The 57,671-nt window shown below is 63.4% G+C and carries 48 protein-coding genes (2 of these 48 running past the window's edge); 26 read left to right on the top strand and 22 right to left on the bottom strand.

The features are described 5' to 3' along the window. Window positions 1–373 carry the start of a GlxA family transcriptional regulator gene (locus DS839_RS21900; protein ID WP_119272604.1) on the bottom strand. The gene continues 665 nt to the left of window position 1, outside the view, so 373 of the gene's 1,038 nt are visible here — the first part of the coding sequence; its start codon is at window positions 371–373; its stop codon lies beyond the left edge, outside the window. 111 nt (window positions 374–484) lie between these two features. On the opposite strand from DS839_RS21900, the gene DS839_RS21895 reads away from it, so the two are divergent. After that, window positions 485–1,426 (top strand): homocysteine S-methyltransferase family protein, encoded by a 942-nt coding sequence (locus DS839_RS21895; protein WP_119272603.1) that lies wholly within the window; start codon window positions 485–487, stop codon window positions 1,424–1,426. A 41-nt stretch (window positions 1,427–1,467) separates the two neighbouring features. Here the strand turns inward: DS839_RS21895 and DS839_RS21890 are convergent, their stop codons facing one another. Next, on the bottom strand, window positions 1,468–2,058 hold the full coding sequence (locus tag DS839_RS21890; protein ID WP_119272602.1) for an LOG family protein: 591 nt from the start codon (window positions 2,056–2,058) through the stop codon (window positions 1,468–1,470). 118 nt (window positions 2,059–2,176) lie between these two features. On the opposite strand from DS839_RS21890, the gene DS839_RS21885 reads away from it, so the two are divergent. From DS839_RS21885 to DS839_RS21870, 4 genes are read left to right on the top strand one after another with little or no spacing between them, the layout of a single operon-like run. Continuing rightward, a complete protein-coding gene (locus DS839_RS21885) occupies window positions 2,177–4,081 on the top strand; it encodes a LysM peptidoglycan-binding domain-containing protein (RefSeq protein ID WP_119272601.1) in 1,905 nt (634 codons plus the stop codon). Continuing rightward, complete coding sequence (locus DS839_RS21880; RefSeq protein WP_119272600.1) at window positions 4,078–5,982, top strand: ABCB family ABC transporter ATP-binding protein/permease; 1,905 nt, start codon at window positions 4,078–4,080, stop codon at window positions 5,980–5,982. Before DS839_RS21885 ends, DS839_RS21880 begins: the two co-directional genes overlap by 4 nt. Before the next feature lie 51 nt (window positions 5,983–6,033). Beyond that, window positions 6,034–6,738, top strand: coding sequence for a phosphatidylserine decarboxylase (locus DS839_RS21875; protein ID WP_119272599.1), 705 nt, complete (start codon window positions 6,034–6,036; stop codon window positions 6,736–6,738). Window positions 6,739–6,750: 12 nt separating this feature from the next. After that, the gene (locus DS839_RS21870; protein WP_119272598.1) at window positions 6,751–7,602 is read left to right on the top strand and encodes a CDP-alcohol phosphatidyltransferase family protein; all 852 of its coding nucleotides are present in this window, start codon (window positions 6,751–6,753) and stop codon (window positions 7,600–7,602) included. On the opposite strand, the gene DS839_RS21865 is transcribed toward DS839_RS21870, so the two are convergent. Both DS839_RS21865 and DS839_RS21860 read right to left on the bottom strand, forming a co-directional pair. Then, window positions 7,599–9,149 carry a D-aminopeptidase gene (locus DS839_RS21865; protein ID WP_119272597.1) on the bottom strand — a complete coding sequence of 517 codons (1,551 nt, stop codon included), beginning with the start codon at window positions 9,147–9,149 and terminating at the stop codon, window positions 7,599–7,601. The two genes, DS839_RS21870 and DS839_RS21865, sit on opposite strands and share 4 nt — an antisense overlap. A 39-nt stretch (window positions 9,150–9,188) precedes the next feature. Then, on the bottom strand, window positions 9,189–10,394 hold the full coding sequence (locus DS839_RS21860; RefSeq protein ID WP_119272596.1) for a trans-sulfuration enzyme family protein: 1,206 nt from the start codon (window positions 10,392–10,394) through the stop codon (window positions 9,189–9,191). Window positions 10,395–10,567: 173 nt separating this feature from the next. Here DS839_RS21860 and DS839_RS21855 point away from each other — a divergent pair, with 173 nt between their 5' ends. Continuing rightward, entirely contained in the window at window positions 10,568–13,180 is a 2,613-nt protein-coding gene (locus tag DS839_RS21855; RefSeq protein ID WP_119272595.1) for a hypothetical protein, read from the top strand. On the opposite strand, the gene dxs is transcribed toward DS839_RS21855, so the two are convergent. Beyond that, window positions 13,177–15,099: a 1-deoxy-D-xylulose-5-phosphate synthase gene (dxs, locus tag DS839_RS21850; RefSeq protein ID WP_119272594.1), complete on the bottom strand. Its 1,923-nt coding sequence runs from the start codon at window positions 15,097–15,099 to the stop codon at window positions 13,177–13,179. The genes DS839_RS21855 and dxs overlap by 4 nt on opposite strands. Window positions 15,100–15,286: 187 nt before the next feature. Here dxs and DS839_RS21845 point away from each other — a divergent pair, with 187 nt between their 5' ends. The 4 genes from DS839_RS21845 to DS839_RS21830 all read left to right on the top strand — a co-directional run bounded on the left by DS839_RS21845 (window position 15,287) and on the right by DS839_RS21830 (window position 20,595). After that, the gene (locus tag DS839_RS21845; protein ID WP_119272593.1) at window positions 15,287–16,870 is read left to right on the top strand and encodes a peptide ABC transporter substrate-binding protein; all 1,584 of its coding nucleotides are present in this window, start codon (window positions 15,287–15,289) and stop codon (window positions 16,868–16,870) included. Between the two features lie 69 nt (window positions 16,871–16,939). After that, window positions 16,940–17,863, top strand: coding sequence for an ABC transporter permease subunit (locus DS839_RS21840; protein ID WP_119272592.1), 924 nt, complete (start codon window positions 16,940–16,942; stop codon window positions 17,861–17,863). After that, on the top strand, window positions 17,856–18,974 hold the full coding sequence (locus tag DS839_RS21835; RefSeq protein ID WP_119272591.1) for an ABC transporter permease: 1,119 nt from the start codon (window positions 17,856–17,858) through the stop codon (window positions 18,972–18,974). Before DS839_RS21840 ends, DS839_RS21835 begins: the two co-directional genes overlap by 8 nt. Before the next feature lie 4 nt (window positions 18,975–18,978). After that, window positions 18,979–20,595: an ABC transporter ATP-binding protein gene (locus tag DS839_RS21830; RefSeq protein ID WP_119272590.1), complete on the top strand. Its 1,617-nt coding sequence runs from the start codon at window positions 18,979–18,981 to the stop codon at window positions 20,593–20,595. A gap of 9 nt (window positions 20,596–20,604) precedes the next feature. On the opposite strand, the gene DS839_RS21825 is transcribed toward DS839_RS21830, so the two are convergent. From DS839_RS21825 to DS839_RS21795, 7 genes are all read right to left on the bottom strand, one after another. Then, window positions 20,605–20,985, bottom strand: a complete 381-nt coding sequence (locus tag DS839_RS21825; RefSeq protein WP_119272589.1) for a VOC family protein — start codon at window positions 20,983–20,985, stop codon at window positions 20,605–20,607. 41 nt (window positions 20,986–21,026) lie between these two features. Next, window positions 21,027–22,637, bottom strand: a complete 1,611-nt coding sequence (locus DS839_RS21820; protein WP_119272588.1) for an OpgD/OpgG family glucan biosynthesis protein — start codon at window positions 22,635–22,637, stop codon at window positions 21,027–21,029. Between the two features lie 163 nt (window positions 22,638–22,800). Next, window positions 22,801–23,538, bottom strand: coding sequence for a proteasome-type protease (locus DS839_RS21815; protein WP_119272587.1), 738 nt, complete (start codon window positions 23,536–23,538; stop codon window positions 22,801–22,803). Between the two features lie 28 nt (window positions 23,539–23,566). After that, complete coding sequence (locus tag DS839_RS21810) at window positions 23,567–24,379, bottom strand: transglutaminase family protein (protein ID WP_119272586.1); 813 nt, start codon at window positions 24,377–24,379, stop codon at window positions 23,567–23,569. Further along, a complete protein-coding gene (locus tag DS839_RS21805) occupies window positions 24,376–25,323 on the bottom strand; it encodes an alpha-E domain-containing protein (RefSeq protein WP_119272585.1) in 948 nt (315 codons plus the stop codon). The genes DS839_RS21810 and DS839_RS21805 overlap by 4 nt, the downstream gene beginning before the upstream one ends. A 7-nt stretch (window positions 25,324–25,330) precedes the next feature. Further along, complete coding sequence (locus DS839_RS21800; protein ID WP_368911827.1) at window positions 25,331–26,746, bottom strand: circularly permuted type 2 ATP-grasp protein; 1,416 nt, start codon at window positions 26,744–26,746, stop codon at window positions 25,331–25,333. 227 nt (window positions 26,747–26,973) lie between these two features. Further along, window positions 26,974–27,504, bottom strand: coding sequence for a GNAT family N-acetyltransferase (locus DS839_RS21795; protein ID WP_119272584.1), 531 nt, complete (start codon window positions 27,502–27,504; stop codon window positions 26,974–26,976). 529 nt (window positions 27,505–28,033) lie between these two features. Between DS839_RS21795 and DS839_RS21790 the strand changes: the two genes are divergently transcribed. The 7 genes from DS839_RS21790 to DS839_RS21760 all read left to right on the top strand — a co-directional run bounded on the left by DS839_RS21790 (window position 28,034) and on the right by DS839_RS21760 (window position 34,748). After that, window positions 28,034–29,419, top strand: a complete 1,386-nt coding sequence (locus tag DS839_RS21790; protein ID WP_119272583.1) for an aspartate aminotransferase family protein — start codon at window positions 28,034–28,036, stop codon at window positions 29,417–29,419. 101 nt (window positions 29,420–29,520) lie between these two features. After that, window positions 29,521–30,600, top strand: a complete 1,080-nt coding sequence (locus DS839_RS21785; protein WP_119272582.1) for an ABC transporter substrate-binding protein — start codon at window positions 29,521–29,523, stop codon at window positions 30,598–30,600. 102 nt (window positions 30,601–30,702) lie between these two features. Further along, window positions 30,703–31,557, top strand: a complete 855-nt coding sequence (locus tag DS839_RS21780) for an ABC transporter permease (RefSeq protein WP_368911826.1) — start codon at window positions 30,703–30,705, stop codon at window positions 31,555–31,557. Further along, on the top strand, window positions 31,557–32,405 hold the full coding sequence (locus DS839_RS21775; protein WP_119272580.1) for an ABC transporter permease: 849 nt from the start codon (window positions 31,557–31,559) through the stop codon (window positions 32,403–32,405). The genes DS839_RS21780 and DS839_RS21775 overlap by 1 nt, the downstream gene beginning before the upstream one ends. Window positions 32,406–32,409: 4 nt before the next feature. Continuing rightward, on the top strand, window positions 32,410–33,501 hold the full coding sequence (locus DS839_RS21770; RefSeq protein ID WP_119272579.1) for an ABC transporter ATP-binding protein: 1,092 nt from the start codon (window positions 32,410–32,412) through the stop codon (window positions 33,499–33,501). Window positions 33,502–33,504: 3 nt separating this feature from the next. Next, window positions 33,505–34,500, top strand: coding sequence for an agmatinase (gene speB / locus DS839_RS21765; RefSeq protein WP_368911825.1), 996 nt, complete (start codon window positions 33,505–33,507; stop codon window positions 34,498–34,500). A 62-nt stretch (window positions 34,501–34,562) separates the two neighbouring features. After that, the gene (locus tag DS839_RS21760) at window positions 34,563–34,748 is read left to right on the top strand and encodes a DUF3008 family protein (RefSeq protein WP_119272578.1); all 186 of its coding nucleotides are present in this window, start codon (window positions 34,563–34,565) and stop codon (window positions 34,746–34,748) included. Here the strand turns inward: DS839_RS21760 and DS839_RS21755 are convergent. The 3 genes from DS839_RS21755 to DS839_RS21745 all read right to left on the bottom strand — a co-directional run bounded on the left by DS839_RS21755 (window position 34,743) and on the right by DS839_RS21745 (window position 37,750). Further along, complete coding sequence (locus DS839_RS21755; RefSeq protein ID WP_119272577.1) at window positions 34,743–36,227, bottom strand: amidohydrolase family protein; 1,485 nt, start codon at window positions 36,225–36,227, stop codon at window positions 34,743–34,745. The genes DS839_RS21760 and DS839_RS21755 overlap by 6 nt on opposite strands. A gap of 4 nt (window positions 36,228–36,231) precedes the next feature. Next, the gene (locus DS839_RS21750) at window positions 36,232–36,918 is read right to left on the bottom strand and encodes a flavin reductase family protein (protein ID WP_119272576.1); all 687 of its coding nucleotides are present in this window, start codon (window positions 36,916–36,918) and stop codon (window positions 36,232–36,234) included. Between the two features lie 70 nt (window positions 36,919–36,988). Next, the gene (locus DS839_RS21745) at window positions 36,989–37,750 is read right to left on the bottom strand and encodes a GntR family transcriptional regulator (RefSeq protein WP_119272575.1); all 762 of its coding nucleotides are present in this window, start codon (window positions 37,748–37,750) and stop codon (window positions 36,989–36,991) included. Between the two features lie 230 nt (window positions 37,751–37,980). Between DS839_RS21745 and DS839_RS21740 the strand changes: the two genes are divergently transcribed. The 7 genes from DS839_RS21740 (at window position 37,981) to DS839_RS21710 (ending at window position 45,539) form a co-directional block, all read left to right on the top strand. Continuing rightward, on the top strand, window positions 37,981–39,564 hold the full coding sequence (locus DS839_RS21740; RefSeq protein ID WP_119272574.1) for an ABC transporter substrate-binding protein: 1,584 nt from the start codon (window positions 37,981–37,983) through the stop codon (window positions 39,562–39,564). 63 nt (window positions 39,565–39,627) lie between these two features. Continuing rightward, the gene (locus DS839_RS21735) at window positions 39,628–40,620 is read left to right on the top strand and encodes an ABC transporter permease (RefSeq protein ID WP_119272573.1); all 993 of its coding nucleotides are present in this window, start codon (window positions 39,628–39,630) and stop codon (window positions 40,618–40,620) included. After that, window positions 40,610–41,566: an ABC transporter permease gene (locus tag DS839_RS21730; protein ID WP_119272572.1), complete on the top strand. Its 957-nt coding sequence runs from the start codon at window positions 40,610–40,612 to the stop codon at window positions 41,564–41,566. Before DS839_RS21735 ends, DS839_RS21730 begins: the two co-directional genes overlap by 11 nt. A gap of 19 nt (window positions 41,567–41,585) precedes the next feature. Next, window positions 41,586–42,782: an amidohydrolase family protein gene (locus DS839_RS21725; protein ID WP_119272571.1), complete on the top strand. Its 1,197-nt coding sequence runs from the start codon at window positions 41,586–41,588 to the stop codon at window positions 42,780–42,782. A 3-nt stretch (window positions 42,783–42,785) separates the two neighbouring features. Next, a complete protein-coding gene (locus DS839_RS21720; RefSeq protein WP_368911824.1) occupies window positions 42,786–43,820 on the top strand; it encodes an ABC transporter ATP-binding protein in 1,035 nt (344 codons plus the stop codon). Further along, window positions 43,807–44,787 carry an ABC transporter ATP-binding protein gene (locus DS839_RS21715; protein ID WP_119272570.1) on the top strand — a complete coding sequence of 327 codons (981 nt, stop codon included), beginning with the start codon at window positions 43,807–43,809 and terminating at the stop codon, window positions 44,785–44,787. The genes DS839_RS21720 and DS839_RS21715 overlap by 14 nt, the downstream gene beginning before the upstream one ends. Beyond that, a complete protein-coding gene (locus tag DS839_RS21710) occupies window positions 44,784–45,539 on the top strand; it encodes an aspartate/glutamate racemase family protein (protein WP_498063230.1) in 756 nt (251 codons plus the stop codon). Before DS839_RS21715 ends, DS839_RS21710 begins: the two co-directional genes overlap by 4 nt. Here DS839_RS21710 and DS839_RS21705 read toward each other — a convergent pair. Beyond that, window positions 45,536–46,813 carry an NAD(P)/FAD-dependent oxidoreductase gene (locus DS839_RS21705; RefSeq protein ID WP_119272568.1) on the bottom strand — a complete coding sequence of 426 codons (1,278 nt, stop codon included), beginning with the start codon at window positions 46,811–46,813 and terminating at the stop codon, window positions 45,536–45,538. The two genes, DS839_RS21710 and DS839_RS21705, sit on opposite strands and share 4 nt — an antisense overlap. Window positions 46,814–46,996: 183 nt before the next feature. On the opposite strand from DS839_RS21705, the gene DS839_RS21700 reads away from it, so the two are divergent. After that, window positions 46,997–48,247, top strand: coding sequence for a glutamine synthetase family protein (locus DS839_RS21700; RefSeq protein ID WP_368911823.1), 1,251 nt, complete (start codon window positions 46,997–46,999; stop codon window positions 48,245–48,247). A gap of 64 nt (window positions 48,248–48,311) precedes the next feature. Further along, on the top strand, window positions 48,312–49,940 hold the full coding sequence (locus tag DS839_RS21695; protein WP_162918718.1) for a L,D-transpeptidase family protein: 1,629 nt from the start codon (window positions 48,312–48,314) through the stop codon (window positions 49,938–49,940). Window positions 49,941–50,094: 154 nt separating this feature from the next. On the opposite strand, the gene DS839_RS21690 is transcribed toward DS839_RS21695, so the two are convergent. The 6 genes from DS839_RS21690 to DS839_RS21665 all read right to left on the bottom strand — a co-directional run. Beyond that, the gene (locus DS839_RS21690; protein ID WP_119272565.1) at window positions 50,095–51,498 is read right to left on the bottom strand and encodes a hypothetical protein; all 1,404 of its coding nucleotides are present in this window, start codon (window positions 51,496–51,498) and stop codon (window positions 50,095–50,097) included. 26 nt (window positions 51,499–51,524) lie between these two features. Beyond that, window positions 51,525–52,601, bottom strand: a complete 1,077-nt coding sequence (locus tag DS839_RS21685; RefSeq protein ID WP_119272564.1) for a TAXI family TRAP transporter solute-binding subunit — start codon at window positions 52,599–52,601, stop codon at window positions 51,525–51,527. 146 nt (window positions 52,602–52,747) lie between these two features. Beyond that, window positions 52,748–53,776: an acetate/propionate family kinase gene (locus DS839_RS21680; RefSeq protein WP_119272563.1), complete on the bottom strand. Its 1,029-nt coding sequence runs from the start codon at window positions 53,774–53,776 to the stop codon at window positions 52,748–52,750. Continuing rightward, complete coding sequence (locus tag DS839_RS21675; protein ID WP_119272562.1) at window positions 53,773–55,257, bottom strand: MDR family MFS transporter; 1,485 nt, start codon at window positions 55,255–55,257, stop codon at window positions 53,773–53,775. Before DS839_RS21675 ends, DS839_RS21680 begins: the two co-directional genes overlap by 4 nt. Before the next feature lie 55 nt (window positions 55,258–55,312). Then, complete coding sequence (gene xsc, locus DS839_RS21670) at window positions 55,313–57,073, bottom strand: sulfoacetaldehyde acetyltransferase (protein WP_119272561.1); 1,761 nt, start codon at window positions 57,071–57,073, stop codon at window positions 55,313–55,315. 85 nt (window positions 57,074–57,158) lie between these two features. Continuing rightward, on the bottom strand, window positions 57,159–57,671 hold the 3' portion of the coding sequence (locus DS839_RS21665; protein WP_162918717.1) for a HalD/BesD family halogenase. 159 nt of this gene lie beyond the right edge of the window; only the last 513 of its 672 coding nucleotides appear in the window; its start codon lies beyond the right edge, outside the window; it ends in the stop codon at window positions 57,159–57,161.

Here is a 57,671-nt window from a genome sequence, read left to right as displayed (position 1 = left end):
CTGAGGCGACGGCCGTGCCGGCTTCGTAGCACCGCTTGATCCAGGCGACTTCGGGCTCAAACCGCCCCGCGCAGCTTTCCCAGGGCGGGATGAAGAAATCCGAGACGCACAGAATGTCAGGCCGCGGACAATCATCGAGTGCGTAATGCGGTGTGATCGTGACGCCGTTGAAGGCAGCGACCGGGACCTTGTCCCGCGCCACGATATAGGGCTTGGCCGCTCCTTCCTTTTGGCACCCCTCCGTCAGATAGGCCCAATCGCGCCCGGCGGAGGCGAAGAGGTCGAACATGCCGTGCAGTGTCGAGCCGGTGACTTCTGGTAGGGCCAGAAGGGCGACGTTGAGTGGGCGATTGGCGTCACTATGGGCTTTCATGGCTGAAATGACCGGTTCCTTGCCGGAATAACCTTAGTGGGCACCGCGTCTTTACGCTAGGTCGACGCGCCTTCGCCGGTCCCTGCCGGCCAATTTTGATGGAGTTTATGCATGTCGAAATATCGCCAGGCCTTGCCGCAGCTGAAGGGCGGCGTTTTCCTGACCGACGGCGGTCTCGAAACGACGCTCGTCTTCCTCGAAGGCGTCGAGCTATCCTATTTCGCCTCCTTCCCCTTGATCACCACCGAGAGCGGCCGCGAGAAGCTCAAGAACTACTTCCGCCCCTATATCGAGCTGGCGAAGCTCAAGCAGGTCGGCTTCATCCTCGATACGCCGACCTGGCGCGCCAGTCCCGACTGGGCGGAGAAGCTCGGCTTCTCGCCCGACAGGCTCATCGCCGCCAATCGTCTCTCGGTCGATTTCCTGGTCGGACTGCGCCAGGACTATGCCGGTCTTGTCGAGCCTCTGGTCATCAATGGCGTGATCGGGCCGCGCGGCGACGGCTACAAGGTCGAAACGCGGATGAGTGCCGAGGAAGCGCAAGCCTATCACACGATGCAGATGAAGGTGTTCAGCGACAGCGAAGCCGACATGGTGACGGCGGTGACCCTCAACTATGTCGACGAAGCTCTGGGCATCATGCGCGCCGCCAAGGCCCACAAAATGCCTCTGGTCATTTCCTTCACCGTCGAGACCGACGGCAGGCTGCCGTCCGGCGAAAGCCTGCGCGAGGCGATCGAGACGGTCGATCGCGTGAGCGGAAACTACCCGATCTATTACATGATCAACTGCGCGCATCCCGAGCATTTCGAAGACGTGCTGAGCGCCGGCGCCTGGCTCAAGCGCATCCGGGGCTTGCGCGCCAACTCATCGGCGAAGAGCCATGCCGAGCTCGATGCGGCGACCGAGCTCGACATCGGGGACCCGGAGAATCTCGGCGCCCGCTACAGCGCCTTGCGCGCCAAGCTGCCCAATCTCGTGGTCCTGGGCGGTTGCTGCGGCACCGACCATCGCCATCTGACGGCGATCTCGGATGCATGCCTCGCGGCATAGAATGTAATGAGGGTGGGTGCGCGGAGGTTTCGCGCGCTCACCTACAGTGTCTTGCGGATCGGCTCCTGCGGGACCTTCGCCGTCGATTGCTTGAGCCGGTCTTCGAACACCGAGACGACTTCGCCGGGTGACTTCACCACGTCGAATTTGAGCTCGAGGCCTTCGCGGATGAATTTCTCCTGGCGCATATGGTTGATGAGCGTGATGAGCGGCGCCCAGTAATCGTCGATATCGCAGATGATGATCGGCTTGGCGTGGCGGTCGAGCTGCGCCCAGGTCGAGATCTCGACCAGTTCCTCGAGCGTGCCGAGCCCGCCGGGCAGCGCCGCGAAACCGTCCGAGCGTTCGAACATCGTCATCTTGCGCTCATGCATGCTGGCGGTGACGATGAGCTCGTTCACCTCGGTGAGCATCCGCTCCTTGTTGACCAGGAATTCCGGGATGATGCCGACCACGTGGCCGCCCCCGGCGATGACCGAACGGGCGACTTCGCCCATGAGGCCGAGGCTGCCGCCGCCATAGACGAGGCCGATGCCCTGATCGGCCATATGTCCGCCGAGCGCGCGCGCCGCCGCCATGTAGGCCGGGTTCCGCCCAGGTCCCGAGCCGCAATAAACACAAAGATGCCGCATGATTCTCCTATATCCATTTGGTCGCGCGATGGCCGTCCGTCAAGCTGACCCCATTGCTTAGTCTTTGCAGATTCGCCGGTAATTCATTATTTACAGGGCTAGATACGGAACCGCGACAATGAAAAACCCGCTTGCAGTTTTCACCGGCGCCGCCTTGGCGACGCTCGCCGCCTTGGCGGGGCTCAATATGACCAATTGGCCCGGCGGCGGTCCGGATGCCCAGAAGCCGGCGGAAGCGGCAGGTGCGGCCCAGGAACCGTCCGATACGTCAGGCGCGACCCAGAAACCGGCGCAAACGGCTGGTGCATCCCAGAAGCCGGCCGCCGAAGAGACGAGCCCATCTCCCGAAAAACCGACTGAAATGGCCGCAATTCCAGCCCCCGAGCCGCCGCCCAAGGCGGAGACGGCGGCCGGCACCGAACCCGAGCTCGATACGGTCAGAGTCGAAAGCGATGGCCAGGCCATCGTGGCGGGCAGGGGCAAGCCCGGTTCCGAAATCGCTCTCAAGCTCGGCAATGAGGTGATCGGCAAGGGTATCGCCAGTCCCGATGGCTCGTGGGTCGTGGTTCCCGACCAGCCTTTGCCCAAGGGCGCGCATGAGATCACCATCGAGCAGAAGGCGGCCGATTCCGCTCCCGTGACCGCGGAGCAGTCGATTGCGGTCGCAATTCCGGAAAAACCCGGCCAGCAGGCCATGGTGGCGCTGACGGAACCGGGAACAGCGACCAAGGTTCTCCAGGCCGGCGGGGATCAGGAGCAGGCGTCCTTATCGGAGCCACAGGCTGAGCCGGCCCCCGGCCAGCCGACGGCGCCCGAAAAACCCGCCGAGCCGGCGCAGACGGCCGTAGAGCCGCCCAAAGCCGATGAGCCGGCCGGCACGGTCCAGAAGCCGGAAGAAGCCAGCCCGCCCGCCAAGCCCGCGGACCAGGGCACGGACGTGGCCAAGACCGAGGTGTTCCCCGAGGCCGTGAAGCCCCCCGAAGCAACGGCGCCGGCCGCGCCGGCCAAGACGGCTGAAAATATCCCGCTCAGGCTCGATGCAGTCGATTACAACGACAAGGGCGACATCATCTTTTCCGGGCGGGCGAAGCCTGGAACGGCTGTCCGCCTCTATGTCGACAACCGGCCCGTCGGTGATGCCATCGTCGATTCGCAAGGCAGCTGGTCATTCGCCGGCAAGGACATCATTGCGCCCGGCACGCACAATCTGCGCGCCGATCAGATCAACACGGGCGGCAAGGTCATTGCCCGCATCGAGCTGCCTTTCCTGCGCGAAAATGCCGAAGCCGTCGCGGAACTGAACTCACCGCTAGGGACCGAGGCGGTGGAAGCGCAGCCTGAGGAGATGGAAGCCCAGGAGCCGGCGCAGACGAGCGAGCCGCAGCCCACTGCCGAGCAGCCCAAGACGGCGACCGCCGAGCAGCCCAAGACCGCGACGGCCGAGCAGCCCAAGACGGCGACTGCCGAGCCGCCTGCGCAAAAAACGAGCGAGCCGTCAGCTCAGGCAAGCGCATCACCGAAGACTTCCGAACCGCCGCAGACGACGACCGAGCAGCAGACGGCCGAGCAGCAGACGGCCGAGCAGCAGACGACGACCGAACCGCAGCAGCCCGAGGCAAGCGCGCCCGCGCCGGCCAAGACCGCCGAGGCTGAGCCGCAGCAAGCCGCCGAGCCCGAGGCCGCAGGGCCGGCAGCCGATCAGCCTGCCGCCGGCGACAAGAAACCGGAGGTGACGGCGACCGCGGCGGCCGAGCAGGCGGCCAAGGCCATCGACCCTAACCAGCCGCGCACGGGCAAAGTCGTCATCCAGCCGGGCAACAATCTGTGGAAGCTGTCGCGTGTGATCTATGGACGCGGCAAGAACTACACCGTGATCTATCAGGCCAATAAGGATCAGATCCGCAATCCGGGTCGCATCTATCCGGGACAGATCTTCGCCATTCCGGGTGCGGCACCACCCGAGCAGATCGACCCCAAGCGCAAGGATCCGCTGACCAGCGCCGAGGGCGGCGCCGCGCAATGAGGCGGAAGCCCACTTCGCACCGCGCTGCTTTGGGGCGTGGTGACGGTAGCCTTTGGCTGACCCTCAAGGACATCATGCCGCTGTTGTGGCCCGCGGGCCGCACGGATCTCAAGATCCGCGTCGTCATCGCCATCACGGCACTGGTGCTGGCCAAGGTAGTGACGGTTCTCACTCCCTTTGCCTATAAATATGCCGTCGACGCGCTCACCCTCAAGAACGGCGTGCCGGCGCTGGTCGTGGTGCCGGTCTTCATGATCCTGGCCTATGGCGTCGGCCGCGTGATGCTGGTGGCCTTCGCGCAACTGCGCGATGCGATCTTCGCCAAGGTTGGCCAGCGCGCGGTGCGCGAGCTCGCCATGCGCACCTTCCGGCATCTGCATGCGCTGTCGCTCAGATTCCATCTTGAGCGGCGCACCGGCGGCCTGTCGCGCATCATCTCGCGCGGCACCAACGGCATCGACACCATACTGCGCTATTCGCTGTTCAACACGCTGCCGACGGTGCTGGAGCTCGTGTTCATTTGCGCCATCCTGGCGCGCTCCTATGGCTGGCTCTATGCGCTGGTCGTCGCCCTGACGGTCGCCGCCTATGTCGCCTTCACCTATCTCGCCACCGAATGGCGCATCCATATCCGCCGCGCCGCCAATGACGCCGATACCGACGCCTCGACCAAGGCGATCGACAGCCTGCTCAATTTCGAGACGGTGAAATATTTCGGCAATGAGGAGCATGAGGCGCGCCGCTACGACAAATCCATGGAGCGCTATGAGAAGGCCTCGGTCAAGACCTGGATCTCGCTCGCGGTGCTCAATGCCGGCCAGGCCTTCTTCTTCGCCATAGGCCTAACCATCGCCATGCTGATGAGCGGCTATGCCGTTCATGCCGGCAGCATGACGCTCGGCGATTTCGTCATGATCAACGCGCTGATGATCCAACTTTATATGCCGCTCAACTTCATCGGCTCGGTCTATCGCGAGATCAAGCAGGGGCTCATCGATGTCGAGGAGATGTTCGCGCTTCTCGAGGTCGATGCCGACATCAAGGACCGGCCCGGCGCCGTTCCCTTGCGCACCGCCAAGGGCGAGATCGTCTTCGACCACGTGGACTTCGCCTATGACGCCGGGCGCCCGATCCTGCGCGATCTTTCCTTCCGCGTGCCGAGCGGCCATACCGTCGCCATCGTCGGGCCCTCTGGCGCCGGCAAGTCGACGATCTCGCGCCTGCTGTTCCGCTTCTACGACGTCGGCGCGGGCCGCATCCTGATCGACGGGCAGGACATCGCCCAGGTGACCCAGAAGACGCTCAGGGCCGCGATCGGCATGGTGCCGCAGGACACCGTGCTGTTCAACGACACGGTGCGCTACAATATCCGCTATGGCCGGCCCGAGGCGGACGACGCCGATGTCGAGGACGCGGCCCGCCTGGCGCAGGTCCATGCCTTCGTCATGTCGCTTCCCAAGGGCTATGAGACGATGGTCGGCGAGCGCGGCTTGAAGCTCTCGGGCGGCGAGAAGCAGCGCGTGGCGATCGCCCGTACCATCCTCAAATCGCCGCCGATCCTCATTCTCGACGAGGCGACCTCGGCGCTCGATTCGATGACCGAGCGCGAGATCCAGAGCGCGCTGGCACAAGTGTCGCGCAACCGCACGACGCTGGTCATCGCCCATCGCCTGACAACCGTGGTCGATGCCGACGAGATCATCGTTCTCGATCAAGGCACCATCGCCGAGCGCGGCACCCATGCGGAGCTCCTCAGGGAGCGCGGCCTTTATGCCGCCATGTGGAATCGCCAGCGCGAGGCCGAGGAGGCGCGCCGCCGCCTTGCCGATATCGAGCATGAGGAAGGCGAGCTGCATGAGCCCGAAGACGAGGACGAGGTCATGTTACGGGTCGTTAACTGACCGCTGCTGTATTTCACCGGGCCGCTAGGATAGGCTGTATTCGAGAACACCATGTCACTCGTCAACTCCATAAGCTCGACATTCGTGCCCATCCATCGCGAGGGCTGGCGCTTCGTCGCCATCGCGGCGGCGGTCACGCTCTTCTTCTATTGGCTCGACTGGGAGTTCCTGGCCCTCCTGGCGCTGGTCGTGACCTGCTGGTGCGCCTATTTCTTCCGCGATCCCGATCGGGTGACGCCGCTGAAGCCGGGGCTCGTGATCTCGCCCGCCGATGGCCGCATCAGCGCGATCGAGAGCGTCGTGCCGCCGCCGGAGCTCGATCTTGCGCGCGAACCCGTGACCCGCATCTCGGTCTTCATGAATGTCTTCGACGTCCATATCAACCGCTCGCCTGTCGATGCCCGCATCGCCCATATCGCCTATGTGCCGGGCAAGTTCCTGAGCGCCGATCTCGACAAGGCGAGCGCCGACAATGAGCGTCAGGCCTTGACGCTCGAGCTGGATGACGGCCGCAGGCTGGGCGTGGTGCAGATCGCCGGCCTCGTGGCGCGCCGCATCGTGAAATTCGTGAATGACGGCGACATGCTGAAATCGGGCGAGCGCTTCGGCCTCATTCGCTTCGGCAGCCGCGTCGATGTATATTTGCCGGCGGGCGTCAACGCGCTGGTCGTCGTCGGGCAGCGCTCCGTGGCGGGCGAGACGGTCTTCGCCGATCTCGCTTCAACGGAAGCAGAACGCGCCGGCCGGCGCAATTGAGGAGATAGCCCCATGGCGAATTTCCCAGGTATTGAAGAAGAAGCGATCGGCAAGAGCCATCGCGAGCAGCGCCTGCGCCGTTTCAAGCAGGTGCCGATCCGCATCTTGGTGCCCAATCTCATCACGCTGCTGGCTTTGTGCAGCGGCGTGACCGCCATCCGTCTCGGCATGGAAGGGCGCTATGAGCTCGCGGTCGGCGCGGTGATCCTCGCCATCGTGCTCGATGCCATCGATGGCAGGCTCGCGCGCTTCCTCAAAGGCACGTCGCGCTTCGGCGCCGAGCTCGACTCGCTCGCCGACTTCGTCAATTTCGGCGTGGCGCCCGCGATACTGATCTATCTGTGGTCGCTCAATGCGCTGAAGAGCCTGGGCTGGCTGGTGGCGCTCTGCCTCGCGATCTGCTGCGCGCTCAGATTGGCGCGCTTCAATGTCGCGATCGATGATCCCGACAAGCCGGCCTGGATGATGAATTTCTTTACAGGCGCGCCGGCGCCGGCGGGTGCCGGTCTTGCCATGGCGCCGATGTATCTGGGCTTCCTCGGCCTCATTCCCGACGGCCACACGGTCGCCTGGCTGGTTCTGCCCTATATCGCCGCCGTGGCGCTTCTGATGGTGAGCCGGGTGCCGACCTTCTCGGCCAAGACCTTGGGCTCGCGCATCAGCCGCGACCTCGTCCTGCCGCTGCTCGGCGTCGCGGCGCTGGTCATCGTCAGCCTCATCGCCTTCACCTGGGAGATGCTGACCGCGATGTCGCTCCTCTATATCGCGCTCCTGCCCTTCGGCATTCGCTCCTACCGCCGCCACAAGGCAGAGTATGAGAAGCGCAGCAGCGAGGCTGAGGCCGAGAGACCGTCGACCGCTTAGCCACGTTTCTCGAATCGCACCTTGCGGGCGAGCCAGCAGCCGACGGTGACGGCGGTGATCTTGCCGACCGTGTCGCGCTCGAAATGCAGCGTCCAGTCGCCCGGCGCCGAGGCATCCATCGAGCGCTGGCACGGCATGCGCCAGAGATCGGTGCCGACCGGATAGAGGGGCTGCATCGCGCCCTTGCCGAGAAAGCCCTCGAAGCTGCCGAAAAGGGCGCTGCCCTGCGCCACGATATGGAAATCGGCATCGAGCTCGGGACTGTGAAACACGCCGCTAATGTCGGAAGTTGCGGTTCCCGCGACGCGCCTCGCCGTGGTTTTGAGATTGTCGCCCGGGCGGATCATATGAACGTTATCGCCGTCGCGCTTGAGCATCGCGTCGGGGGCGGAGGCCTCGCTCTCGCTCGTCAGATCGAGAAGGTCGGCATTGGTGGTGAAGCGCGCGATGACCTGGCCTTTCTCCCGCTCCGGCGAGATGTCGAGCAGGAGATCGGTGTCGGGATCGTGATAGGCGCCCGTCCAGGCCGCGTCATAGGCGATCCGCGGCTTGGCCGGCGGCGTCTGACCCAGTGCGGAGCGCAGCACCTCGAAGGCGGCCTCATGCGCGTTGGCCTGGTGATTGAACAGGACGACGACAGACAGCCGCTCAGCCGACGCATGGAGCCGCTGGCTGCGCCAGCCGCGCAGCGCGCCGCCATGGCCGGTGAGTGCCACGCCTTCGCTCTCCATATGGGCAAGGCCGAAGCCGTAACGGGCGGGCGTGCCGTCGGCGAAAGACGGCTTGACCGCCAGGCGCCGATAGAGTCCCTCCGGATCGTCGCGTGTCGCGTCGATGAAACGCTCCCAGGCGATCATGTCGTCGAGCGAGGCCGCGATGCCGGCATCGCCCGTCCAGTTGATGCGGTTGACCGCCGGGATGAAGCCGAAGTCGTTGTCGCCCTCATAGCCGATCCCGCCGCCCGGAATGTCGCCGGTCTCGGGATTGAAGCACGCGGTTTCCATCCCGGCCGGCCGCAAGATCCGCTCGGTGAGGATCTCGGCGAAAGGCCGGCCGACATGGTCCTCGATCAGATCCGAGACGAGGCGGAAATTACCGTTGGAATAGGAATAGCGCTGGCCCGCCGGGAAATGCAGCGTGCGGGTGCGGCCCATCAGGGTTTTGGCATCGGCGGGACGGAACTCGCCTTCGGGCTTGGCGCCGCACAACACGGTGAGCGCCCAGTAGTCGCGCAGGCCCGACTGGTTGTTGCACAGATCGCGGACACTAGGCGGCTTGTCCTGCAGGAGCGGCAGGCGCGCTTTGAGCGCCTGATCGAGCCGCGCCGGGTCGCCCAGCTGGTCGAGCAAGGTGGCGCAGGTGAATTGCTTGCTGATCGAGCAGATGGGAAAGAGCGTCTGCGGCGTGAAAGGCTGATGGCGCGCGAGGTCCGCATAGCCCCAGGCTTGGCGCGCGACGACCGCGCCATCCTTGACGACAGCCACGGCGCCGCCGGGACCTTTGAAATGCAAGGGAAGCTCATCGAGGATGCGGCGGAGATCGGACATGTGAGGCCTTTCGTTTTGACGGAGGGAGAGAGCGTCGCGTCACAGCACCTGGTCGAGGTCGGCGCAGATGTCTTCCGCGTCTTCAAGCCCGACCGAGAAACGGAACACGCCGTCGCCGGCGAAATCACGATAGCGCTTGAGGAGCTCGCCCTCGTGACGGAAGGTCGAGCGCATCAGGTCGGCGGTCGGGATCCAGTAGATGAGGCTCCGGTGATGGCCGAGCGAGACGGCATAGTGCACGACCTCGAGCTTCTCGACCATGCGCTTGGCGAGCGCCGGCCCGTCCTTGACTTGGAAAGTCATCATGCCGGAGAAATTCGTCATTTGCCTCTTCGCCAGCTCATGCTGGGGATGGGAGGCAAGGCCCGGATAGAAGACGCGCTTCACGCGTTTGTGGCCTTCGAGATATTTCGCGACCGCAAGGGCCGTCTCCTCATGCGCCTTCATGCGGATCGGCAATGTCGCTGCCCCGCGCAGGATGAGCCAGGCATTGAAGGGCGAGAGCACGCCACCGAAATGCACGGTCGCCTCGAGATTGAGGGCGTCGAGATCGCTTTTGCGGCCGAGCACTGAGCCTCCCATCGCATCGCCATGGCCGCCGATATATTTGGTGAGCGAATGCACCACGAAATCGGCGCCGAGGGCGAGCGGCCGCGTGCCGATCGGCGAGGCGAAGGTCGAATCGACGGCGACATCGCGCACTTTCCTGGCGCGCGCCAGCTTGACGAGGCTTGCGATATCGGCGAGCCGCATGATCGGATTGGCGGGCGTTTCGACCCACAGCATGCGCGTCCTGGGGCCTATGGCGCGCTCGACCATGGCAAGATCGGACATGTCGACGGGCGTCACCTCGATGCCGAAGCGGGGCAGGGTGTCGCGCACCAGTTCGGCCGTGCCGACATAGTTCGTGTCCGAGATGACGAGATGGTCGCCTTTGCCGAGACGCGCCAGCATGAGCGCGCTCGATGCGGCCATGCCTGAGGCATAGCATTGGCAGGATTCCGCCCCTTCGAGGGCTGCGAGCTTGTCCTCGAGCTGCTTGACCGTCGGATTGGAGAGCCTCGCATAGACGAAGCCCTCATAGTTTTGCCGGTTTCGCGCCGAGAAGCCGGTGGCCTCGGTCGGGGCAAAAGTGGCCGACATCACCAGGTTGGGCGAGGAGGCCCGGCTCACCGGATCGATGCCCTCGCCGGCGTGAATTGCGGTCGTACGCATGCCCTGTTGGCGATTTTTCTTCTTTTTCATGGAGTTGCCCTCATTTTGGACAAGCTGTAACAGGACTGAGTTGGGGATGCCACTTTTTAGGGGATTCGCCGGTCTTGGCCGAGAAGGCGCCAAATTTCCGAAACTGGGAGGACCGCTACCCGCCGCAGGCCGGAAGGCCGCCGCGGCGGATACGGCCGAATATCTTTGCCAGGATGGCGCGTTTCGCCTGCGGCCGCCCGCTGGTCGTCATCGGCCTGTGGATCGCGCTGGCCATCCCGGCCTTCGTCTTCGCGGCGATGACCTTCCGTGTCGAACTGCAGGAGGCGTACCTGGTCTCGGCCGACCCGACCTTGGCGGATGAGCAGAACCGGCTCAATGCCGAGTTCCCCGAGCCCAGCGAAAGCATCGTTGCCGTCATCGACAGCAAGGACCCGGCCGTGGCGCGCGCCGGGGCCGAGCGCATGGCCGCTAGGATGGCCGAACAGACGAAGGTGTTCCGCAACGTCTTCGCACCCGGCACGGGGCGGTTTTTCGACGATAACGGCGTCCTCTATCTGAGCGAGGAGGCGGTCACCGGCATGGTGAGCCGGATCGAGCGCTCGGCACCTTTGTTCCAGGCCTTGTCAATTTCGCCCAATCTGACCGGCCTCGCCGTGCTCGCCGACCAGGTCGCCAAGGCGGTTGCCGAGGGCCGCTCGCCCGTGGGCCTGACCGGGCTCTTCATCGATGCCTCCAAGACGGTGCAAGCCCAGATCGCCGGCAAGCGGCGTGACCTCGATTGGCTTGCGCTGATCGAGCATGGCGTCAGCATCGAGAGCACGCGCTGGTATGTGGTGGGCTACCCCGTGGCGACCGGCGATGCCGATCCGATGCGCCACGCGGTCGACGAGGCGCGCCGCCTCGCCGACCTTCTGGTGACCGAGCTCGATGGCCGGGTGTCGGTGGCCTTGACCGGCCGGCCGGTCCTGCGTGCCCTGTCGCCGCCGGTCAATATCCGAGTCCTGCTGCTGCCGGCTTTGCTGTCGAGCGTCGTCCTCTTGGTGATCTTAGGCTTTGGCCTGTCGCGCTTCGGGCCGGTGATGATCGTCCTCCTGGTGGCGGCGATCAGCATCGTCATCGTGACCGCGCTGGCGCTCGCCGTCGTGGGCTTTTTCGACCGGGTGAGCCTGACTTATCCGGTCTTGTTCACCGGCCTCTTCGGCCTTTCCGCGATAGGCCTGATCCTGCGCGCCGAGGAAGCCGAATATGGGGGGCTCGGCAAGCGCGCCGCGCTGATGCTCGCCGCCCAGGCGCTGGGATTGCCGCTGCTCGTCTGGCTCGCCGGCATATCGCTGATCGGGCTCGCCCTCATCGGCGGCCAGTTCCTGGCGCTCAAGAAGCTCATGATCATTCTCGCCATCATGAGCGCCGTCATCTTCCTCGCGGTGATGACCTTGCTGCCCGCTCTCCTGTCGCTGCAGCGTCCGCTCATTTTCGATCCCACCGATGAGGAGGACGATCGCGGCCATTGGCTTGACGGACTGATGTCGCGGCCCGCTTCCTATAGCTGGTGGGCGCTGCGCCGCGGCCTCGCGGCAACGCTGATCGCGGTGTCGGTCCTGTGCGCCATGCTGGTGCCGGCCTTTCACTTCGAGAGCCCCTCGGCCGTGACGCGGAACGGCAACACGCCGGCCGAGCGCCTGTTCCGCGAGCTTTCGACGCGCGAGCCGTCGCTCCTGGCGTCGGGACAGATATTGGCGGAACCCGGCGATCCCGCCCGCTCCCTGGTGCGCCGGCTGGCCGTCCTTCCGGAAGTGGAAGGCGTGCGCTGGGTCGAGGCTTTTCTGCCTACCGGAGAGGCCGAGAAGCGCGCCATATTGGCGAGGCTCCAGGGCGTGTTCCCGCGCAACACCAACGCCGTCGAGGACATTCCGGACGAACTTTTGCGCGCCGAGATCGTGAAGCTCGAGGATGGCCTGCGCCGCATCGCCGCGGAGCCCGCAGCGACGCCGGAGCTGGCGCGCGCCGCCAACGAGCTGCGCCGGTCGCTGCTGCTGCTCGACGGCAACGGGCCGGCGCCGCCCTCGGCCTTGCGCCAGCTCGAGCGCACTTTCTTCGTCAGGCTGCAATTGCTGCTCGACCGCATCGATCGCCTGTCCCGCCTCGAGCCCTTGACGGTCGAGCGCCTCGATCCCGCGATCTACCGGCAATATGTCTCGCGCGACGGTCTCTGGCGCATCGAGGTGCAGCCGCGCCGGCCCGACGACATCGAAGCATTTGCCGCAGCGATGCGCAGCGTGACGCCCCGGGTTGCCGGCGCCGCCTTGATCGAGGCCGACCGGCTCGCCGTCATGCGCGCCGCCATGCCGTTCTTTCTCGGCGCCTTTCTGCTCATCGCCGTGATCCTGCCGCTCGCTCTGTTCCGCAATCTGCGCAAGGCGGCGCGCATCTGGCTGCCGGTCTTCACGACGACGCTGCTCGGCCTCGGTATCGCCGCCATGATGGGCATCCACCTCTATCCGGAAAGCCTCGCCATCTTCGTCCTGCTGGTGAGCTTCACGATGGGTGCCGCGGCCTTGGCCGAAAGCTGGTATGGCGCTCAACCGCCGGGTCAGGGGCCGCTCATATCGTCACGCCCCCGCGCGCTGCTGCTTTCGGCCTTTCTGGTGCTCGCCGCCTTTGCGCCGCTCATTCTGTCGCCTTTGCCGGCGGTCCAGCAGTTCGGCAAGCTTCTCCTCGTCGCGATCTGCCTGAGCCTGCTCGGCTGCTTCATCCTGCTGCCGCAATTGCGGGTATGGACGGCACCCAGGCGCAAGAGCAAGGCTGACGAGGATGACGAGCGTTAGGCCAGGGTCTTGAAGTCGAGCGAGCGGGGGCCGTCGCCGAGAGCCGCCATCACTTCCGCCACGATCGCCTTCTCGGTGAGGCCTGCATCCTCATATTGCTCCTTCGGCGCTCCATGGGCGACGAAGCGGTCCGGCAGATGCATGGTCTTGATGCGGCAGCCGCTATTGAGAAGGTTGCCACGCGCCAGGTAGTGCAGGACCTGCGTGCCGAAGCCGCCAATGGCGCCTTCCTCGACGCTCACCAGGACCTCATGGCTATGGACGAGGCGGCGGATGAGATCCTCGTCGAGCGGCTTGGCGAAGCGCGCATCGGCGACCGTTGCCGAAAGGCCCAGACTCTGCAGATGATCGGCCGCCTTCAGGCATTCCTGGAGCCTCGCGCCGAAGGAAAGCAGCGCCACCTTCGTACCCTGGCGCAGGATGCGGCCGCGGCCGATCTCGAGCGGAATTCCCTTGTCGGGAAGGTCGACGCCGACACCTTCGCCGCGCGGATAGCGGAAGGCCGACGGCCGGTCGTCGATTTGGGCGGCCGTCGCCACCATATGGACGAGTTCCGCCTCATCGGCCGCGGCCATGACGACGAAATCGGGCAGGCAGGCGAGATAGGTGACATCGAAGCTGCCGGCATGGGTCGGGCCGTCCTGGCCGACGAGTCCGGCGCGGTCGATGGCGAAGCGCACCGGAATGCGCTGCAGGGCGACGTCATGGACGATCTGGTCATAGGCGCGCTGCAGGAAGGTCGAGTAGATGGCGCAGAACGGCTTGAAGCCCTCGACCGCGAGGCCGGCGGCGAAGGTGACCGCATGCTGCTCGGCGATGCCGACATCGAACATGCGGGTCGGGAACCGGGCGGCGAATTTGTCGAGGCCGGTGCCCGACGGCATGGCGGCGGTGATGCCGACGATCCTCTCGTCCTTTTCGGCCGCAGCGATCAGCGCCTTGGAAAAGACCGATGTATAGCTCGGCGCGTTGGAGACGCTCGTCGCCATTTCCAGGGTGGCGGGATTGAACTTGGGAACCGCGTGGTATTTTTCCCGGTCGGGCTTGGCGAAGGGATGCCCCTTGCCCTTTTCCGTCACCACATGGACGAGGATCGGCCCGAGCTGCCTGGCATCGCGCACATTCTGCAGGATAGGAACCAGCGTATCGATATTGTGGCCGTCGATCGGGCCGACATAATAGAAGCCGAGCTCCTCGAACAAGGTGCCGCCGGTCAGCATGCCGCGGGCATATTCGTCGGCGCGCTCTGCGGCGGTGCGCAAGGTGCGCGGGAACTTCATGGCGAGCTGCTTGGCGATATCGCGCAGCGACAGGAAGGATCGCGACGAGACCAGCCAGGAGAGGTAGTTGGTGAGGGCGCCCACCGCCGGGGCGATCGACATGCCGTTGTCGTTGAGGATGACGATGAGCCGCGTATCGAGGGCCCCGGCATTGTTCATCGCCTCATAGGCCATGCCGGCGCTCATCGCCCCATCGCCGATGACGCAGATCACGTGGTTGTCGCGGTCTTTGAGGTCGCGTGCCACGGCCATGCCGAGGCCGGCGGAGATGGAGGTCGAGCTGTGGGCCGCGCCAAACGGATCATAGTCGCTTTCCGAGCGCTTGGTGAAGCCATAGAGCCCGTCCCGCTGGCGGATCTGGCGGATGCCGGGACGCCGGCCGGTGAGGATCTTGTGCGGGTAGGACTGGTGGCTGACATCCCAGATCAGCCGGTCGCGTGGCGTGTCGAACACATAATGGAGCGCCACGGTGAGCTCGACGACGCCGAGACCGGCGCCGAAATGACCGCCGGTCTTGGCGGCGGCATCGATGGTTTCGGCCCTGAGCTCGCGGGCCACTTGGGCGAGCTGCGAGGGCATGAGCCGGCGCAGGTCGGCGGGATCATTAACCGTGTCGAGCAGAGGGGTGGAACTGGTCATCGGGGGACTACTTAGGCGGCGGGGGAGGAGCGTGCAATTCCCATGTTTGACGCGGGGATATTGCACTTTCGATCAGGGTTACATGACGTGGGACAAAGCTTCCGGCGATGGTATAGTGCGCCCGTTCAGGTCCGGCGGCTTTCGGCAATTCCGCCTTTAACAGAGCCGCCTCTTAGGGAGGAACTAAATGAAAAGAAGCCTTCGCTCGCTGCTTCTCGCCACGGCGCTCGTGACGATAAGCTATTCGGCGGCTTTCGCCGAAATGATCTATAACAGGGGCAACACGACCGATCCGGAATCGCTCGATCCGCACAAGACATCCACCGTCAACGAAGCCCACATCCTGCGCGACATGTTTTCAGGGCTAGTGATGCAGGATGCCAAGGCCGAGCTCATTCCCGGCGCCGCCACGAGCTGGACCATATCGGATGACGGCAAGGTCTATACATTCAAGCTGCGCGAGGGCGCTACCTGGTCGAATGGCGATCCCGTCACCGCCGATGACTTCGTCTATTCCTTCCGCCGACTCGAGCAGCCGGAAACCAAGGCCGAATACGCCTCGATGATGTATGTGGTGAAGAACGCGAAGGAGATCAACGAAGGCAAGATGAAGCCGGAAGAGCTCGGGGTGCGGGCGGTCGATGCCAACACTTTCGAAGTCACCCTCAATGCACCGGTGCCTTATTTCCTCGAGATGCTGACGCACCAGGCCAATTATCCGGTGCACAAGGGATCGATCGATAAGCTCGGAGACCAGTGGACGAAGCCCGGCAATCTTCTGTCGAACGGCGCCTATGTCCTCGCCGAATTCGTTCCCAATGATCACATCAAGCTGGTCAAGAACCCGAAATTCTACGAGGCCGACCAAGTCAAGATCGACGTCGTCAACTATTTCCCGACCCAGGACCGCGCAACCGCGCTCAAGCAGTTCAAGGCTGGTGAGATCGATTCGAACGACGATATGCCGTTGGAACAGCTGGCGGAAATGAAAGCCGACCTCGGCGACCAGGTTCGCATCGGCCCCTATCTCGGCACCTATTACTATCCGATGCGGACCGACAAGGAGCCGTGGTCAAATCCGAAGCTGCGCCGCGCCATCTCGCTGGCGATCGATCGCGACTTCCTCGCCGAGAAGATCTGGAAAAACAGCATGATCCCCGGCTATTCCATGGTGCCCCCCGGCATCGAGGGTTACGAGCCCGCGATCGCCGATTATGCCGAGATGTCGCAGATCGACCGCGAGGACGAGGCCAAGAAGATCTTCACCGAACTCGGCATCAGTCCGGAGAAGCCGATCAAAATGGACATCCGGTACAATTCCTCGGACAACCACAAGAACACCGCCGTTGCCATCCAGGAGCAGTTGAAGCCGTTCGGCATCGAGGTGACATTGACCAGCGTCGACGGCCTGCCGGCGCATTATGGCTTCCTCGAGCAGAAGGGCGATTATGATTATGCCCGCGCCGGCTGGATCGCCGACTACAAGGACCCGGAGACGTTCCTCGGCATCGCGCGCAAGGCGAGCGGCAACAACTATTCGAACTACAACAGCCCGAAGTTCGAAGAGCTGATGGACAAGGCGGCGGCTGCCGGCGGCAACGCGGCCGAGCGTTCGAAGATGCTGTCCGAGGCGGAAAGGGTGCTGATCGATGATCTCGGCGTCATGCCGCTGCTCTATTACAGCTATCACGACCTCGTCTCCTCGAAGCTCAAGGGCTTCGAGGACAATGTCATGGACGTGCATCCGTCGCGCTTTATCAGCAAGGAATAACTGGGGTGAAGCAATCGCCGTCCCGCAAACGAGGCGGCGATTGCGCCTTGCCAAGATAGGGGGGCGCGCATGCTGCGCTATGTCTTCCGGCGGTTGTTGACCGCCATTCCGACGCTCTTCGCGATCGTCACGATTTCCTTTTTCCTGATCCGCGTCGCTCCGGGTGGGCCGTTCAATCAGGAGCGTGCGCTCAATCCGATCGTCAAGGCCAATATCGAGCGGCAATTCGGCCTCGATCAGCCCTTGTGGATGCAGTATCTGCGCTATCTCAACAATCTCCTGCATGGCGATTTCGGCCCGAGCTACACGCTACCGGATTTCTCCGTCGCCGAGCTGTTCAAGGTCGGCTTGCCGATTTCCGTGCAAATCGGGGCCTCGGCCCTGATCCTCGCTCTGGTCATCGGCTGCATTCTCGGCGTCATCGCAGCACTCAAGCAGAACCAGGCTGCCGACTATGCTGTCATCGCCGCGGCGACGGCCGGCAGCACCGTGCCGACTTTCGTGATTGCGCCGCTTTATCAGCTCCTGTTCGCCTCGACCCTGGCACTCGTCCCGGTCGCAAGTTGGGGCGGCGGCGCCTTCGTGAACAAGATCGGTCCGATCGTCACGCTGGCCCTGCCGCAAATCGCCATTGTCGCCCGCCTGATGCGCGGGTCGATGATCGAATCCCTGCGCTCGCATCACATACGCACCGCGCGCGCTCTCGGGCTTTCTGACTGGAGCATCATCTTCAAGCACGCGCTACGCGGTGCCTTGCTGCCGATTGTTTCCTTCTCAGGGCCCGCTGCGGCGGCGCTGCTTACCGGCTCGATCATCGTCGAGACGATTTTCGCAATACCGGGCATCGGGCGTTATTTCGTCGAGGCGGCGCTCAATCGCGATTACACGCTGGTGATGGGGACGGTCGTGGTCATTGCCATCTTCACCATCATGTTCAACCTTATCGTCGATATTCTCTATGCCGTAATCGACCCCAGGGTGCGCTATGACTGACCTTGCCGCCGAGGCGCCGATTGTAGGTCGCTCTTTATGGGCTGATGCCGTGGCTCGGCTCAAGGCCAACAAAGCGGCCATGGTGAGCCTTATCTACCTGGTGCTTATGGCGCTGGTCTGTGTCGTCGGCCCCAATCTGCTGCCCCATCCATACACCGCGATCTACGCGGACTATGTAAGGGTGTCGCCCAGCCTCAGCGCCTATCCCAAGCCCGAGATGATCGAGACGGCGCTCCAGGACGTCGTTCGCCGCATGCGCGCCGATCTCGAAGAGTGGCATGAGGCGGATGGTCGCATTTTCCTGACGGTCTCCGGGCCCAAGCCGATCGACGAACGTGTCACCCGATATCTCGATCGATCCAATAGTTTCAAGGATACTCGCATCGAGAGCAAATCGCCGGACGGTCTCAAGCTCACCATGAGTGCGATGATCAAGGAGGAGTACTTCTTCTTCGGCACCGACAATACCGGGCGCGATCTTCTGACCCGGACGCTGATAGCTGGCCGGGTGTCGCTCGCCATCGGTCTCCTGGCGGGCTGCGTGGCGGTCGCCATTGGCGTCCTCTACGGGGCGACCGCCGGCTTCATGGGCGGCAAGACCGACGAGGTCATGATGCGCATCGTCGACATCCTCTATTCGCTGCCCTTCATCTTCTTCGTCATCATGCTAGTGGTGTTCTTCGGCCGCAATTTCATCCTGATGTTTCTCGCCGTCGGCGCGGTGCTGTGGCTCGACATGGCGCGTATCGTGCGCGGCCAGGCCTTGTCGATCAGGCGCCAGGAATATGTCCAGGCGGCGGAGGCCTTGGGCGTAGGCTCCGGCGGCATATTGCGGCGCCATATCATTCCCAATCTCTTGGGCCCCGTTGTCATCTACATGACCTTGCTTGTGCCGCAAGTCATCATCCTCGAGAGCTTCCTCTCGTTCCTGGGGCTCGGCGTCCAGGAGCCAATGACGAGTTGGGGCGTGCTCATCTCGCAGGGCGCAAGAAACATCGGCTCGGCCAATTTTCTCTTGCTGTTCCCCGCCTTCTTCCTGGTGTCGACGCTGTTCGCGCTCAATTTCATCGGCGACGGCTTGCGCGACGCGCTCGACCCCAAGGATCGGTGACCTGATGAGCACAAAGGAAACGATCCTTTCGGTGGAAGACCTGCATGTCCGCTTCCGCACCCTCGACGGTGTGGTCGACGCCGTGAAGGGCATCAACATGCAGGTCAAGGCAGGCGAGACCGTCGCGGTGGTGGGTGAATCGGGCTCAGGCAAAAGCCAGACCATGATGGCGGCGATGCGGCTTCTCGCCGGCAATGGCGAAGCGACCGGCACGATCGCCTATCGCGGCGCCAATCTGCTCAGCCTGTCCAAGGCCGAGCTCAACGAGGTGCGCGGCCGCAAGATCACCATGATCTTCCAGGAGCCGATGACCTCGCTCGATCCGCTCTACACCATCGGCAACCAGCTGATGGAACCGATCATGCGGCATCGCAAGATCGGTGGAGAACAGGCGCGCCAGGAGGCGGTGAAGCTGCTGAAGCTGGTGCGCATCCCCGAGCCCGAGCGCCGGATGAAGTCCTATCCCTATGAGATGTCCGGCGGCCAGCGCCAGCGCGTGATGATCGCCATGGCGATCGCCAATGATCCCGACCTTCTCATCGCCGATGAGCCGACGACGGCGCTCGATGTGACGATCCAGGCCGAGATCCTGGGTCTCATGGCCGATCTGCGCAGGCGCCTCGGCATGAGCATGATCTTCATCACCCACGATCTCAATATCGTGCGGCGCATCGCCGACCGCGTCTATGTGATGAAGCTCGGCGAGGTGGTGGAGGAGGGCGAGACGCGCGCCATCTTCGCCAATCCCAGGCACCCCTATACCAAGGCGCTGTTGGCGGCCGAGCCCTCCGGCCACAAGGACCCCGTGCCCAAGACCGCGCCGAAGGTGCTCGACGGCACCGATATGAGAGTGACCTTCAAGGTCGGCGGCGGCTTCCTCGCCGGCGAGCCGATCTATCTGAAGGCGGTCGATCGCGTTTCGGTGACGCTGAGGCGCGGGCAGACCATCGGCATCGTCGGCGAATCGGGTTCGGGCAAATCGACCCTGGCGCGCGCTTTGCTCAAGCTTCTGCCGAGCGAAGGCTCGATCCATTTCGACGGGCGCAACATCGAGAAGCTCGATGCGCACGCGATGCGTCCCTTGCGCCGGCAACTGCAGATCGTGTTCCAGGATCCTTTCGGCTCCTTGAGCCCGCGCCTCACCGCCGGGCAGATCGTGACCGAAGGCCTTCTGGTGCACGAGCCTTCGATGTCGGCTAAGGAACGCGACCGCCGCGCCGCGCAGGCTTTTTCAGAAGTGGGCCTCGACCCCGCCAACCGCAACCGCTACCCGCATGAATTCTCCGGCGGCCAGCGCCAGCGCATCGCCATTGCCCGCGCCATCATCCTGAAGCCCAAGGTGGTGGTGCTGGACGAGCCGACATCGGCGCTCGACCGTCAGGTGCAGAAGCAGATCGTCGAATTGCTGCGCGACCTGCAGAAGGCGCACAATCTCTCCTATCTCTTCATCAGCCATGACCTCGCGGTGGTGCGCGCCATAGCCGACCATATCATGGTCATGAAGGACGGCCGCATGGTGGAGCAGGGGTCACCCGAGGAGATCTTCGATCATCCGCATGAGGACTATACCAAGCGGCTGATGGCGGCGGCTTTCGTCGACCATGCCGAGGCGAAGGTGTGATCGGGAGGGTCAGACCGGATCGTTGATGACGGCTTCGATCTGGTAGCCGTCGGGATCCAGGACAAAAGCTGCGTAGTAATGCGGTCCGTAGTTCGGCCTGAGGCCGGGCGCGCCGTTGTCGCGTCCGCCATGCCGAAGAGCGGCGGCGTGAAACCGCTCGACCGCGCCGCGGGAATCGGCGGCGAAGGCGACATGGAAGCCGCGGCCCGGAATCGACAAGCCAGCCGACACGAGCTTGATGGCGAACTTGTCCTCATCGCCCACGCGTCCATAGCCTATGGCCGTTTCGTCGCCCCACACGCGCACGAAGCCCAGCGGCGCCAAGGATGCATCATAGAACGCCTCGGATCGGGCGAGATCGGAGACGCCGAAGGACAGGTGATGAAGCATGTGTCCTGGCAAGCCGCATCTCCATGAAACAAGGGTTCAGGTTAGCTCTGCACCGCCTGGAACGGGTGATATTGATAGAGCCAGGTTTCGCTGAGCACCTGCTCATCGTTCTTGAGGAAGAGACGCATCTCGACCGGATCGGCGCCGGTGACCGTCAGGTCGAACTGGGCGCGCCAGTGGCCCGCCACGCCGTTGGGCACGGCCTCGGTGAAGATATAGGAGAATGAGCCGCGCGAGGCCCAGAGCACGGGCTCCGGCTTGACGCCGAAGGGCAAGGTCGAAAGCGGCCCGCCGCGGAACTCGACCATGAACTTTCGCACCCCTTGCGGGCGAGGCCGGCCGGGCTCGCCGCCATTGCCGAGCCGCGTCGCCACGCACCGCGCCAAGGGCGTCGGATAGGGCTCGTCGGCGAGCCAATGGAGCCGATAGCGCAGCCGATAGCTTCCCCCTGCCTTGGCGGGTTCCGCCGGCACCCATGCGGCGACGATGTTGTCATGGATCTCGTCATCGGTCGGGAGCTCCACGAGCTGGACCGCACCGGCGCCCCAGCCCGAGAGCGGTTCGACCCACAGGCTCGGCCGCCGGTCATACATGACCCCGTCCTGATAGTGGTCGAAATCGCGGTCGCGCTGCAGGAGGCCGAAGCCGCGCGGGTCCAGGTCCTTGAACGAAGAATCGAGGATGCGCCGCGGATTGTTGAGCGGCCGCCAGATGCGCTCGCCCGCTCCGGTCCACAGAGCGAGCCCGTCCGAATCATGCACCTCCGGCCGCCAGTCGACTGCCTCGAGCTTGCGCGTCTCCGAGTACCAGAACATGGAGGTCATCGGCGCGATGCCGAAGCGGCCGATGTCGCGACGCGGGAAAAGCGCCTTGTCTATGTCCATGACGACGCCTTTCTGACGCGTCAGGGCGAAGCGGTAGGCCCCCGCTATGCTCGGCCCGTCGAGAAGGGCGTAGAGGATGACCGTTCCGCTGTCGTCGCTCGGCGTTTCAAAATAGAAATGAGTGAAGCTCGGGAATTCCTCCGGCCGATCGGGCATGGCCGTATCGATGGCGACGCCGCGGGCGGAAAGGCCATATTGGTAAAGCTCGCCGATGGCGCGGAAATAGGAGGCGCCGAGGAAGGCGACCCAGTCATTCTTGCGCCAGGCGAGTTTCTCCTGGTCGTCGAGACGACTCTCCTGGAAGCGGAAGCCGGCGAAGCCGCAGTCCTTGGGCAGCTCACGCGCCGGGCTGTCGGCCGGCATGTCGAAATAAGCGGGGTCATAGATGATCTCGCGCGCGACCTGGCTGCCCGGGCCGCTGGAGACGACATGCATCCGCACCGGAGACTGGAAGTATTTGCCGAGGGAGAAGAACGTCGCGGGGAAGGGGCCTGGCCCATCGACGAAGAGAGCCCGGTCGGTATCGAATTTGATCTGGCCATGCGCCTGATAGTCGATCCGCTCGAGCACATCGCGGGGCGGTGCCGTTGGCGCCGCATAAGGCGTGCCGGCCAGGGTCCGTGCCTTGTCAATCAGCGCATCGAAAGAGAAGCTCTCCTCGACGCCAAGCTCCAGTCCGCCTGCGGCAAAGGCCTGCGTCGGCACGCCGAAAACGGCTAAGGCCGCGGCGGCTGTGGCCGTGCTCAAGAGATCGCGACGGTTCATCATGGGCGAAATATTGTTCCCTCTTTCTCCCGCCCCGCTTGCAAAATAGTCATCTTGAGCGGTCATGCAACTTATCGATACGTCATGGGGGGTTGCGGCAGATTCAGTGCTATATGACCTAACGTCATGCGGAGTTGGAACCGAAGGCTTTGGCTCCAGGCTGATCCTAAATATCGAATTCCTCGATGTCGGCAAAAGCCCGCCGCAGCGCCTTGCCCCACTCGCTCGACAGCTTCTGGAAATAGGGATCGTCGCGCTCGATGCGGCGCACCCGCTCGAGCTTGAGCGTGTCCCTGGCGTAGACGAGAAGGTCGATCGGCAGGCCGACGCTCAGATTCGAGCGGATGGTGGAATCGAAGGAGAGCAGAACCAGCTTGGCTGCCTCGCCGAGCCGCATGTTGGGATCGCTGACCCGGTCGAGGATTGGCTTTCCGTATTTGTGCTCGCCGATCTGCAGGAAGGGCGTGTCGTTTGTGGCTTCGATGAAATTTCCGGCCGAATAGACCTGGAACAGCCGCGGCCGCTCCTCGCCGATCTGACCCGCGAACAGGAAGCTCGCGGAGAAGGTGTCTTCCGACCGGAACAGCTGCCCTTCATCCGTCCTCTGAACGTCGCGTACCGCGCGACCGACGATCTGGGCGGCCTGGAACATCGTCTTGGCGCTGAAAAGATTGTCGACGGCGCCGCGCTTGCGTAGCGACTGGGTACCTTCGGTGAGGAGGCTCACCACGCCTTGCGTGGTCGCGAGATTGCCGGACGTCGCGAGCCCGAAGACGCGCTTGCCCGGCTGCGCCCAGCTGTGCAGTTTCTTGAAGGTGGCGATATTGTCCAGGCCGGCATTGGTGCGCGTGTCGGCTGCCAGGACGAAGCCGTCCTTCATCAGCATTCCTACGCAATAGGTCATTCAAGGCTCCAGGCTCGGATCACAGGGATCATTGCTCGGCGGCAGGTTGGACCGTTACGGCGACGGTCATGCTTTCGACCTCTCCGCCGCGCCGGCTGCCGCGTACAGGCACCACCCCCAGTGCGTCAAGACCCGTGGCCACGCGCACATAGTCGGCGGTGGGGCATTTGCCGTTCGCCGCATCGAACCCGACCCAGCCGAGATTGGGCACCAGCACCTCGGCCCAGGCATGACTGGCGGTCGCCGGATCATCGGCCTCGGTCACCAGGTAACCCGTAATGTAACGTCCCGGCATGCCGAGGAAGCGGACGATCGAGAGCATCGCATGGGCATGGTCCTGGCACACACCCTTGCCCTCGGCCAGCGCTTCGGCTGCCGTCGTGTGGAAATAGGTCGTCCCGATCCGATAGGCGATGCGCTCCTTGAGCTCGGCCATGATGGCATGCAGCCTTTCGAGCTCGTTGGGATGTTTTGCGGCAGCCTCGCGCGCCATCTCGCTGAGCTCGGGGCTTGGTTCCGTCGCCGTCGTCTGCCGCAGGAAGACGCTGTCGGGGGCCTGGCATTTGAACCCGCGCACGACGCCGGAGGCATCCTGCGTGTCGACCACGCCCTCGGCGATGACGGTCACATGATCATGCGGGCCTTGCGAGGTGATGACATGCACCTGGTTGCCGAAGCCGTCGGTATAGACGAGGGCCTTGTCGATGCCGGGCGCCGCGATCGCCCAGGAGACGATCTTCTGTGTCGCGAAGGAGGAGGGCATCAGGTAGAGGCGCTGGATCGATGAGCGCACGCTCGTCTCATAGTCGTAACGCGTCTCATGGTGGATATGGAGCTTCATGGGAAATTGTAGGTCTGGGCGATGTCGGTGGCGAGCTGGTTGTTGGCCTTCATGAAATCCTGCAGGAATTCATGCAGGCCGTTCTGGAAGATGTCTTCCATCTTGCCGAGCTTGAGGCGGCCATAGATGTCGATCGCCTCGTCCTGGCAATCATAGCGCTGCTGGTAGAGCTCGGCCAGGCCGTCGAGCGCGCGCGTGATCCACTGATAGCAGAAGGTGAGCGAGCGCGGCATCTCCTCGCGCAGGATCAGGAATTCGGCGACGAGCCACGGCCTGTAGGTGCTGTCGTGATAGAACCAGCGATAGGCGCGATGCGCCGAGACCGAGCGCAGCACCGTCGCCCATTGCTGGATATCGACATCGGACCCGACGTCGCTCGGCTTCGGCAGCAGGATGTAATATTTCACATCGAGGATGCGCGCGGTGTTGTCGGCGCGCTCGACGAAGGTGCCGAGCTGGCTGAAGAAATAGGTGTCGTGCCGGAGCATAGTGCCGAGCAGCGCGCCGCGGAACAGCATGGCGCGCTGCTCGATCCAGTCGAGGAAGCCCGGCAGCCTGTCGGTGGTGATCGATTCCGGCTTCACCTGATCGAACTCGTTCCAGGTGCCGTTCAGGCTTTCCCACACATCGCGGGTGAGGGCGGTCCTCACCGCCCGGCCATTGTTGCGCGCCGTTTCGAGGCAGGTGCGCACGCTCGAGGGATTGTCCTCGTCGAACAGCAGATGGTGGATGATGTCGCCCGTCGTGATCTCCTTGTGCTTGGCGAAGTAGCTCGCCTCGCAGGCGGCCGTGGTGAGCGTCGAGCGCCATTCGTCGCGATGGCCTTCGATGGCGCGCGGCATCAGCGATATGCGGTAGCCGACTTCGAGGAGGCGCGCCATGTTCTCGGCCCGCTCGACATAGCGCGACATCCAGAACAAAGAAGCGGCGGTGCGGCCCAGCATTGTGCGATCAGTCCTCCAGCACCCAGGTGTCCTTCGTGCCCCCACCCTGGCTCGAATTGACGACGAGCGATCCGTCCTTGAGCGCGACGCGGGTCAGGCCGCCCGGCGTGATGCGGATGCGGTCGCCGGTCAGCACGAAGGGCCTCAGATCGATGTGGCGCGGCGCCACGCCGGCATCGGTGCACGTGGGCGAGGCCGAGAGCGCCAGTGTCGGCTGGGCGATATAATTCTTGGGGTTCGCCTTGAGCCGGGCGCGGAATTCATCGATCTCCTTCACCGATGATGTCGGGCCGACCAGCATGCCATAGCCGCCCGACCCATGGACCTCTTTCACCACGAGCTCGGCCAGATGATCGAGCACATAAGAAAGATCCTTGGGATCGCCGCATCGCCAGGTCGGCACGTTCTTCAGGAGCGGTTTCTCGCCGGTATAGAATTCGATGACATCGGGAATGTAGGTGTAGATCGCCTTGTCGTCGGCTATGCCGGTGCCCGGCGCATTGACGAGCGTGACGCGCCCGGCGCGATAGAGATCGAACAGGCCCGGCACGCCGAGCGCCGAGTCAGGGCGGAAGGTCAGGGGATCGAGAAACGCATCGTCGATCCGGCGGTAGACCACATCGACGCGCTTCGGCGCCTGGGTGGTGCGCATATAGAGATAGCCGCCGTCCACGAAGAGGTCCGACCCCTCGCACAGCTCCACCCCCATCTCATCGGCGAGGAAGGCGTGCTCGAAGAATGCCGAATTGTGGATGCCGGGGGTCAGGAGCACGATTGTGGGCTCGCCGCCCGCGCCTTGCGGCGCAACGCTTTCCAGCGTCCGGCGCAACATCTGCGGGTAGTTCTCGACCGGCGCCACGCGGTGGCGCTTGAACAGATCGGGGAAGAGAAACATCATCGCTTCCCGGTCCTCGAGCATATAGGAGACGCCGGAGGGCGTGCGGCAATTGTCCTCCAGCACGTAGAATTCGGTCTCGCTCACGCGCACGATGTCGACCCCGATGATGTGGGCATAGACGCCGCGCGGCGGTGTGAGCCCCACCATCTGCGGCACGAAGGCCGAGTTCTGCAGGATGAGGTCCTTAGGGATGCGGCCGGCGCGCAGGATCTCCTGGCGGTGATAGAGGTCGTGCAGGAAGGCGTTGAGGGCGCGCACCCGCTGCTCGATGCCGACGGTCAGCCTGCGCCATTCGGAAGCCGCGAAGACGCGCGGGATGATGTCGAAGGGGATGAGGCGTTCGGCGGCTTCTTCCGTGCCATAGACGGCGAAAGTGATGCCGAGCCGGCGGAAGATGCTTTCGGCTTCTTTCAGGGCACGTTCGACATTCTCCTTGCCGAGCGAGCCGATCCAGCCGTGGATCTGCGAATAGGGGCCGCGGACCGAGCCGTCCGGGTTCAGCATCTCATTGAAAAAAGTCCCCATGCCGTTCCTTATGCTGCACTGCGATATTGGGCGGAAAAGGCGTCCCATGCAATAGATTCATGACGGATTTGTCCGGCCTCGGCATCAAGCATAAGCACCGTCATCGGCATATCCCTGCCGACGCTGCATCGGGCCTATCGGACTGAACTGGACAACAGTGCCGCCCAGGTGGAAGCAAATTTGGTCGGCAACCTCTTGCGGCTGGCGAAAAGTGACGGCGGACGCTATCAAATCACGGGCTCGCCGGGCTTCTTGAGGGCATACACCCACGTCAAGCCGTACTCGTCCACCATCTCGCGCTCGAACCGCATCCCCGCCTTCTGCGCCACGCGTGCCGACGCGGTGTTGTCGGGAAAAACATAGCAGACCAGCTTCGTCAGACCCAGGGTACCGAAGGCATAGTCGATGATGCCCCGCGCCGCCTCGCTTGCCAGCCCGCGCCCCCAATATGGCTTGTCCAGCAGATAGGCCACCTCGGTCTCCAACCCGTGCGGCTGCTGCCACGGGATCAGCCCACACCGGCCGATCAGCGCGCCCGTCTCCTTCAGGATCGTCGCCCACAGCCCATAGCCGTGCTTGCCGTAATACACGTTGATGATCCACTCGATCTCTTCCTTCGTCTGCTCGCGCGTCTGCGTGCCTTCGGGGAAGAAGCGTCGGATCTCGGGGTCCGCATACATCGGCGCTAAGGCGTCCAGGTCGTCCAGGGTCAGCGGGCGGTTAATCAGGCGGGCGGTTTCAAAGAGCGTACGGGGCATAGGGGAAACCTTTGTCACGAATTACACGAACTGGAACGAATTGGCGCTGTTTGAGTTTTGCCACGACGGCCTATCGTTTCAGGTCTTGCAGGGATGAGCGCAGTTTCGACAGCGTCTGACCTGTCTTCCTCGTCTCTTGGCTGATCGCTTCAATTGCCGCTTCCCGTCGCCATGAAGCGGCAGTCTGCCATGTCCTTTGAGGAAAGAAAAACCGCTGGCCCAGTGCGTATCGCCGCTATTTCAGAGGGCGCGCCCCTGGTGTAGAGTATCTTTCCAGTGTGGACGTAAACCGCGATCTCTTATGTCCGGATTTGTGGTAAGCGCTTGATTTAACGAAAGATTTGGGTGATCCCAAGTGTGTTTTCGCATCACAGCCTCCGGCGGCTGCCTCAGGGCGGGGTCGCGCACCCTCAAGCAGGAGGTCATGCTTCACTGCGCCCGCATCGGCTATAAGCCGTAAGAGCTGTCATTTCCGCCTGCCACCGCTTGGGGCCTCAAGCCCTCTTTCCAGCATTTCCGGAGATGACACATGACCGTCCATGCCAAGAACCTGAATATCGCCGAACTCGTCGCACGGGACACCGAGCACCACTTCCATCCCTTCACCGATCACAAGGCCTTCCATGCCGAAGGCGGCGCCCGGGTCATGACCCAGGCCGACGGCGTGTGGATCTGGGACGCCAAGGGCAACAAGCTGCTCGACGGCATGGCGGGGCTGTGGTGCGTGAATGTCGGCTATGGCCGCAAGGAGCTGGCGGAAGCCGCCTACCGGCAGATGCTCGATCTGCCTTACTACAATACCTTCTTCAAGACGACGACGGTGCCGACGACCGAGCTCGCGGCCAAGATCTCGTCTCATATGCCCGAGCGCTTCAAGCACATCTTCTTCGTCAATTCAGGCTCCGAGGCCAATGACACGATCGTGCGTTTCGTGCGCCATTACTGGAAGCTGATGGGCAAGCCCTATCGCAAGGAGTTCATCGGCAGGAGGCGTGGCTATCACGGCTCGACCATGGTGGCGGCGAGCCTCGGCGGCATGGAGGGCATGCATGGCCAGGGCGGCCTGCCGCTGCCCGGCTTCCATCATGTCCAGCAGCCTTATTGGTATGATTTCGGCCGCGATCTGTCGCCGGAGGAATTCGGCCGCGAAGCCGCGGCCAACGTCGAAAAGAAGATCCTCGAGCTCGGGCCCGACAATGTCGCGGCCTTCATCGGCGAACCCATCCAGGGCGCCGCCGGCGTGATCATCCCGCCTTCGACCTATTGGCCGGAGGTGCAGAGGATCTGCCGCAAATACGGCGTCATCCTGATCGCCGACGAGGTCATTTGCGGCTTCGGGCGCACCGGCAACTGGTGGGGCTTCGAGACCTTGGGCATCGAGCCCGATATCGTGCCGATGGCCAAGGGCCTGTCGTCGGGCTATCTGCCGATCGGTGCCATCGCCTTCTCCGACCGGCTGATCAAGGACTTCTTCGAGAAGGGCGAGGAGTTCTATCACGGCATGACCTATGCCGGCCATCCGGCGGCCTGCGCGGTTGCGCTCAAGAACATCGAGATCATCGAGGCCGAGAAGCTGGTCGAGCGTTCCAGGGAATTGGGCAGCTATTTCGCTCAAGGCCTGGAAAGCCTGCGCGATCATCCCATTGTCGGCGAGACCCGCTCGGTCGGCCTCATCGGCGCCATCGAGATCGCCCGCGACAAGAAAACACGGCAGCGCTTCGACAAGCCCGGCCGGGTCGGAACCATTTGCCGCGACCACAGCTTCAACAAGGGGCTCATCATGCGGGCCTGCTGGGACACGATGGTGCTCTCGCCGCCTTTGGTGATCTCCAAGAAGGAGATCGACGAGATGGTGCGCCTGGCGAGAGCCGCCCTGGACAAGACCTATGCGGACGTCAAGGCGGAGGTCGCCTGACAATTAAGTTGAACGCGGCTGGCCCGAGGCATAGGCTCAGGTCAGCCAAACATGCGGGCGCCCCGGTGATGCGGGGCGCCCCGAAGAATAAGGGAGTTATCATGCCTGTCTATTGTCCAGGATTTTCCGCCCGGCGCCGTTCAGTACTGAAGGGTCTGGGTGCGCTCGGCTTGGGCCTCACGTTCCTGCCGCGCAATTCGTTGTCGGAGGAAGAGAAGAAGCTCAATTTTTACAATTGGGATACTTATATCGGCGAGACGACGCTCGCTGATTTCGAGGCCGCCACTGGCATCGCGGTGAAGATGGACCTCTTCGCCGACAATGATGAATTGTTCGCCAAGCTCAAAGCCGGCAATCCCGGCTATGACGTGATCTGCCCGACCAACGACAATCTCGAGCGCATGATCAAGGCCAAGATGGTGACGCCGATCGACAAGGCAAAGCTGCCCAACTTCAAGAACCTCGATCCGGTCTTCCAGGACGCCAAGTTCGATCCTGGCCGCCAGCATTCCATTCCCTATCTGTGGGGCACGGTCGGCATCGGCTTCCGCAAGAGCAAGGTCGAGGGCACCGTCGACAGCTGGAAGGTGCTGTTCGAAGACCCGAAATATGCCGGCCGCATCGCGCTCCTGGGCGACGCCAAGATCGTCATCGGCTCGGCCCTCAAATATCTCGGCCAGTCGCTCAACTCGACCGACCCCGCGGTGCTCAAGAAGGTCGAAGATCTGCTCATCGCCGGCAAGAAGAACGTCAAGGTCTATGCCGACGACAATGGCCAGGATCTGCTGGCCTCGGGCGACGTCGATCTCACCATGGAATATAATGGCGACATCCTGCAGGTCATGGCCGAGGATGACGACATTTCCTATGTGGTGCCGACCGAGGGCGCCGAGATGTGGCAGGACTGCCTCGCCATTCCGACCGGGGCACCGCGTCCTGAGAATGCCCATGCCTTCATCAACTTCGTCCTGGACCCGCAAGTCGAGGCGGGGATCGCCAAGACGGTCCAATATGGCACGCCCAATGCCGAAGCGAAGAAGCTGATGGACAAGGCCTATCTCGAAAATCCGGCGATCTTCCCGCCGGCCGAGGTGGTCGCCAAATGCGAGCCGGCTCTCTATCTGGGCGAGGAGGCCACCAAGGCCCGCGACGAGGTCTGGACCCGCGTTCAAGCGGCCTGAAGACTTGTGATTTGATCGCGACCGGAGATGGCATGTTGCCGTCTCCGGTCTTTTTGTTCTAGCATCGCGGCAACAAAATAACAGGGGTGGAGTGGCGGCATCGTGGACAGTTGGAGGGATAATCTCCGGACTTTCTGGACACTCGGAACGCCCGGCACCTTCTGGCTCCTGATGTTCTTCCTCATCCCGCTCGCCTATATGTTCGGGATATCCTTCAGCGAGAAGATCTCGATCACCGAGAACCAGTTCACCGGCACATTGGCGAACTACATCCGCTCCTTCGATGCGGTCTATCTGCAGATCATCTGGAAATCCATCTGGATCAGCGTGCTGGCGACGGCCGTCTGCCTGCTGCTCGCCTATCCGATCGCCTTCGGCATCTGCTTCGCGCCGGCCAAATGGAAGCCGTTGCTGCTGCTCCTGGTCATCCTGCCCTTCTGGATCAACCTCCTGATCCGCACCTATGCGCTGATCGCGGTCTTCCGCAGCCAGGGCTATCTCAACCTGGTGCTGGGCTGGATCGGACTCGGGCCCTTCGAGATGCTCTATAATGACGGCTCGGTCATCATGGGCCTCGTCTATGTCTATATGCCGTTCATGGTGCTGCCGCTCTATGCCACGATCGAGCGGCTCGACCGCTCCTATCTCGAAGCGAGCCTCGATCTCGGCGGCTCGCAGTTCCAGACCTTCTGGAAGGTGACCTTGCCCTTGACCATGCCCGGCATCGTCACCGGCATCATCCTGGTCTTCATACCCTGCCTCGGCTCGTTCCTTACTCCCGACATGCTGGGCGGCGCCAATGCCATCATGATCGGCAATGTCATCGAGCGGCAGTTCAAATCCGCCAATGACTGGCCCTTCGGCTCGGCGCTCTCCTTCCTGCTGATGTATGTGACCTTCGGCGCGCTCGCCTTGCGCGCCTTCCTCGCCGCCCGCAGCAAGGGGGTCGACGTCTGATGGCCGAGACGCTCAAACCCGGCTCTGGGCCGCTCGACTATGGCAGCCGCTGGTGGCTCAGGATCCTGTTCGTCGCGATCTTCATCGCCCTCTATGCGCCGATCTTCACCCTGATCGCCTTCTCCTTCAACACCGACAAGCGCGGCGTCGTCTGGCGCGGCTTCACCTTGGACAATTATGTGAAGGCCTGGAACAATTCCGCTCTCCAGGAGGCGCTGATCAATTCGCTCACCATCGCCGTCATCGCGACCCTCATCGCAACGATCATCGGCGCCATGGCGGCGCTGTTCCTGTGGCGCTTCCGCTTTCCCTTCAAGGCCGCCTATGAAGGGGTGATGGCGCTGCCCATCGTGATCCCCGAGATCTGCATGGGCGTGTCGCTGCTTCTGTTCTTCATCAATACCGGCATGATGGAATGGTCGGTGGGCATGCCCTGGCCGATGAACCTGATCAACATCATCATCGCCCATGTGGCTTTCTGCTTCCCCTTCGTGGCGGTGGTGGTACGCTCGCGGCTCGTCGGTTTCAACCGCCAGCTCGAGGAAGCCTCGAAGGACCTGGGCGCCAGCGAATGGCAGACCTTCTGGAACGTCATCGTGCCCTTCATGATGCCGGGCCTCGTCGCCGGCGCGCTCCTTGCTTTCACTCTGTCACTCGACGATTTCGTGATCACCTTCTTCACCTCGGGGCCGGAGACTGTAACTTTCCCGGTGAAGGTCTATTCGCTGGTCCGCCGCGGTGTCTCGCCCGAGATCAACGCGGCATCGACGGTATTGATCGTGATCACGGTGATCGCCACCGTCATCGCAATGAAACTTCAAGCGCCCCAGAAGTCGGGCGAAGGGTAGGACAATGGCCGAAGCAATCGTATCCTTACGCAATGTGACCAAGACTTTCCCCGGCGGCGTCAAGGCCGTCGACGATGTCTCCTTCGATATCGCCCAGAACGAGTTCTTCGCGCTGCTCGGACCCTCGGGCTGCGGAAAGACGACGCTGTTGCGCATGATATCCGGTCTCGAGACCCCGACCGGCGGGCGGATCGTCATCGGCGGCGAGGACATGGCGCTGACGCCGCCCAACAAGCGGCCGACCAACATGGTGTTCCAGTCCTATGCCGTCTTTCCGCATATGACTGTCGCCGACAATGTCGCTTATGGCCTCAAGGTGACGGGCGTTCCCGCCGAAGAGACCAGGAGGCGGGTCGGCGAGGCCCTGGACATGGTGAAGCTCACCCATCTCGCCAACCGCAAGCCCGACCAGATGTCGGGCGGCCAGCGTCAGCGCGTGGCGCTGGCGCGCGCTTTGGTCAAGCGTCCGAAGGTGCTGCTGCTCGACGAACCGCTCTCGGCGCTCGACGCCAAATTGCGCGACGAGATGCGCCTCGAGCTGACGCGGCTCCAGGAGAATGTCGGCATCACCTTCATCATCGTGACCCACGACCAGGACGAGGCCTTGTCGATGGCAAGCCGCATCGCGGTCATGGACAGAGGTGCGGTCCAGCAGATCGCCACACCGTCCGAGCTCTATGAGCAGCCGGCGAGCCGCTTCGTCGCCGACTTCATCGGCAAAGTGAACCTGATCAATGCCGAGGTCGTCTCGTCCACCGCGAAGAAGCTCGTCTGCGACGCCAAGGGCTTGGGCAAGGTCGAGTTGCCGCATGAGGGCAGGGCGACCGGCGGCGCGATCGCCATCGCGGTGCGCCCCGAGAAGCTCAAGATCTCGGAAGCTCAGCCCAAGGCGGCGAAGGCGATCAAGGCCGAGGGCAAGGTGCGCGACGTCGCTTATTATGGCGACACCAGCCATGTGGTCGTGCGCTGCAACGATGATCTCGAGCTTTCCGTCAATGTGCAGAATGACAGCCGGTCCGGCGGATCAGGTGTTGAACGCGGTCAGAAAGTGTGGATTCACTGGGCGCCGGAAGACACGCTGGTATTGACGGAGTAGATCTTGACCCTCGAAATCTCGAAGCTGACCTCGGTTCCGGGGGACAGCGCCTTTCGCCGCAAGAACCTCAAAGGCACCGACCTCGAGGCGACCTATGCCGGCGCGCTCTCCTATATGCGGCGCAAATATACGCGCGATCTCGCAGGCGTCGACATCGCCGTCACCGGCATTCCCTTCGACCAGGCGGTGAGCAACCGGCCCGGCACCCGCTTCGGACCGGAAGCGATCCGCAAGGCGTCCGTCGAGCATGCCTGGGGACCTTACTGGCCGTGGATGTTCGATCCTTTCGACACGCTCGCCGTCGTCGATTATGGCGACTGCTTCTTCGATTGGGGAAGGAAGGATCTGGCGCCCGAGGCGATCTCTGAGCATGCGCTGTCGGTGATCGAGAAGGGGACCGGGCTCGTGTCCCTGGGCGGCGATCATTTCGTCTCCTATCCCTTGCTCAAGGCGCATGCCAAGGTGCACGGGCCTTTGGCGCTCGTGCATTTCGACGCCCATCGCGATGTCGAGCCCGATGACGGCGACCGCATCGATCACGGCACGATGTTCAACTATGCGGTGCGGGACGGGCTCATCGATCCGAAGCGCTCGATCCAGGTCGGCATCCGCACCACCTTTCATGGCGAACAGACCTTCGGCTTCAAGATCCTCTATTCCGACCAGGTGCATGAGCTGAGCCCGGCCGAGGTGGCGCAAGAGATCGCGCGCACGGTCGGTAGTGGGAAGGCCTATCTCACCTTCGATATAGACTGCCTCGATCCCGCTTTCGCGCCGGGCACTGGCACGCCGGTCCCTGGCGGCCTCTCGTCACACCAGGCTTTGTCGATCATCCGTAAGCTCACCGATGTCGATTTCGTCGGCATGGACCTGGTCGAAGTGTCGCCGCCCTATGACCATGCCGAGATCACAGCGCTCGCCGGGGCGACGATCGTGCTCGATTATCTCTGCCTCAAGGCCTGGCAGAAGGGCGCGCGGGGAGTGCCGTTGCCGGAATAGGGGGAACCCGCCGCGCTTCAGATCGTTGACGCAGAGTTCAGTGATCAATGCGAGGAACCATCATGCCGGCAAAATCCAAAGCGCAACAGAAGGCCGCAGGTGCTGCGCTCGCGGCCAAGCGTGGCGAGCAGAAGGTGAGCGAGCTCAAGGGGGCGTCACGCGAGATGTATGAATCGATGAGCGAAAGTCAGCTCGAGGAATTCGCCGAGACGAAGCGCAAGGGCCTGCCCGAGCACAAGGATTCATGAGCCCGGCGGCGCGACGACCGGATAGGCGCTCGAGAAGATTTCCGACACACTGGGATGTCCAAAGGTGCGGTCGGGGTAGCGCGCGATGAGGCCGTCGAACTGGCGCTGGGCGCGCCGGACGTCGGCCGCGTAATCGACGCCGGGAATCTTGCGATCCTCCATGACGAAGCGGCCGTCGATCACGACGCTGCGCACGTCGCGTCCGGTGCCGCCGATCATCAGCGTCTGGATGGGATCGATGATCTGGCCCAAATCCGGGTTCGCCAGGTCCCAGACGACGATATCGGCGCGGCATCGGGGAGCGAGCCTTCCCAGATCATCGCGGCCCAGCGCCTCGGCACCGCCAAGGGTCGCGGCGTCGAAATAATCCTCCGACCGGCAGGCGATGACACTGTGCTCGGCGAGCCGGCAGAGCATGAGACCGATCTGCATGTTGAGCAGCATATCGGGCGGCGACGTGTCGGTGCCGAGTCCTATTCTCAAGCCCCGCTCGCGATAGCTCTTGAAGCTTTCGAGAGCCTCGCCGAAGCGCGCGGAAACGAGCGGACAGTGGACGAGAGCGGCACCCGTCTCGCGGACGATGTCGAGGTCGCGCCCGGGTCCCGGAATATGGCGCGACGGCTTGACGAAGATGCCATGCGGCAACAGCGTGCGCTCCGACAGGAAGCCGAGGCTCTCGAGCCATTCGATCGATGTCATGCCATGAAGGCGGCGCACGGTGTCACGCTCGAAGGCGCCTTGGGCGCAATGGAGGCGGATGGGGACGTCGAGATCGGCGCCGGCGGCCGCGGTGCGCTGGAGCAGGCCCGCCGTGCAGGTCTCGATCCGGTCGGGCGCCAGCATGGTGCGAATGAGGCCTTGAGCCTTGCCTTCGAAGCTTTTGCAGAAGGCGATGGCGTCGGTAAGTCCGCGAAACCCGCGGTCTTCATCGAAATGGAGCTCGAAATGATCGGGCGCCACGACATAAGGGTTGCCGGTGCGAAAAGCGGGGCCGAGATAGACCCTGAGGCCCAGCTCCTCGGCGGCCCGGGCGGCGCCGGCGAATTCATGCGTCGTCTCGCCCCATTCGCGATAATAGAGCGAGGCGATCGGCAAAGCGGTGGTGATGCCGTTGCGGATCAGGCGGGCAAAGGCATGCCGCTTCTGGAAGACGAGCTCTTCCGGCGAGTACATCTCATAAGGCCCCGCATCCATATAGCTCTTGGGCCAGGTTCGCCCCTTTCGCCATGAGGGATGGTTGTCGAAGGCGAGGATCGTGGTGTCGAGATCGGACAAGGCGTCGAGATCGATGAAGCCGGGCGCGATGAGGGCGCGGCCATAATCGCGCCGTTCCGCGACCTCGCCAGCGAAACCATGGCCGACGAAGACGATCTCGCCATGCTCGAAGACGACCTCGCCTTGCCGATAGAGCAAATGATGGCCGTCGGCATGGCCGACGACCCAGTCGGCGGTCAGGAGTGTTCGTTGGGATGCGGGCATGCTGCTATCTGGATTGTATACACTTTAGAGGCGGATCTTGTTGCGCTCTCGCAGCGCGTTTGGCGTTTTCCCATTCGGCGACGCTCATCGTCGGCAGGTCGAAATAATCGCGGGTCCGCGCATAGCCATGTCCGCCCATCCGCCCGATGGCGTCGAGGCCATAGGGATCGATGTGGAACCGGTCATTGACCAGAGCGGCATTGACATGCGCCGCCAGCACTTCGCCGAGGATGATCTGGCGCGAGGCGCCGATCTCGAGCGTCACATGCTGCCGGCATTCGAAGGCGGCGGGAGATTCGCCGATGCGCGGCGCGGCCACCTTGGCGCCGGCGATCGCGGTGAGGCCGGCTTCGCGCACTTCATCGATGCCGGGCCCGAAAGGCACCGCGCAGACATTCATCGCCTTGAGGATGCCGTCCGAGACGATGTTGACCGTGAACACGCCGGTCATGCGGATGTTGCGGGCGGTATCCTTGAAGGCGAGGTCGTCGTGATTCTCGACGCCGAGCGCCAGGATCGCCGGTTCGGCCGAGAGGCAGTTGAAGAAGCTGAAAGGTGCCGCGTTGATCCGGCCTTCAGGATCGACTGTTGTCACCAGCGCGATCGGGCGCGGCACGACGGCGCCGATCAGGAGCTTGTATTTCTGCCGTTCCGACAGCGTGCTGAAGTCGAAGCTTGTTTTCTCGCTCATGAGCGGTGCGTCCCGAGCTTGGCATGGTGGAGGAGGGTGGCGGACCGGTCTGCCGGAGCGGCCGGTCGGATCAGGCTTCGCCGGCGGCCGGGCGATAGGCCGAGAGGATATCCTGCAGGCTGCGCTCGCGCTTGAGATCGGTATCGAGCAGGCCGCGCGTCGCCACCGCCACAAGATGCTCGTCCATGAGCCGGATCGCTTCCTTGATGTCGCCCCTTTCGAGCGCATCGATGAGGATGCTGTGCTCGTTCACGGCGCATTCCGACGAATGCGGCCGGCCATAGAGCGCCAGAATCAGCGAGCCGCGCGACACCACTTCGCTGATGAAGCGGATCAACAGCTCGTTGCCGGTGAACTGGGCCAGAAGCAGATGGAACTCGCCCGAGAGCCGGATCGATTCGGGCTCCGCATGGCGCTTCGCTTCCTCTTCGCTCGCCACATGGGCGCGCAGCCGCGCCAATTGCTGAGGCTCGAGCCGCGGCCCGAGCTCCTCCATGACCATGCGCTCGAGACCCCGACGGACGCGGAAGATCGCCCGCCCTTCCTCGAGGCTGGGCGAGGCGACGGTGGCGCGCATATTCGGCTGCTGGACCACCAGGCCTTCGGCAACGAGCCGGACGATGGCGCTGCGCACCACCGTGCGGCTGACGCCAAAGCTCGTGCCGACCGAATCCTCGGGAAGTTTCGTGCCGGGAGCGAGCGCCTGCTCGATGATCGCGCGCCTGAGCGAGGTATAGACATGCTCGGCCAAATTCCCCGCGCGGCTGGCGCGTTTGCCTTTCGGCGCCCCCCGGCTGGCGGTGTTCGAGTGATCTGTGTTCCTGCGAATCATGCCTGCCAATCACGATACTGCCTCACCCTCTCGGTGGCTATTGTCTACACTATCTGAAAATAAATGTATACAGTTTTGACGAGATAGTGTATGCGAATATTTCCGGCTCCACCGTGAGCCGTTCGAAGCGGCGCATCAGAACGCCGCGAAGGGCAGGGCAGGCATGGTCGATCGAAGACGGCCAGTCATTGGCGCTGCCGGATGGAAATGACCCGAAGAGGAGGGACTAAATGAAATCACTCACCAAGCTGTCATTGCCCGGCATGGGCGTCATGGCGGCGCTCATGCTGCCGCTGGCGGCCTCGGCGAATGCCGAGGAGTTGCGCTGGGGTGCGTCGCGCGACATGGATTCGCTCGATCCCTATTCCTATGGCAGCACCTTCACCATCTCGACGCTGAACCATGCTTATGAAGGGCTCGTTCGTTACGACGACCAGCTCAAGATCGAGCCGGCGCTCGCCACCTCATGGGAAGACATCTCGCCGACGGTCAGGCGCTTCCACTTGCGCAAGGGCGTCAAGTTCCATGACGGGGCGCCGTTCACGGCCGATGACGTCATCGCCTCGCTGACCCGGGTGAGCGATCCGAAATCGCCGCTGCGCGGCAACCTGCCGGCCTATCAGGGCGCGGAGAAGATCGACGACTACACCGTCGACATCAAGGTCACCGAGAATTATCCGCTGATCCTCAACGACCTGACCAACATCTTCATCTTCGACAAGGAATGGCTCGTCGCCAACAATGCCACGGCGCCGACCGATGTCGGTGCGGGCGTCGAAGGCTATGCCACCACCCATGCCAACGGCACCGGGCCCTTCAAGGTGGTGTCGCGCAAGCCCGATGTCGAAACGGTCTTCGAGGTCAACAAGGACTGGTGGGACAAGCCGCGTCATAATATCGACCGGATCGTCTTCACGCCGATCGCCTCGCCCGCGACCGCGGTCGCGGCCCTCTTGTCGGGCCAGATCGACTACATGGAGAAGGCGCCGCTGCAGGACATTCCGCGCCTCAAGCAGACGGAAGGCGTCCAGGTGCTCGCCAGCAACGAATTGCGCACCGTCTTCTTCCTGTTCAACCGGGCGGAGAAGCTCGTGGCGGACGGGGCCAAGAACCCTTTCAACGACATCAAGGTGCGCGAAGCCCTCTACCGCGCCATCGATATCGATGTGCTGCAGAGGAAGGTCATGCGCGGCCTCTCCCGCAATACGGGCTCGATGGTGGCGCCGGCGATACCGGGCTATGTCGCCGATCTCGACGAGCGGCTGGGCTATGATCCGGAGAAAGCCAAGGCGCTCCTCGCCGAAGCGGGCTATCCCGATGGCTTCAGCTTCACCATGGTCTGCGACAACAATGTCTATGTGAATGAAGAAGAGATCTGCCAGGCGGTTTCCGCCATGTGGGCGCGGATCGGGCTGAAGCCCAGCCTCGACACGGCGCCGACCAGCATCCAGACGGTCAAGTTCGAGAGCGGCAAGTTCGATGTCGGCATCCTCGGCTGGGCCAATGAGCCGATGATCGACAGCTATTCGATCCTGGTCCAGGTTGCCCATTCCAAGACCGGCACCTCGGGCGTGTTCAACTGGGGCGGCTGGAAGGACGCCGAGGTCGACCAGCTGATCGACGCGGCCGCCAAGGAGCTCGACCGTGAGAAGCGCCTGGCGCTCCAGTCCAAGGCGCTGCTCAAGCTCAAGAGCAATGTCGACTTCCTGCCGCTGCACCAGCAGCCGATGGCCTGGGCTCTCGGTCCCAAGGTGAAGAGCGTGGTACAACTCTCCGACAACAAGTCACGCCACTGGCTGACCGTCCTCAAGTGACGCCGGATCGCCGGGAGCCGCCTTGCGCGGTTCCCGGCCTCCACTAGGAGAGGAGGCTGACCCATGATCTCGATGGTGATCAAGCGCATCGGCAATGCGGCGGCGGTGATGCTCGCCGTGGCCTTCGTCGCCTTCATGGTCTTCCAGTTCCTGGGCGATCCGATCCAGCTGATGCTGAACGAGCAGGCGACCCAGGCGGAACGCGATGCGCTGCGCGAGCGCCTCGGCCTCAATCAGAATTTCATCATGCAGTTCGTGACCTTCGTCACCCGCGCCACGCAGGGCGACTTCGGCATCTCCTACCGCAACCAGCAGGAGGTGATGTCGCTGATCGCCGAGCGCTTCCCGGCGACGCTCGAGCTCGTCCTCGTCTCCACTGTGATCGCGCTTTGTGTCGGCATTCCGCTCGGCGTCTATGCCGCGATCCGCAAGGGGAGCCCCATCGCCCGTCTCCTCACCATGTTCTCGATGATCGGCGTGTCCATTCCCTCCTTCGTCATCGGCATCCTCCTGATCCTCGTCTTCGCGGTCCAGCTCAACTGGCTGCCGGCCTTCGGGCGCGGCGACGTCGTGAAATTCGGCTGGTGGTCGACCGGCCTCCTGACGCCGAGCGGTCGCCGGGCGCTGATCATGCCGGCGGCATCGCTCGCCATGTTCCAGATCTCCTTCATCATGCGCCTGGTGACGGCCGAGATGCTCGAAGTACTGCGCACCGACTATGTCAAGTTCGCCCGGGCCCGCGGCTTGCCCAACCGGCTGGTCCATTTCCGCCATGCGCTCAGGAACTGCCTGATGCCGGTCGTCACCATGACCGGCATGATGATCGGCGACCTGATCGCCTTCGCGCTCGTTACCGAGACGGTCTTCCAGTGGCCGGGCATGGGCCAGCTCTTCGTGCAGGCCGTCATGTTCATCGATATCCCGGTCATGGCCGCCTATCTGATGATCGTGTCGGCGATCTTCGTCACCATCAACACCATCGTCGACCTGATCTATCTGTGGGTCGATCCCAGATTGCGGCAAGCCGGCGCGGCGCGAGGCTATCATGCACATTGACGAAGCAGGCCAGGCCGGCCGCCTGGCAGAGTGGCGCCGGCGCCTGAGCGAGGCCTGGGACAGCGATCTCGCTTACAGCTTCCGGGGGACGCCGATGGCGGTCGCTTCGGCGCTGGTCCTTCTGATCGTCGCGCTGACGGCCTTTCTGGCGCCTTTGATCGCGGTGCAGAACCCTTACGACCTGACCCAGCTCTTCCTCGACCAGGCGGAGCTGCCGCCGATCTGGAACGAAGGCGGCGCTTGGCCCTATCTTCTCGGCACCGACGTGCAGGGCCGGGACGTACTGTCGGCGATCCTCTACGGCTCGCGCATCTCCTTGCTGATCGGCTTCGCCAGCGTCATCGCCTCCATGGCGATCGGCATCGCGGTCGGCTTGATCTGCGGTTTCGCCGGAGGCCATGTCGACAATCTCCTGATGCGCGTCGGCGACTTCGTATTGTCGATCCCGACCTTGCTGGTGGCGATCCTGGTCAGCGCCGTGTTCCGGGAATTGCTGCCGGTCAACCTGCGCGATGCTTTCGCGCCGGTCATCCTCACCGCCTCGATCGCCATCACCTCCTGGGTGCAGTATGCGCGCATCGTCAGGGCCTCCGCCATGGTCGAGGCGCGCAAGGAATATGTGCTCGCCGCCCGCATCCTCGAAGTGCGCACGCCCCGCATTCTCCTGACCCATATCCTGCCCAATGTGATGACGCCGGTGCTCGTCACCGCGACCCTCAATCTCGGCCTCGCCATCCTCGCCGAGGCGACGCTGTCGTTCCTCGGCGTCGGCATGCCGGTGACCCAGCCCTCGCTCGGCACGCTGATCCGCATCGGCAACCAGTATTTCTTCTCCGGCAGCTGGTGGGTGGTGCTGTTCCCGGCCTTCCAGCTCGGCCTCATCATCCTGGCCGTCAACCTGCTCGGCGACTGGCTGCGCGACGCTCTCAATCCCAAGCTGCAATGATTTCGCGAAAGGTGTTCACGTGACCAAGAAGACGATCCTCAAAAATGTCCGTCCCTGGGGCGAGACGGCGACCGACATCACCATCAGCGGCGACCGCATTGCCGCGATCGGCGCGGCCGGTGCAGGGGCGAGTGCCGAGGTGATCGACGGCGCCGGCGCCATCCTGCTGCCCGGCCTGATCGAAGCCCACACCCATCTCGACAAGACGCTCTTCGGCATGAAGTGGAACGTCAATGACGTCGGCTACACGCTCATCGACAAGATCACCAACGAGCGCGAGATGAAGACGAAGCTTGGCCTCGACCCGGCGCGCCAGTCGGCCCGCCAGGTGGCGATCTCGGTCGCGCGCGGCACCACCCATATCCGCAGCCATGTCGATATCGACACGGTGCATGGCCTGAAAGGCGTCGAGGGCGTCATGGCGACGCGCGAGAAATATGCGCCCTTCATCGATATCGAGATCGTCGCCTTTCCGCAGTCCGGCATGATGATCAGGCCGGGCACGGTGGAGCTGATGGACAAGGCCCTGGCGATGGGCGCCGAGGTGGTGGGCGGCCTCGATCCCTCATCGATGGACAAGGATCCGAAAGGCCATCTCGACACGGTCTTCAAGCTTGCCGAGAAGCATGGCAAGCCAATCGACATCCATCTGCATGAGCCGGGCGAGCTCGGCCTCTTCACCATGGGCATGATCGTCGAGCGCACGAAGGCGCAGGGCCTCAACGGCAAGGTGACGGTCAGCCATGCCTTCTGCCTCGGCCATGGCGATTATCTCGTGGTCGGCCGCATGCTGGAGGATCTCGCCAAGGCCGGGATCGCGGTGATGACGACGGGGCCGTCGGGCTGGCCGTGTCCGCCGCTCATCCGCACGCTCGACGCCGGCGTGACCGTGTGCTCGGGCTCGGACGGCATCCGCGACTGCTGGCATCCCTGGGGCTCGGGCGACATGCTGGAGCGCGTGATGTATCTGGGCGAACGCAACTATCTGAGCCGCGACCGCGACATCAGGCGCATCTTCGATGTGGTGACGGTGGGCGGCGCCAAGGTCATGGACATCAAGGGTTATGGCCTGGCTGCCGGCAATATCGCCGACCTCATGTTGGTCGACGGCGAAGCGCTGGCCGAGGCCGTTGCCTCATGCCGGCCGCGGCGCCTGGTCATGAAGCGCGGCCAGGTTGTGAGCCGCGACGGCGCCTTGCCCTTCGAGGTGAACTGAGACGTGACCGCCCAAAGCGCCATATCGATCGAAGCGCCGGTTCAGGCTCCCTTTACCGGTCCGGTCCTCGATATCCGCAATCTCGTCGTCGAGTTCCCGACGCGGCGCGGTGTCCTGACCGCGATCCGCGGCATCGATCTCTCGATCGGGCGCGGCGAGATCTTGGGCGTTGTCGGTGAATCGGGCGCCGGCAAATCCCTGACGGGCGCGGCGGTCATCGGTCTCCTCGAATCCTCAGGCCGGATCGCCGCAGGCGAGATCTATGTCTCCGGACGGCGGATCGACCGGCTGCCCATGCGCGAGATGCAGAAGCTGCGCGGCCGCACCATCGGCGCGATCTTCCAGGATCCGCTCACCTCGCTCAATCCGCTGTTGACGGTCGGCGACCAACTCGTCGAGACTATGCGCGTGCATCTGCCCTTGTCGCGCACCGAGGCCGCCCAGCGCGCCATCACCTTGCTGCAGGAGGTTGGCATTCCATCGCCCGAGCTCCGGATCGGCCAATATCCGCACCAGTTCTCGGGCGGCATGCGCCAGCGCGTGGTCATCGCTTTGGCCTTGTGCGCCGAGCCCGAGCTCGTCATCGCCGATGAGCCGACGACGGCGCTCGATGTGTCGATCCAGGCGCAGATCACGGCCTTGCTGAAGCGGGTGTGCCGCGACCGCGGCACCGCCATGATGCTGATCACCCATGACATGGGCGTCATCGCCGAGACCGCGGACCGTGTCGCCGTCATGTATGCCGGCCGTATCGTCGAGCTGGGACCGGTCGCCGCGATCATCCGCGATCCGCGGCATCCTTATACGAAAGGCCTCATCGGCTCGATCCCGAGCCTGACGGAGCGCTGCGAACGTCTCACCCAGATCGACGGCGCAATGCCCCGTTTGAATGCGATGCCGTCGGGATGCGCCTTTCATCCGCGCTGCCGTCTTGCCAACGAGCAATGCCGCAGCGAGCGGCCGCCCTTGATGGCCGCTGGTGCGAGCCAGGCCGCATGCTGGCACTTGGAACGGGAGGTGGCACATGTCCGCTTGTGAACAGCCCGCTCTCAAAGCCACTGACATCGCTTGCTGGTTTCATCTGCCGCAATCCTGGCTCGACCACACGGTGTTCGGCAGACCGTCGCGCATGGTGAAGGCCGTGGATGGCATCTCCTTCGAGATTCCGCGTGGCACGACCTTCTCCATCGTCGGCGAGTCCGGCTGCGGCAAATCGACGGTCGCGCGCATGGTGGTCGGCCTCCAGGCCCCGACGCGCGGCAGGTTCGATTTCGCAGCCGGACGCGGCCGCAAAGGCCGCTTGCGCACGCAGATGATCTTCCAGGATCCCATTGCCAGCCTCAATCCGCGCTGGCGGGTGGGCGACATCATCGCCGAGCCGATCCGCGAGCTCGGTCTTAGCGACAGCCGCAAGGGCACCGAACGGCGCATGCATAAGCTCCTCGACACGGTCGGCCTCGGCAGCCGCGACGCCGGACGCTATCCGCATGAATTCTCCGGCGGCCAGCGCCAGCGCATCTCCATTGCCCGGGCGCTTGCGGCCGAGCCTGAATTCCTGGTCTGCGACGAGCCGACCTCGGCGCTCGATGTGTCGGTCCAGGCGCAGATCCTGAACCTGCTTGCCGATCTGCAGAACGATCTCGGCCTCACTTATCTGTTCATCAGCCATAATCTGTCGGCCGTGCGCCATGTGTCGGACCGGGTGGCGGTGATGTATCTCGGCCGCATTGTCGAGGAGGCGCCGGCCGACGAGATATTCGATCGCCCCAAACACCCTTATACGAAGTTTCTCTTGGGCTCGGTGCCTGACCTTCTCCATCCCGATCGCGAGCGTGTGCCCGTCGCCGTCGATCTGCCGAGCCCGATCAGCCCGCCACCCGGTTGCACCTATCATCCGCGCTGTCCGCTGGCTTCGCACGAGTGCCGGACGATGGCGCCCGATCCGTCGCTGGTCGCGGCCTCAACGGTTCGTTGTCACCATGTTGCACAAGCTCAGGTTTCATGATGGACGCAGGACGGCCCCACAAGACGCGCATCCGGGTGATCAACCCGAATACGACCGAAGCTATGACCGAGACGATCGCCGATGCGGCGCGGCGCGTGGCATCGCCGATGACCGAGATATCGGCGGCGACATCGAAATCGGGTGCTGCCTCGATCGAGGGGCATTATGACGAGGCGATCAGCGTCATCGGCCTGATCGAGGCGATTAGAGATCATCCCGATGCCGATGCCTATGTGATCGCCTGTTTCGGCGATCCGGGCCTGCTTGCGGCGCGCGAGTTCACGACGGCGCCGGTGCTCGGCATCGCCGAGGCGGCGATGCATGCCGCGAGCTTCATCGCCACCGGCTTCTCCATCGTCACGACGCTCGAGCGTACGCAGATCATCGCCGAGCATCTGGTCCGTAACTATGGCATGACCCAGCATTGCCGGCGGGTGCGCGCGGTGGGCATACCGGTTCTCGAGCTCGAAGATCCGACCTCGACCGCGCGCTCGCGCATCCTCGCCGAATGTGAGAAGGCGGTGGCCGAAGACAGTTCCGGCGCCATCGTGCTCGGCTGCGCCGGCATGGCCGATCTCACGCGCTATCTCGAGGATCAGTTGCAGATCCCGGTCATCGACGGTGTCGCCGCGGCCGTGAAATTCGCCGAGGCGCTGGTGGGCCTCGGCTTGCGGACGAGCAAGCGCGGCGATCTCGCTTTCCCGCTGCCCAAGACCTATCGGGGGATTACGGCCGCCTACGCACCGCGCTAGCTGAGCGCATCACGAAGCCGGTAGAACAGCATCGCCGCGACGAGGAGGGGAGTTCGGATCGGACCGCCCGGGAAGGGCAAGTGCTTGATGCGCGCCAGGAGATCGAAACGCTCCGACTGCCCCTTGACGCATTCCGCCATCAGCTTTCCATACATGCCGGCGAGCGCCACGCCTTGGCCGGAATAGCCATGCGCATAGTAGATGTTGGGGGCGAGCCTGCCGCAATCGGGAATGCGGTTGGAGGTGATGGCGATATAGCCGCCCCAGGCATGATCGACCTTGACGTCGCTGAGCTGCGGGAAGACCGATAGCATGCGCGGGCGCATATATTTGCCGAGATTGGGCGGCTCGAGCGTCGAATAGCTGGCGCGGCCGCCGAAGAGAAGGCGCGTATCCTTGGTCAGGCGGAAATAGTCGACGATGAAATTCGTGTTGGCGACCGCGTCATTGTTTCGGATCAAGGATTTCGCCCGGTTCTCGCCCAGAGGCTCGGTCGCGATGATATAGCTCGTGACCGGCATGATGCGGCCATAGAGTTGAGGTATCATCCGCCCGATATAGGCATTGCAGCCGATGATCATGAATTTGGCGCGGACTTTTCCGTGCGCCGTGCGCGCCGTGACAGTGGGGCCCTGATCGACATCGAGAACGGCAGAGTTCTCGAAGATCTGCGCGCCGGCGGCCATCGCGGCCTTGGCCAGTCCCAGGCAATAGTTCAGCGGATGGAAATGACCGGCGCCGCCTTCCCGCAAGGCGCCGTGATAGATGGTCGTGCCGAGGCGCTCCTCGAGCTCGGCCTTGCTCAGGATTTGCGTGTCGGTATAGCCGAGCGCGTCCCATTCATCCTTCCATTCGCGCAAGTCCTCGAATTGCGAGGGCTTGGGTATCGCATGCAGGTAGCCCCATTCGAGGTCGCAATCGATCTTGTATTTGGCGATGCGCTCGACGATGAGCTTCTTGGCTTCCTCGGCGATGGCGAAACATTTGAGCGCATCTTCCTTGCCGAGCTGCGCCTCGATGCGCTGCTGGCCGGGGGAGAAGCCGGTGCAGATCTGTCCGCCATTGCGTCCTGATGCGCCATAGCCGACCTGGCGGGCTTCCAGGACCATGACCTTGTAGCCCGCCTCGGCAAGCTCAAGGGCTGCGGAAAGTCCGGTAAATCCGGCACCGATAACGCAAATATCGGCTTCGACCTCGCCTTCTAGGCGAGGTTGCGGGGGGAAAGGGTGGGCAGAGGCCTGGTAATAAGATTTCGCATCGATGGAAGCCGGCATGGTCCTTAGACCAATGCCAATCCCTGTTTCCTCCGTCAAGAAGCCCGGCTAAGGTAAGGCCCCGTAACAATTTTATAGGGTATCATGTCGCAAGCGAAATTTGAGGAATGGATTAGTGAACGCCGGATCAGTGAAGTGGAATGTTTGGTGGCCGATATGTCCGGAACGGCCCGGGGGAAGATCTTGCCCCCGTCGAAGTTTTTGAAAGGCAACAAGTCGCGGGGCTTGCGCATCCCCGAAGAAGTTTTCACTCTGACCATCAATGGCCGCTATGTGTGGGAAACGTCCGCCGTCAGCGATTCAGCCATCGATATATATCTGCAGCCCGACTTCAACACCATCAGGCTCGTGCCCTGGTACAAGGAGCCGACCGCGCAGGTGATCTGCGATGCCTTCCATCTCAATGACGAGCCGGTCGAGATCTCGCCGCGCCATGTGCTGACGCGCGTGCTCGACCTCTACAAGGAGAAGGGCTGGCGGCCGGTCATCGCTCCCGAGCTCGAATTCTATTTGGTCAAGCGCAATATCGATCCCGACTATCCGCTCGAGGCGGCGGTCGGCCGATCGGGGCGCAAGGAGGCGGGCGGCCAGGCCTATGGCATCGACGCCGCCAATGATTTCGATCCCATCGTCGAGGACATCTATGATTTCTGCGAAGTGCAGGAGCTCGACGTCGACACGCTGAGCCATGAAAGCGGCCCGGCCCAGCTCGAGATCAATTTCAATCACGGCGATCCGCTCGAGCTCGCCGACCAGGTGTTCCTGTTCAAGCGCACCGTGCGCCAGGCGGCGCTGAAGCACGACATGTATGCGACCTTCATGGCGAAGCCGCATGAGAACGAGCCCGGCTCGTCGATGCATATCCACCAGTCGGTCATGGACGTGAAGACGGGCAAGAACGTCTTTGCCGGCAGGGACGGCAAGCCGTCAAAGCTGTTCCTCGCGCATATTGCCGGCTTGCAGCGCTATCTTGCCGCCGCCTTGCCACTCGCCGCCCCCAATGTGAACTCCTACCGCAGGCTGGTGCCCGAATCCGACGCGCCGACCAATGTCCATTGGGCCATCGACAACCGCACGGTGTCGCTCAGGGTCCCGTCCTCCGATCCTTCCAATCTCAGGGTCGAGAACCGCGTGCCGGGCGCCGATGCCAATCCCTATCTCGCTTTCGCCGCCTCGCTCGCCTGCGGCTATCTCGGCATGATCGAGCGGCTGAAGCCTTCCGATCCGGTCGAGGGCTCGGCCTATCGCTATGCCCATACTTTGCCGATCAGCCTCGATGAGGCGCTCGACAAGTTGAACTACACCAAATCCTTCAAGCAGGTGCTGGGCGAGAAATTCGTCGAGGCCTTCCAGGACGTCAAGCACGAGGAGATGCAGCATTATCGCCGCGTCATCAGCTCGTGGGAGCGCGAATATCTGCTGCTCAATGTATGACGCCATTGCCTGAATCGTTGAGATTGCCGATGATGTGATGCGGATGGGTTGCGGAGGCCGGATAATGACTTTACGTCGTGCGACGACAGCGCTGGCGCTCATCGTGACACTGGCTTTCGCCATGCCCGCCTTCGCCGGCAAAGGCGATCGCTCGGCGGGCCCTTCCTATGGCGACATGACGTCGTCGATCGCGCTGATGCTCGCGGCTCCTGAGCGCCTGGAATTGCCACTGGAGCGCATTAGGCAGCAGCTCAAGACCCACTATGTCGACAATGGCGGCACCGTCTATTGGGTCGGCACCGGGCGCATGACGCCCTTCATCCAGAGGCTGCTTGATGCCGAGGATGACGGGCTCAATCCGGACGACTATCCGATCGACACGCTGATCGATCTGCGCGACGGGCTCGATGCGAATGATCCGATGAGCGCCGCCAGGGCCGAGCTCTATTTCTCGGCCTTCTTCGTCGCCTATGCCTCCGATCTCAAGACCGGCCGGGTCATCCCGCAGAAGGTCGACCCGCGGCTCTTCCGCAACCGCAAGACGGTCGATGTGCTGGCTGTCCTGACCGACATGAACAAATATCGCGGGCCCACCCAGTATCTCAATGTGTTCGAGCCGAAGAACCCGCAATACCAGGCGTTGAAGAAGCTCCTCCGGGACTATCGCGATCTCGAAGCCAAGGGAGGCTGGGGCACGATCGAGCCTGGCGAGAATTTGAAGCCTGGCATGACCGAGCCGCGCGTCGCCGAGGTGCGCAAGCTGCTCGGCGCCACCGGCGATTATGAGTGGCAGACGCCGGGCGATCCCGATTTCTATGACGAGCAGCTCGCCATCGGCGTGAAGCGCTTCCAGGCGCGGCACGGGCTCGAGGCGAAAGGCCTCATCGGCAAGCAGACGATCATCGCCATGAACGTGCCGGTCGAGGAGCGCGTACGCCAGATCATGCTCAATATGGAACGCTGGCGCTGGATGCCGGAAAATCTCGGCGACTATCATTTCCTCGTCAATATCGCCTCTTTCGAGCTGCAGCGTATCCAGGCCAACACCATCATCGACCGGATGAACACAGTAGTGGGGGCGCCGGCGACACAGACGCCGGAATTTTCCGACGAGCTCGAATATGTCGAGTTCAATCCGACCTGGACGGTGCCCTACAGCATCGCCACCAAGGAGATGCTGCCGCGGCTCAGGCGCAATCCTTTTGCCTATGCGGGTGATTTCGAGGTCTTCGTCGCGGGCAAACTCGCCTCCTGGGGATCGATCGACTGGTCGGCCTATGGGCCCGGCAAATTCCCCTTCACCTTCCGCCAGAAGCCCGGACCGAAGAATGCCTTGGGCAAGGTCAAGTTCATGATGCCCAACAAGCACAATATCTATCTCCATGACACGCCGGCCAAGGACAAGTTCCTGCAGACGGCGAGGGCTTTCAGCCATGGCTGCATCAGGCTGTCGCGTCCGGTCGAACTGGCTTATGGGCTGGTGCCCGATCTCGGCGGCTGGTCGAAGGCGCGGATGGATTCGGCCTGGGCCAGCGGCAAGACCACGCGGGCATCGTTCACCGACCACATCCCGGTGCATCTCATCTACGGCACGGCCTTCAGAGGCGATGCCGGCATGATCGAGTTCCGCCCGGACGTCTATGGCCGCGACCGTAAGCTCTATAACGCGCTGTTCGGGCGGCCAACTTCGTGATCCCCATCTCGTCATGGCCGCCCTTGAGGCGGCCATCCAGTCTTTCCGTCAGACCGTTTCCAAATTGAAGGACTGGATGGCCGGGTCAAGCCCGGCCAGGACGGAGTGGAGCGGAGGAGAGGCAACGCCTCGTGATCGGCCCTCGGTGCGCGGGCTACTGCTTCAGCCAGCTCTCGAGGCCGTTGATGGCGGTGTCGGCATCCTCGATTCCGGCGGTGCGCGCCTCGAGGTAGTATTTGAGCGCCATGGTGGGATCGGGCTTGAGGCCTTGCACATTCTTCTCGCGGAACACGACCGGATCATAGGTCTTGCCGAGGCGCAGCGAGGCTTCGCGGTCGCCGAGATCGCGCGCCCGGCGGAAGAAGGCGCGCGCCGCGGTGAAGTCGCCGATGTCGAGAAGCTTGTCGCCATTGCGCAGCAGCGTCGCGCTGTCCGCCGTACCCGTCTTGGTCTTGCTTTCCATGGGCGCCGGGATCGGTTGGGCCGCAGCAGCAGTCTCATGCGGTGATGCGGCGGGGGGCAGGTTGAAATTCCGCTTTACCGTATCGGTCGCCGGCGCGGAGGCGGGCAGTACTTTCGATGCGGCCGTTGGTGCCGGCACATCGAGGGCGACCTTGATCTCCTCGCTCGGCGCCGCGAGATCGCCGGTACGCGGTTCGATCGCTTCGACATTGATGAGGAGGGACGAGCTCTCGGCCTTGGGCACCATGAGCTTGACGCCCTGGGCCTCGCCGCGCTTCAGCAGCCAGGCATTGTTCGCGAGCTTGGTGCCGGCGGTGAGATAGGCATCGGCCGGCAGGCCGGTGAGGCGCAGGGCGATGTCCTGGTCCGGTTGTCCCGGCTCCGCGCTGATCGACAGCGGGATCGGCGTGTTCACATTCCCCTTGGCATCACTGACATCAAGCCTTGCTGTGGTGACCGGCTTCTTGAACGATCCCGGCGTGCTGCGGCTTTCCGGCACGATCGCCCCGGTATTGGCGGCAGCGACGGCATTGTCCTGGATATTGAGGCCGGTCAGGAAGGCGCCGATCGAGTCGAAGGCGGTTTCGCTGAGCTCGCCGCCATTGGCCCGGTCATAGACGACGGCGCCACCGAGCGCGCCGACGGCGATGGAAGCGAAGCCGGCGATAACGGCGTCCCGCAGCCGCAAGCCGCCCGAAGCGCGGCGTGGCGGACGGCGGCGGCGCCGCGGCGTCTCGTCATCCCAGTCGATCTCGTTCTCGTTGCTCGCGGCGTTATGCTCACCCGGCACAAACCGGCGGTTGCCGATCGGCGCGAGTGACTCGTCCTCGCGCGGCTCGCGCATCTTGGCATAGCGCATATAGGCTTCGAGCTGGCTCGGCCCCCGCTCGCGCGGATTCTCGGCAGCCTCTTGTTGCGGTTGCGCGGTCTTGTCCGGTTTCTTCTGGGCAGGCTCTGCCTCTTTGGCCGGCTTCTCGGCCTTGTCCGCTTTGGGCTTGCCTTTCAGCTCGCGGCCCAGGAACCATAGGCCCCGATCCGCTTCCTCGCCTTCCTGCTCGGCTTCCGGCGCAGGTTTCTTGGCGCGCTTCGACTTCATCACAAACTCCTCAAACCCGGCGCCAGTTACTGAAGCGCGCTCGACTTCATCTCGCTCAAATCGATGCCGGCATTGCTCCGCTCGAGATAGGACTGGAACGCGGCCTTGAGGGCGGCCTCTTCCTTGGTCTCGCTCTCGGCCCGAGCCCGCTTGCGGTCGGCCAGCCACTCATCGGCGCTCACATAGCGGGTCCAGCCCGGAAGGTCAGCAGAAAGATTGACGTCATTCCAGGCGGCCTGCCATTGGCCGGTCTGCAGATCACCGATGCCCGAATAGAGGACGTCGGCGAATTTCCGCAGCTTGTAGTAGCGATCGGTTCCCTTCTTCCAGTTGAAGACGGCAACCGCATAGCTGACGCCCAGTGTCTGGGTGGCGCCCTCGGGCGCCAGGCCGCGATAGCTCCGGGCGGTGAGCATTGCCGGCGCATAGATCCGATCGAGCTCGTCATTGCTGGCGACATTGAGGAGTTTGAAGTCGCCGGCCCGGGCCAGCTCTTCGGCGACGGACGAGGGTTCGGGCGCCAACAGGACGATGGCGTCGACCTTCCCGTCCTTGAGCAGCTTGGCCGCTTCGGTCTCCCGGCCCTCGACGGCGTTGAAACTGATGCCGAGGGACTCGAAAACCAGGCTTGCCGTAACGAAACGCGCTTCGCTGGCGGCGCCGACATTGATCTTCTTGCCGGCGAGATCCTTGAGCGTCGCGATATCCTTGCGGGCGATCACATGGAGCTGCGCCGAGCCGAGGCGGGCTATGTAGGTCACCTTCTTCTCGACATCCTCGACCAGGCCCTGCTTGCGCATATAGGCGACCGTGTCGGACGGGATGATGCTGGCATCGATGCCGCGCAGGAAGAGGAGGTCACGTAGCGCCTCGACGGGCCCACGTCCCATGACGGGAAGAATGCGCAGATCGTGCTCGGCTTCCATCAGCGCCGCGAGATCGGCGGCGTAATGCGAAGCCTGTATATCGTTACCATCGGTAATAAGCGTGACAGCGCCCGCATTCATGCGCGCGACGTCCTTGGTGTCTTCCCCCTGAACCGACCCAGCGGTAGTGAGCAAGGTCGCTGCGAGTACGCATACCAATCTCAAGGCTTTACTCATGCCTTGTCTCCCAGCTTGTATGCCGTCCCAAAATTCCTACAGGGTGTTTCCCCGCGCCTGTCGAAAGTATCAGTCAAGACCCAGATTATGGCACAGGTCCGGCATTTGTGTGGATTCTTTACTTTTTGTTAACAAGGTGCCTAGGGTTAGGTAATTAATCCTGTTACGTGGCGAGCAATGACCATTTCTTCATTGGCTAGCACAATATGCACCGGAAGGGCGTTTATCCAGGCAAGATGGTGAATGATGCGTCGGCGGACAGGCTCGGCGTTCTCGCCAATGCCGCCGGTGAAAACCATGGCGTCGACCCCGCCCATGGCGGCAATGAGGGAGCCCGCCTGCCGCGCGGCCCAGTAGCAATAAGTCTCGATGGCGTTGCGGGCCTGAGGCGCTGAGCTTTCGAGCAGCGAGCGCATGTCGCTGGTGAGGCCGCTCAAGCCCAGGAGGCCGCTTTTCCGGTAGAGGATTTCCTCCATTTCTTCAGGCGTTAGACGATCATCCTTCATGATCGCTAGAACGACGCCGGGATCGAGGGCGCCGGGCCGTGTCCCCATCACCAGCCCATCGAGCGTCGAATATCCCATGGTGGTGGCGACCGACCGGCCATCCTTCACGGCACAGAGGCTGGCGCCATTGCCGAGATGGGCGATGAGGAGGCGCCGCGGAAGGGGCGCTCCCGTTTGCGCCGGAAGTGCCGAGACGACATGCTCGTAATTGAGGCCGTGAAAGCCATATCGCCGATAGCCGCGCTCGAAATAGGACGCGGGCAAAGGGAAGCGTGCGGCGATCTCGGGCTGGGTCGCATGGAAGGCCGTGTCGAAGCAGGCGACCTGCGGGATACTCGGCGCCTTTTCCCGAAGTAAGCGCAGGGCATCGAGGCCGTAGGGTTGATGCAACGGCGCGAGCGGGCGCAAGCGGTTGAGCTTCGCCTCGATATTATCATCGACGAGGACGGGCCCTGAGAATTCGGTGCCGCCATGGACGATGCGATGGCCGATGCCGGCAAGCCCGGTGACATCGATCTTTTCGGCCGCGAGGCGGGCAAAGAGCGCGGCGAGCGCTTGCGAGCCGGCGCCCTGGACCTGGTCCTTGAACCGCAAGGCGAGCTCCGGACGCTCCTCCAACAGCGCGAATTTGAGGGTCGAGGATCCGGCATTGACGACGAGGAGGGTCACTCCGCTGCTCCCGCAGCCGGCCGCGTGAAAGTGCGCAAAGGTCGCTCTTCCATCGCAGAGAGGCTCGCAAGAGCCACCAGCAAGCCCAAGGTCGCGGCACTGAAGACCCAACGGAAGACCGAGCCGATATCGCGGCCGGCGGCGGCGAAGGTGCTCGCGAGGTTTTCTATAGTGACATGAGCCGCCATGTCCGCCGGCAGGCTGCCGATCACGATGGCCCCGAAGGCGGCGACGATCAAGGCGCCGCCCAGCGAGCGGAAGAAGTTCAATGTGCCTGTGGCCGTGCCCATCTGATGCGGCTGCACGGCATTCTGGATCGCCACCAAAGTGAGGGGGAACACCGTGCCGAGGCCGACGGACGCCACCGTCAGGATCACTGCCAGGGCGGCAAGCGGCAGGCCTTGCGGCGCGAGCGACACCCCTGCGAGGCAGGCGGCGGCAATGGCGAGGCCCGCCATCGTGGGGCGCTTATAATGCGTGATGCGCGCCATCAGGCGGCCCGAGAGGGTGGCCCCCGCGACCGTGCCCACCATCAGCGGGATGAGCGTGAAGCCGGACTGGCTGGCGGTGAGCCCATACATGCCCTCGAGGAAAATCGGCGTGTAGATGGTGAGGCCGATGAATACGCCGATGGCCGAGCAGGCCGCGGCGATGCCCATCGCGACGACAGGGTTGGCAAGGATTTCGATGGGGATCAAGGGCTCGGGCGCGGTCTTCAGGCGGGCAATGAAGGCGATCGAGAACAGGAGAAAGGCCGCGAGCAGGCCGAGGATCGGCGCCGATGTCCAGGCGTAATGCGGGCCGCCGAGGCTCAGCGCCAACAACAGGGCGGTGGTGGCGATGATCATCAGCCCGGCGCCGAGGAAGTCGAGCCTATGCGGCTTCTCATGCCGCGGCAGCTTCTTGAGCAGCGAATTCGTCATCCAGAAGGCCAGGAGGCCGAGCGGCAGGTTGATCCAGAAGATCGCCGACCAATGCAGTTTTTCGGCCATGAAGCCGCCGAGCGCCGGCCCGGCGATGCTCGATGTCGCGAAGACGCTGGCGATATAGCCCTGATAGCGCGGCCGTTCCTTGGGCGACACGATATCGGCGATGATGGTCTGCGCCAGCGAGATCAGCCCGCCGCCGCCCAAGCCCTGGAGCGCCCGCGCCAGGATCAGGGCCAGCATCGTCGGCGCAAGGGCGCAGAGGATCGAGCCCACGATGAATATGCCGATGGCCACCAGCAGCGTCACGCGCCTTCCGGCGATGTCTGATATCTTGCCATAGAGCGGGGTGACCGCCGTCGAGGTCAGGAGATAGGTGGTGACGACCCAGGGGAGATTCTCGAAATCGCCGAGCAGCCGCCCGATCGTCGGCATGGCGGTCGCGACAATGGTCTGGTCGAGGGCGGCGAGGAACATCGCCACCATCACGCCGAAGATGATCGAGCGCACTTCAGGGGGTGTCAGCGCGGAACTGGTCTTATCCGAATGGGGCATTCCTGCGCCTCAATAGCAGGAACTTCCCACCCGGCACACCAGCCGATCCTGCATATCAGGCAGGAGCCTTCACATTCGTGTGCTTGTACTTGTCGAGCAGGCGCTGGGGGTATTTGAGCGCGTCACGGCGGAAGGGGTCGCCCAGTTCCTGCGTGACCATGACTTCGATGACCGTGGTCTTACCCTTCTTCTGGGCAGCGCAGGCCTTGTCCAGCGCCTCGCCGACATCGCCAAGCTTATCGATGGTCTGGCCTTCGGCCCCGAGCGAGCGCGCGACCTCGGCCCAGCTCGGATTCTTGAGATTAACCCCTAAGAACCGCGTGTCGTAGAAATCGACCTGGTTCTTCTTCTCGGCTCCCCATTGCTTGTTGTGGAAGACGACCGCGGTCACCGGGATGTCCTCGCGCACGCAGGTCAGGATCTCGGCGAAGCTCATGCCCCAGGCGCCGTCGCCGACATAGGCCACGGCCGGCCGGTCGGGGGCGGCCACCTTGGCGCCGATGATGGCGGGCAGCGCATAGCCGCAATTGCCGAAGCTCATCGCCGCGAACATCGAATTGGGCTGGTTGAAGCGCAAATAGGAATTGGACACCGAGCAGATATTTCCGATGTCGGTCGACACCATGGCATTCTCCGGCATCGCCTTCTCGAGCTCGCGCAGCATCTGGCGCGGATGCATGTAGGGCGAGCCCTTGGCGATCTCGAGCGACCAGCCGTCCTTCTCATGCGTCCAGCTGTCGAGTTCCTTCTCCCAGGCATCCTTCTCCGCCTTGATCTTCTTCTTGCGCTCGTCGGCATTTGCGGACGAGGCGAGCTTGCGGTTGGCGAGACGGTAGGAGAGCGCCTTCGCCGCCTCCTTGGCGTCGCCGACGATGCCGACCGAGATCTGCTTGACGAGGCCCAGCATGCGGTGATCGCTGTCGACCTGGATGATCTTCGCGTTCTTGGGCCAGTAGTCGAGCCCGTGCTGCGGCAGCGTGCCGAAGGGGCCGAGGCGGGTGCCCAGCGCCAGCACGACATCGGCCTCGGCGATGAGCTTCATGCCGGCCTTGGAGCCCTGATAGCCGAGCGGGCCGCACCACAGCGGATGCTTGGCCGGGAATGAGTCATTGTGCAGATAGGAATTGACGACGGGCGCGGAGAGCTGTTCCGCGAGCGCCACGCATTCGGCAACGCCATCGGAGAAGATGACGCCGCCGCCCGACACGATGACCGGGAACTTCGCCTTGCTGAGGAGGTCGGCCGCCTCGTCGAGATCGGCATCGGCGCCGGGACCGCGGGCGATCTTGCGCGGCCTGGCGATCTCGTAATCCGCCTCGCCATAGAAATTGTCGCGCGGGATATTGAGCTGGGTGGGGCCTCTCTCCGACATCGCCATGTCGAAACAGCGCGCGGTGAGCTCGGCCATGCGCGGATGCTTCGCCACATGCGCCTGGTATTTGGTGATCTTGGAGAAGATCGGCAGCTGCTCCGTCTCCTGGAATCCGCCGAGGCCCATGGTGCCGGAGCCCGTCTCGGGGGTCACGACGACGACCGGGGAATGCGCCCAATAGGCCGCCGCCGTCGAGGTCACGAAATTGGTGATGCCGGGGCCGTTCTGGGCGATGCAGACGCCATGGCGGCCGGAGACCCGCGAATAGCCGTCCGCCATGTGGCCGGCGCCTTGCTCATGTGCCGTCGGGATGAAACGGATGCCGGCGGTCGGGAACAGATCGAGCGCGTCCATATAGGCCGAGCCCACGATGCCGAACACATTCTTGACGCCATAGGCGGCGAGCGTCTCGACGAAGGCTTCGGAGGCGGACATTTTGGGCATGCGAGGCTCCTGGGGCAGGGGAAAGGGATGGCATTTTCCCTATTCTGGCATCCCAGCCCATGAAAGCGCCAGTTCCGGAGGTCACTCAGGTCCAGAGCGCCCGCAGGCCGAAGAAGGCCGTGTCCTTGACCCTGCGCGCCATCCCTTGCAGGGCGGAATTCCGCGGATCGGCGCAATAGGTCATGCTCCAGATCACCCGCTTCTCGCCTTCGGCAATGGGCGTCACCTTATGGCGCACAGTCGCGCCTTCGAAGACGATCATGGCATTGGGCGGCGTCGGGATCACGCGCTCACGGCCCTTCTGCCTGACCATCAGCCGCGCTTGCGAGAGGCCGTTGGGTTCGCGCCCGCGGTTGATGAGCGGTATGAGGACGGTGAAATGCCGGCCCTTGTAGAAATTATGGTCATAGTGCCAGCCGATATGGTCGCCTGGCTTCTCATAGAAGAGCACCGAGCAGGAGCTTTGGTCATGCAAGGGTGTCGGCTCGATTCGGAGCTTGACGATGTCCGAGACCAGCGCCTGCAAGCCTGGTGAGCGATAGAGCGCGACGAGGCTCGGCGCCTTCAGCTCCAATGTCTCATAGGCGACGGTGCCGCC

It is taken from the genome of Taklimakanibacter deserti (genome assembly GCA_003574785.1).
The sequence above is the reverse complement of the archived record's forward strand: the minus strand, read 5'-3'. Positions and strand labels throughout refer to the sequence as shown.

What these genes read in the sequence shown, in the direction of transcription:
- DS839_RS21675 (WP_119272562.1), bottom strand. Translation starts at nt 55,257, where the DNA reads ATGCCCCATTCGGATAAGACCAGTTCCGCGCTGACACCCCCTGAAGTG.
- DS839_RS21880 (WP_119272600.1), top strand. Translation starts at nt 4,078, where the DNA reads ATGAGGCGGAAGCCCACTTCGCACCGCGCTGCTTTGGGGCGTGGTGAC.
- DS839_RS21740 (WP_119272574.1), top strand. Translation starts at nt 37,981, where the DNA reads ATGAAATCACTCACCAAGCTGTCATTGCCCGGCATGGGCGTCATGGCG.
- DS839_RS21830 (WP_119272590.1), top strand. Translation starts at nt 18,979, where the DNA reads ATGAGCACAAAGGAAACGATCCTTTCGGTGGAAGACCTGCATGTCCGC.
- DS839_RS21885 (WP_119272601.1), top strand. Translation starts at nt 2,177, where the DNA reads ATGAAAAACCCGCTTGCAGTTTTCACCGGCGCCGCCTTGGCGACGCTC.
- DS839_RS21745 (WP_119272575.1), bottom strand. Translation starts at nt 37,750, where the DNA reads ATGATTCGCAGGAACACAGATCACTCGAACACCGCCAGCCGGGGGGCG.
- DS839_RS21865 (WP_119272597.1), bottom strand. Translation starts at nt 9,149, where the DNA reads ATGTCCGATCTCCGCCGCATCCTCGATGAGCTTCCCTTGCATTTCAAA.
- DS839_RS21755 (WP_119272577.1), bottom strand. Translation starts at nt 36,227, where the DNA reads ATGCCCGCATCCCAACGAACACTCCTGACCGCCGACTGGGTCGTCGGC.
- DS839_RS21705 (WP_119272568.1), bottom strand. Translation starts at nt 46,813, where the DNA reads ATGCCGGCTTCCATCGATGCGAAATCTTATTACCAGGCCTCTGCCCAC.
- DS839_RS21835 (WP_119272591.1), top strand. Translation starts at nt 17,856, where the DNA reads ATGACTGACCTTGCCGCCGAGGCGCCGATTGTAGGTCGCTCTTTATGG.
- dxs (WP_119272594.1), bottom strand. Translation starts at nt 15,099, where the DNA reads ATGACCAGTTCCACCCCTCTGCTCGACACGGTTAATGATCCCGCCGAC.
- DS839_RS21800 (WP_368911827.1), bottom strand. Translation starts at nt 26,746, where the DNA reads ATGGGGACTTTTTTCAATGAGATGCTGAACCCGGACGGCTCGGTCCGC.
- DS839_RS21895 (WP_119272603.1), top strand. Translation starts at nt 485, where the DNA reads ATGTCGAAATATCGCCAGGCCTTGCCGCAGCTGAAGGGCGGCGTTTTC.
- DS839_RS21825 (WP_119272589.1), bottom strand. Translation starts at nt 20,985, where the DNA reads ATGCTTCATCACCTGTCCTTCGGCGTCTCCGATCTCGCCCGATCCGAG.
- DS839_RS21845 (WP_119272593.1), top strand. Translation starts at nt 15,287, where the DNA reads ATGAAAAGAAGCCTTCGCTCGCTGCTTCTCGCCACGGCGCTCGTGACG.
- DS839_RS21710 (WP_498063230.1), top strand. Translation starts at nt 44,784, where the DNA reads ATGATGGACGCAGGACGGCCCCACAAGACGCGCATCCGGGTGATCAAC.
- DS839_RS21730 (WP_119272572.1), top strand. Translation starts at nt 40,610, where the DNA reads ATGCACATTGACGAAGCAGGCCAGGCCGGCCGCCTGGCAGAGTGGCGC.
- DS839_RS21790 (WP_119272583.1), top strand. Translation starts at nt 28,034, where the DNA reads ATGACCGTCCATGCCAAGAACCTGAATATCGCCGAACTCGTCGCACGG.
- DS839_RS21695 (WP_162918718.1), top strand. Translation starts at nt 48,312, where the DNA reads ATGACTTTACGTCGTGCGACGACAGCGCTGGCGCTCATCGTGACACTG.
- DS839_RS21810 (WP_119272586.1), bottom strand. Translation starts at nt 24,379, where the DNA reads ATGAAGCTCCATATCCACCATGAGACGCGTTACGACTATGAGACGAGC.
- DS839_RS21785 (WP_119272582.1), top strand. Translation starts at nt 29,521, where the DNA reads ATGCCTGTCTATTGTCCAGGATTTTCCGCCCGGCGCCGTTCAGTACTG.
- DS839_RS21890 (WP_119272602.1), bottom strand. Translation starts at nt 2,058, where the DNA reads ATGCGGCATCTTTGTGTTTATTGCGGCTCGGGACCTGGGCGGAACCCG.
- DS839_RS21820 (WP_119272588.1), bottom strand. Translation starts at nt 22,637, where the DNA reads ATGATGAACCGTCGCGATCTCTTGAGCACGGCCACAGCCGCCGCGGCC.
- DS839_RS21855 (WP_119272595.1), top strand. Translation starts at nt 10,568, where the DNA reads ATGGCGCGTTTCGCCTGCGGCCGCCCGCTGGTCGTCATCGGCCTGTGG.
- DS839_RS21775 (WP_119272580.1), top strand. Translation starts at nt 31,557, where the DNA reads ATGGCCGAGACGCTCAAACCCGGCTCTGGGCCGCTCGACTATGGCAGC.
- DS839_RS21735 (WP_119272573.1), top strand. Translation starts at nt 39,628, where the DNA reads ATGATCTCGATGGTGATCAAGCGCATCGGCAATGCGGCGGCGGTGATG.
- DS839_RS21750 (WP_119272576.1), bottom strand. Translation starts at nt 36,918, where the DNA reads ATGAGCGAGAAAACAAGCTTCGACTTCAGCACGCTGTCGGAACGGCAG.
- DS839_RS21815 (WP_119272587.1), bottom strand. Translation starts at nt 23,538, where the DNA reads ATGACCTATTGCGTAGGAATGCTGATGAAGGACGGCTTCGTCCTGGCA.
- DS839_RS21860 (WP_119272596.1), bottom strand. Translation starts at nt 10,394, where the DNA reads ATGAAAAAGAAGAAAAATCGCCAACAGGGCATGCGTACGACCGCAATT.
- DS839_RS21760 (WP_119272578.1), top strand. Translation starts at nt 34,563, where the DNA reads ATGCCGGCAAAATCCAAAGCGCAACAGAAGGCCGCAGGTGCTGCGCTC.
- DS839_RS21685 (WP_119272564.1), bottom strand. Translation starts at nt 52,601, where the DNA reads ATGAGTAAAGCCTTGAGATTGGTATGCGTACTCGCAGCGACCTTGCTC.
- DS839_RS21715 (WP_119272570.1), top strand. Translation starts at nt 43,807, where the DNA reads ATGTCCGCTTGTGAACAGCCCGCTCTCAAAGCCACTGACATCGCTTGC.
- DS839_RS21875 (WP_119272599.1), top strand. Translation starts at nt 6,034, where the DNA reads ATGTCACTCGTCAACTCCATAAGCTCGACATTCGTGCCCATCCATCGC.
- xsc (WP_119272561.1), bottom strand. Translation starts at nt 57,073, where the DNA reads ATGCCCAAAATGTCCGCCTCCGAAGCCTTCGTCGAGACGCTCGCCGCC.
- DS839_RS21770 (WP_119272579.1), top strand. Translation starts at nt 32,410, where the DNA reads ATGGCCGAAGCAATCGTATCCTTACGCAATGTGACCAAGACTTTCCCC.
- DS839_RS21690 (WP_119272565.1), bottom strand. Translation starts at nt 51,498, where the DNA reads ATGAAGTCGAAGCGCGCCAAGAAACCTGCGCCGGAAGCCGAGCAGGAA.
- DS839_RS21870 (WP_119272598.1), top strand. Translation starts at nt 6,751, where the DNA reads ATGGCGAATTTCCCAGGTATTGAAGAAGAAGCGATCGGCAAGAGCCAT.
- DS839_RS21795 (WP_119272584.1), bottom strand. Translation starts at nt 27,504, where the DNA reads ATGCCCCGTACGCTCTTTGAAACCGCCCGCCTGATTAACCGCCCGCTG.
- DS839_RS21805 (WP_119272585.1), bottom strand. Translation starts at nt 25,323, where the DNA reads ATGCTGGGCCGCACCGCCGCTTCTTTGTTCTGGATGTCGCGCTATGTC.
- DS839_RS21840 (WP_119272592.1), top strand. Translation starts at nt 16,940, where the DNA reads ATGCTGCGCTATGTCTTCCGGCGGTTGTTGACCGCCATTCCGACGCTC.